We start from the raw sequence: 56,145 nt of genomic DNA on the forward strand, positions 1-56,145 counted from the left end.
TCGCCCAGGTACAGGCTCTTGTCGGTTTTCACGCTGAGAAAGATCGGCTTCTCGGGTCTGGGCTGCGGTGTGGCGGTGGACGCTGGCAGGTCGACCTTGATGTCCACGGTCGCCAGCGGTGCAGCCACCATGAAGATGATCAGCAGCACCAGCATGACGTCGATGAACGGCGTCACGTTGATTTCATGGTTCTCGGCGAGATCGTCGCCGCCTTCGTTAAGATGCAGGCCCACGTGTTAGCCCACCTTGACCATGTGCGGTTGTTGTTGATTGCGCTCGGACGGCTCTGGCAGATGATCCAGATCGCGGCTGACCAGCAGCAGGACGTGTGCCGAGGCATCGGAGACCTGAGCCTTGTAACCGGCGATGGAGCGGGCGAAGACGTTGTAGATCACTACCGCAGGGATCGCCGCGACCAGGCCCAGCGCGGTGGCCAAAAGGGCTTCGGCGATGCCGGGTGCGACTACGGCGAGGTTGGTGGTCTGGGTCTTGGCGATGCCGATGAAGCTGTTCATGATGCCCCAGACCGTACCGAACAGACCCACGAACGGCGCAGTCGAACCGATGGTCGCCAGCACGCCGGTGCCCATGCTCATGTTGCGGCCACAGGCGGCGACCAGACGCTCGAGACGGAAGCTGACACGCTCCTTGATCCCTTCGCGCTCGCGGCTGTTGGCGGACAGGCGCATCTCTTCGAGGGCGTCATGCACCAGCAGGTGGGCGAGGGTGCCTTCCGTGCTGGCCGTGGCGCTCGCTTCAGTCAGGGAGCGGGCTTTTTTCAGATTGACGATCTCGCCGCGCAACCGGCGCTTGGCACCCAGCAGCTCGAAACCCTTGGAGATCCAGATGGTCCACGTCATGATCGAGGCGATGGCCAGACCGATCATCACCGCTTTGACCACGACGTCGGCATTCTGATACATGCCCCACGGCGACAGGTCATGCGCCATGCCCAGGCTGTTGTCTTCGGTGGCGGGCTCCATGGCCTGCACCGGGGCTGCTGCGTCAGGTGCGGCAGGTGCCGTTGCCGCAGGTGATGCAGGTGCTGTGGAAGTCGCAGGGGCAGCGGTCGGAGCCGATTGGTCCGCGAGCGCTATGGGGACGAATATCAGGCTCAAGACAAGGGCTGCGATACTGCGCCATGCACGAGGCAGGCGAGGCATCTGGGTAGGCGAAGCGATTGATTGAATGCGTTTCATGCTGGCCGGACCTGAGAGGAAAAAAGGGGATGGTTCCAGTGCGTCGCTCGGTGCTGTCGACGCTTACGCGGAACGAATGGGCCGCCATTATTGCAAATCGTTCTTGTTAACAAAAGTAATACAGTATCTTTTTTACATATTCGCCCGAACGCTTGCCTGTCGATGAGCGTTTTTAACGATACTGACACCGCCTTTTCTGGAGATACCGAATGACTGCTCCTTCGCTTCTGATCGCCGGCTGTGGCGACATTGGTTCGCGACTCGCTAACCGCCTGCTGCCTCACGGCTGGACCGTGCATGGGCTGCGGCGCACTGTTTCCGAGCTTCCTGCCGGTGTTCACGGTGTGGCGGGCGATCTGTTCGAGACGCAAAAACCTGCCCAATGGCCTGCTGCAGCATTGGATTACGTGGTGTATTGCGCGACCCCCTCACAACGTGACGAAGCGGGTTACCGGATGGCTTACGTCGAGGGCCTGCGTAATGTGTTGAGCTGGCTCGAGCAGACCGGGCAGCGGCCAAAGCGCTTGATCTTCGTTTCAAGCAGCGGTGTTTACGGTCAGCAGAATGGGGAATGGGTGGATGAAACCTCCGCCACCGAGCCTGGCAACTACACCGGCACGGTGATGCTGGAGGCCGAGCAGGTCGCGCTGAACAGCGGGCTGCCGGCCACGGCGGTGAGACTGACCGGTATTTACGGCCCGGGCCGCAGTGACCTGTCGAACCGCGTCCGTCAGGGGCACAGTGTGAGGATCGATCCGCCGGTTTACGCCAATCGTATTCATGCCGACGATGCGGCCGGTCTGCTGGAGCACCTGCTGCTGGCGGATCAACGCGGCGTTGCGTTGGAGAGTTGCTACCTGGGCGTCGATGACGATCCGGCCGCGCTGGCCGATGTGGTGGCGTGGATCCGTGAGTATCTGGGGGTGACCGAATGGTCAGAGGAGGTCAGCGTGCAGCGCGTGGGCAGCAAGCGTTGCAGTAATGCCAGGGCGCGAGCATTGGGATGGGCGCCGATGTACCCGGACTTTAGGGCAGGTTATGCGGCTTTACTGGGCTAGAGCAGTGATCGATCAGGAGCGCCGTAAAGGGCGCTCCTGATGCCTTAATCGCTTACTGCTGTTCGAGCAACCAGCGACGTGGGCCGGGACGCAGCTCGGGCATCTGGTCCGCACCAGCGTTGTTCACCGCCTGGAATATTTCCAGCTGCTTGCCTTTGCGGGCAAAAATCCACGGGTTGCCTTTCTCGGCTTTCTCCAGCCACATGCTGTCGTATTCGCCGCTCATGGCTGCACAATCGCCAGCCAGACACAGCGCGTAACGATCGTTTTCCGGAAGACCCTGCACACTGCCGTCAGGCATGAATTGCACGGTGCTGCCCTGACCATCACCCTCTACGACTGTCCACTTACCGCCCATGTAGGCGCCATACAGAGCTTTCTCGAAGCTGCTGCCTGGCTGAGCGCCGTCCGGGGCCGGATCTTCGGGTTTCTGGAAGTGCTGTTCAGGGCCTGACTCGCTGGCCGCCTGGACCAGTTCGTCACCCTTGACGCTCAGGTCTTCGAAGAAGTTGCCATAGAAATCGACATGCAGCTTGCCTTCTGCAGCGCTGACGATCTTGCCTTCGCCGAGCTCGAAGCCATTGGAGTAAATGGCCTGATTGGCCTTGGAGTTGATTTTCCACTCCAGATTGGGGCCATTGGCGAGCAGCGCCTGACGCAAGTTGCCTTGCTTGACGGCGGCGTCGATGGCGGTCTGGTTGATCCAGGTGCCGTCCGGATTGCGGTCGGCGTGGCTGGCGCAGCCGCCCATAATGACGGCGAGCAGCGAGATGGCGAGCGCGGAGCGCATAACGGATTCCTTCCTTCAGGGAGAACGGAGCGCAAGGCACGCTCCGTCGGGGATTTATTCGATGACGAGAATCGCGTCCATTTCAACCTGGGCGCCACGCGGCAAGGCCGCAACGCCGATGGCTGCACGAGCCGGATAAGGCTGAGTGAAGTAGGTGCTCATCAGCTCGTTGACCTTGGCGAAGTGGCCCAGATCGGTCAGAAAGATGTTCAGTTTGACGATGTCCTTGAACGATCCGCCCGCTGCTTCGGCAACCGACTTGAGGTTTTCGAAGACCTGAGTGATCTGGGCTTCGATGCCCTCGACCAGTTCCATGGTGCTCGGGTCCAACGGGATCTGTCCGGACATGTAGACGGTATTGCCAGCTTTGATGGCCTGTGAGTAAGGGCCAATGGCCGCAGGGGCTTTATCGCTGGTGATGACAGTCTTGGTCATGAGAACTCCTGATAGTGGGATGGCCTACGCGCGCATCCGGGTGATGCGTGTGACACCGGTCAGGGCGCGCAGTTTCTTGATCACACGAGCCAGGTGCACACGGTCGTGCACGCTGACCACCAGTTGGACCACGCTGATGCGACCATCGCGTTCGTCCATGCTGATTTTTTCGATATTGCCGTCCGCCGCGTTGACGCTGCTGGCCAGCAGCGCGATCAGGCCGCGCTGATGCTCGAGTTCGACGCGCAGCTCGACGTTGAATTCGCCCGTCACGTCCTTGGCCCAGGACAGCTGGATGCATTTTTCCGGGTTGTGGCGGATTTCGCTGATGTTGCGGCAGTTGTCCAGGTGCACGACCATGCCCTTGCCTGCAGACAGGTGGCCGACAATCGGGTCGCCCGGGATTGGCGTGCAGCATTTCGCGTAGCTGAGCACCAGGCCTTCGGTGCCACGAATCGCCAGCGGGCCTTCAGGGCTTGGCAACTGATCGCCTTCGCCCAGCAGGCGGCGGGCAACGACATAGGCCATACGATTACCCAGGCCAATGTCTTCGAGCAGGTCTTCCAGCACTTCGACCCGGTATTCGTTGAGCACCAGTTGAATGCGCTCCTGACCGATCTTGTCGAGGCTGCACTCAAACCCGTTGAGGACCTTGTTCAGCAGGCGCTCACCGAGATTGATCGACTCGGAACGGCGTTGCAGCTTGAGTGCGTGACGAATGTGGGTGCGCGCCTTGCCGGTGACGACAAAGTTCAGCCAGGCCGGGTTCGGGCGTGCGCCTGGAGCGCTGACGATCTCGACAGTCGAGCCACTTTGCAGCGGTTCGGAAAGCGGCGCCAGCCGGCGGTTGATCCGGCAGGCAATGCAGCTGTTGCCGACATCGGTGTGTACCGCGTAGGCGAAATCCACCGCTGTGGAGCCTTTGGGCAGCTCCATGATCCGGCCTTTGGGCGTGAAAACGTAAACCTCGTCCGGGAACAGGTCGATCTTGACGCTTTCGATGAATTCCAAGGAGTTGCCGGCGCGCTGCTGCATTTCCAGCACGCCCTTGACCCACTGTCGGGCCCGGGCGTGAGTGCCCTTGGGCTGCTCGTCGTCGCTGGATTTGTACAGCCAGTGTGCCGCGATGCCGTTGTTGGCCATTTCTTCCATTTCGCGGGTGCGAATCTGGATCTCGATAGGCACGCCATGCATGCCGAACAAGGTGGTATGCAGGGACTGATAGCCGTTGGCCTTGGGGATCGCGATGTAATCCTTGAAGCGACCGGGCAGCGGCTTGTACAAATTATGTACAGCGCCGAGCACGCGATAGCAGGTGTCGACCTTGTCGACGATGATGCGGAACGCGTAGACATCCATGATCTCGTTGAAGGCGCGACGCTTGCCGCGCATCTTCTTGTAGATGCCATACAGATGTTTCTGCCGCCCACTGACGTCGCCTTCGATGCCATCGACGGCCAGGCAATGACTCAGGGACTCTTCGATCTTGTTGACCAGTTCCTTGCGATTGCCCCTGGCGCGCTTGACCGCCTGGTTGATTCGCGAGGAACGCATCGGGTACATCGCCTTGAAGCCCAGGTCCTCGAATTCGATGCGCACACTGTGCATGCCCAGCCGATTGGCGATGGGCGCATAGATTTCAAGGGTTTCCTTGGCGATGCGCCGGCGCTTTTCGCCGGACAGGACTTCCAGCGTGCGCATGTTGTGCAGGCGATCGGCGAGCTTGACCAGGATGACGCGAATGTCGCGCGCCATGGCCATGGCCATTTTCTGGAAGTTTTCCGCCTGGGCTTCGGCCTTGGTCTCGAAATTCATCTGGGTCAGTTTGCTGACCCCGTCGACCAGTTCCGCTACGGTCTCGCCAAATTGGGCGCTGAGCGCTTCCTTGGCAATCCCGGTGTCTTCGATGACGTCATGCAGCATCGCAGCCATCAGGCTCTGATGGTCCATGTGCATGTCGGCAAGAATATTCGCCACCGCGAGGGGATGGGTGACGTAGGCTTCACCGCTGCGACGGCGTTGGCCATCGTGGGCTTGTTCGGCGTAGAAATACGCTCGGCGGACCAGATTGACCTGGTCCTTGCCGAGGTAGGCCGACAGTCTGTCGGCGAGGGCGTCTATGCTCGGCAAGGCGCTACCCCTTGCCAATGGCTTTTACCCTGCGCCGTACTACGTCGACCTGGCATAGGCTTAGACGGCCTCGTTGGACTCGTCCTCGAACGCTGCGAACAATGGTTCATCTTCAACGATTTCAGCTTCTGCGATTACCGAGTAATCCATCACGCCAGCTGCGATTTCACGCAGGGCCATAACGGTAGGCTTATCGTTTTCCCAGGCCAGCTTTGGTTCTTTGCCGCCGGTTGCCAGTTGACGGGCACGCTTGGTAGAGAGCATGACCAGCTCAAAGCGGTTATCCACGTGTTCTAGGCAGTCTTCAACGGTTACGCGGGCCATGGGTATTCCTCGTAGCAAATGCGGATGCGCGATGCCCGGATGGGCGAGCGGACTTGGTAGTTTACAAGCGGACAGCACCAGTCATCAAGCGGCATGCCACCAACGGCATGCTTTTAACCTGTTGCCTGATGTCTGGAAACGTTTCGATCAAGCCAGCAACTCCTGAAAAAGCTCGCTGTATTGCTCTTGCTGGTGCTGTTGAGTCAGGCGGTTGGCGCGGAAAATCGCCTTGAGGTCTTCCAGCGCGCCGGCAAAGTCGTCATTGACCACGACGTACTCATACTCGTTGTAGTGGCTCATTTCGCTGACCGCTTCACGCATCCGCGCTTCGATGATCTCGTCGCTATCCTGGCCGCGATTGGTCAGGCGCTGGCGCAAGGCCTGCTGGGTCGGCGGCAAAATGAAGATGGAACGGGCCTGCGGCATCTGCGCACGAACCTGGCGCGCACCCTGCCAGTCGATTTCCAGAATCAGGTCGTGGCCTTCGTCCAGCGTCTGCTGCAAGTGGCTCTGCGACGTGCCGTACAGGTTGCCGAAGACCTCGGCCTGTTCGAGAAAGTCGCCGTGCTCGATCATGCTCAGGAACGTGGCACGATCGACGAAGTTGTAGTTCACACCGTCCACTTCGCCGGGGCGCATGGCGCGCGTGGTGTGCGAGACAGAGACGCGAATCTTTGCCTGCGCGCCGTGCTGAGGCTCTTGCTGAGCGTCCATCAGCGCCTTGACCAGACTGGTCTTGCCCGCGCCGGACGGAGCGGAAATGATGTACAGGGTGCCAGTGATATGGGTCATGTCAGGTTTAGCCTTACTCAATATTCTGCACTTGCTCACGCATCTGCTCGATCAACACTTTGAGGTTGACGGCAGCCTGCGTGCTGCGTGGGTCAAAGGCCTTGGAGCCCAGTGTATTCGCTTCGCGGTTAAGCTCTTGCATCAGGAAATCAAGACGGCGTCCTGCCTGGCCGCCAGCCTTGAGTACGCGACGCACTTCGGTGACGTGGGTGCTGAGGCGGTCCAGTTCTTCGGCGACATCGCTTTTCTGTGCCAGCAGGACCATTTCCTGCTCCAGACGCTGAGGGTCGAGCTCGGCTTTCATGTCGGCAAAGCGATCCAGCACCTTCTGACGCTGGGTTGCGAGCATCTGTGGCACCAGCGTGCGCAAGGTGGCGACTTCTTCGACGATGGAGGACAGACGCTCGTCGAGCAGCCGCGCCAGGTCTGCGCCTTCGCGCCCGCGCCCGCTTTTCAATTCGGTCAGCGCATCATTGAACAGTTTCAGGGCCTCGGTGTTCAACACCTGCGGATCGTTGGCATCGGCGACCAGCACGCCCGGCCATGCCAGCACCTCGAGCGGGTTCAATGCAGCAGGCTGTTTGATCAAGCCGGCAACCGACTCGGCTGCGGCGACCAATTGGCCTGCGCGTTCAAGGTCCACCTGCAGCGGCTTGCCGGCGGTTTCCTCGACAAAGCGCAGTGTGCATTCGACCTTGCCGCGCGACAGGCCCTGACGCAGTGCTTCGCGAATCGCGCCTTCCAGATCGCGGAACGACTCCGGCAGGCGCAGGTGTGGCTCAAGATAGCGGTGGTTGACCGAGCGCAGTTCCCAGCTCAGTGTGCCCTGGGCACCGGCCCGCTCTACTCGGGCAAAGGCAGTCATGCTGTGCACCATGGGAAATACCTCTTGGTTCGCTTTCAAAGCGTGGTTCGGTTCATGAACGCGCAGAAATGGCGGTCATGGGCGTCGTGAAAGCCGGCTGGCTGTAGAGGCGCAGGATTGTAGCGCAGTGCGGCGCAGGCTCCCAATCCGACAGTGTGACAGGTGACGCAAGGCGTTGTTTTACCCCGTATCTGCGCGTCGAAAGCCTTGATCCAGGGCCTTCTGGTTGCGCGGGATCGGCATTGACGGCTTTTAGAGATGCCCAGCGGCAGCTGTGGCCTCTATAATGCTCAGCAGTTTTCCGTCTCAGTACAGGTATCCCAGATGAAACGTCCAAGTGGTCGCGCCGCCGATCAGCTCCGCTCGATCCGCATCACCCGCAACTACACCAAACACGCCGAGGGTTCTGTACTGGTCGAGTTTGGTGATACCAAGGTGATTTGCACCGTCAGCGTCGAAAACGGCGTACCACGCTTTCTCAAAGGCCAGGGCCAGGGTTGGCTGACTGCCGAATACGGCATGCTGCCACGTGCTACCGGCGAGCGTAACCAGCGCGAAGCCAGCCGTGGCAAGCAGGGTGGTCGTACACTCGAAATCCAGCGCCTGATCGGTCGTTCACTGCGCGCTGCGCTGGACATGTCCAAGCTGGGCGACGTCACCCTGTACGTCGATTGCGATGTCATTCAGGCTGACGGCGGCACTCGCACCGCGTCCATTACCGGTGCGATGGTGGCCCTGGCCGATGCGCTGAAGGTGATCAAGAAGCGCGGCGGCCTGAAAGGCGGCGACCCGCTCAAGCAGATGATCGCGGCTGTTTCGGTCGGCATGTATCAGGGCGAGCCGGTGCTCGACCTGGACTACCTCGAAGACTCGGCTGCCGAGACCGACCTGAACGTGGTCATGACCAGTGCAGGCGGTTTCATTGAAGTTCAGGGCACCGCCGAAGGCGCGCCATTCCAGCCGGAAGAGCTGAACGCGATGCTCGCGCTGGCGCAGAAAGGCATGACCGAATTGTTTGAATTGCAGCGCGCCGCGTTGGCCGACTGATACCCACAAGGGGGTCCGATAATGAGTGACAGCTTGCAACCGTTCAGCAAACCGCCGCAAAGCGCTCGCCAGTGGGCGATGTTCTGTCACTTGTCGGCGTTTGCCGGGCTGATGTTTCCATTCGGCAATCTGCTGGGCCCGCTGATTATCTGGCAGTTGAAGAAAGACTCCGATCCGTTTATCGACGCGCAAGGCAAGGAAGCGCTGAATTTTCAGATCACAGTCGCCATCGCGGCCACCGTCAGCATGCTGCTGGTGGTGCTGATCATCGGCTTTGCGTTACTGACGCTGGTGGGCATCGGTGCCGCAGTGCTGGCGATCATTGCCGGGATAAAAGCCAATGACGGCGTCAATTATCGCTATCCGTTCACCTTGCGCCTGATCAAGTAGCATCACTTCAGGCAACGCAAAAAGCCGACTTCAAGTCGGCTTTTTCGTGTTCGCTGCCTTGCCTGGCTATCAGATAGTCAGGGTCCAGTCGTAATCCACGATCAACGGCGCGTGCTGCGAGAAGCGCGGCTGGCGTGGCAGACGGGCGCTGCGCACGAAGCGGCGCAGGCCAGGGGTCAGGATCTGATAATCGAAGCGCCAACCCAGGTTCAGCATCTCGGCCTGTTCGTTATCCGGCCACCAGCTGTACTGATCACCTTCACGGCTGACTTCACGCAGGGCATCGACGTAGCCCATGGTGCCGACGATTTCGTCCATCCAGGCGCGTTCGGGCGCGAGGAAGCCGGGCGACTGCTGGCTGTCGCGCCAGTTCTTGATATCGAGCTTCTGCTGCGCCACATAGAGCGATCCGCAGTAGATGTATTCGCGACGCTTGCGGCGCTGCTTGTCCATGTACTTGCCGAAATCGTCCATGAGCTTGAATTTCTGATTCAGGTCTTCATCGCCATTCATCCCGGACGGAAAGAGCAGGGTAGCGATACTGACCTTGTCGAAATCTGCTTGCAGGTAGCGCCCGTAGCGGTCGGCTGTCTCGAAGCCGAGGCCGCTGATTACCGCCTTCGGCTGCAACCGCGAATACAGCGCCACACCACCCTGAGCGGGAACCTCGGCTTCGCAGGCATAGAGGAAGTAACCATCCAGCTGAAAGGCTGGATCGTCCAGTTCAAAGGTGGAGGCGCGGGTGTCCTGTAAGCAGATGACGTCGGCATTCTGAGCTTGCAGCCAGCTGAGCAAACCACGCTCGACCGCAGCCTGAATGCCATTTACGTTCACACTGATGATCCGCATAAATGGCCCCAAAAATCACGTGCGTGTATGATACCCGAGCTCTACCTAATTAGCTAAATCCGTGGTATTCGGAGCTTTTTTCATGCAGGCGTATCAACGCGATTTCATTCGTTTTGCCATCGATCGCGGTGTTCTGCGCTTCGGTGAGTTCACTCTCAAGTCCGGGCGCACCAGCCCGTACTTCTTCAATGCGGGGCTGTTCAACACCGGTTCCGCACTGGCACAACTGGGGCGTTTCTACGCAGCCGCCGTGGTTGAAAGCGGTATTGCCTTCGACGTTCTGTTCGGTCCGGCCTACAAGGGCATTCCGCTCGCATCGGCCACTGCCGTGGCGCTGGCCGAGCATCATGACCGTGATCTGCCGTGGTGTTTCAACCGCAAGGAAGCCAAGGCGCACGGCGAGGGCGGCAGTCTGGTGGGCTCGCCGCTGGCGGGGAATGTGCTGATTATCGACGACGTGATCACTGCGGGCACCGCGATCCGTGAAGTCATGCAGATCATCAAGGACCAGGACGCGACAGCTGCGGGCGTGCTGATCGCGCTCAATCGTCAGGAGCGCGGCAATGGCGAGCTGTCGGCGATTCAGGAAGTCGAACGTGACTTCGGGATTCCGGTGGTGAGTATCGTGTCGCTGAATCAGGTACTCGAGTTCCTGGCCGACGACCCGCAGCTCAAGCAGCATCTGCCTGCTGTCGAAGCCTATCGCGCGCAATTCGGAATCTGAGGACGTGCCCATGGCAGTCGGCAGCAGGGCACGGTTTTCGGTTTCAGGCACGCCGAGCGTTTTGCGGGGCTTGCTGGCTGTCGTCATGCTTGTGCCCATGCTCGCTCGGGCTGCCGACGCACCTGAGCCACGGCTTTATCGCTACGTCGATAGCCGCGGGGTGACGGTGATCGACACGCAAGGCGTGCCGCCCGACTACGTTGCCAAAGGTTATGAAGTGCTCAACAGTCGTGGCCGGGTGGTTCAGGTTGTGCCGCCCGCGCCTACGGCCGAGCAGATTCGCCAGTCCGAAGCGGACAAACGCCAGGCCGCCGCCGATGCGCAACTGCTGAGCCTGTACAGCAGCGTCGCTGAAGTGGATCGCATGAAGGCCCGCAAACTGGCCGAGCTGGACGCGCTGGTTGGCGTTGCCCAGGGCAACATTCAGGGGCTGGCGGCGCAGCAGCGCAGTCTGCAAGGCCAGGCCGCCGACCTTGAGCGTGCAGGACGTCCGGTTCAGCAGGCGCTTGTCGATCAACTGAACGACTTGCGCGATCAGCAGCAGAAACTGCAAGCCGATATCGCCGGGTATCAGGCCGCACGCGTAAAGGCCGAAGCAGACTTCGCCGTGGACCGCGCCCGCGTCCAGCGGCTGACTCAATGACAGGACGCAGAGCGTCCAGAGCGGCATACCCACGCGAAGTTTGGTCGGACACTATCGTCATGCCCGGGTCTGTTTTTGATTCTGGCCGAAGGCCGTAGGAGCGAACTTGTTCGCGAAAGGGGCCGCCCCCGGACACCTATCGTTCCTCACGCTCCAGCGTGGGAATGCCTGTCGTGACGCTCCGCGTCACAGATCTGCGCCGCGCCACACATTCAGGGCAGGACGCAGAGCGTCCAGAGCGGCATACCCACGCGAAGTTTGGTCGGACACTATCGTCATGCCCGGGTCTGTTTTTGATTCTGGCCGAAGGCCGTAGGAGCGAACTTGTTCGCGAAAGGGGCCGCCGCCAGACACCGATCGTTCCTCACGCTCCAGCGTGGGAATGCCTGTCGTGACGCTCCGCGTCACAGATCTGCGCCGCGCCACACATTCCGGACAGGACGCAGAGCTTCCAGAACGGCATGCCCACGCGGAGCTGTTCTCAATCATCAGCCAACAAAAAGGCCCCGTGAGGGTTAACTCACGGGGCCTTTGGGTGTTACGCCTGAATCAGTGCCGCTTGCGGTTGGTGATCTGGGTACCTACACCGCTGTCGGTGAAGATCTCCAGCAAGACCGCGTTGGGCACTCGACCGTCGATGATGTGCGAGCTGTTGACGCCGCCCTGAACCGCTTCCAGCGCGCAACGAATCTTCGGCAGCATGCCGCCGTAGATGGTGCCGTCGGCGATCAGGCCGTCGACCTGCTCGGTGGTCAGGCCGGTCAGGACTTCGCCCTGCTTGTTCATCAGGCCGGCGATGTTGGTCAGCAGAATCAGCTTCTCGGCCTTGAGGGCTTCGGCAACCTTGCCTGCTACCAGGTCGGCGTTGATGTTGTACGACTCGCCGTCCGGGCCCACGCCGATAGGCGCGATGACCGGAATGAAATCGCCTTTGACCAGCATGTTGAGCAGCCCGGTGTTGACCCCGACCACTTCACCGACCTGACCGATGTCGATGATTTCGGGCTTGGTCATTTCCGGCGTCTGGCGCGTGACGGTGAGCTTCTTCGCACGAATCAGCTCAGCGTCCTTGCCGGTCAGACCGATCGCGCTGCCGCCATGACGGTTGATCAGGTTGACGATGTCCTTGTTGACCTGGCCGCCCAGTACCATCTCCACGACATCCATGGTTTGTGCATCGGTTACACGCATGCCGTCGATGAAGTGGCTCTCGATGGACAGGCGCTTGAGCAGATCGCCGATCTGCGGCCCGCCGCCGTGAACCACTACCGGGTTGATGCCCACCGCTTTCATCAACACGATGTCGCGCGCAAAGCCGGTTTTCAGCTCTTCGCTCTCCATGGCGTTGCCGCCGTACTTGATAACCAGCGTCTTGCCGACAAAGCGGCGAATGTAAGGCAGCGCTTCGGAAAGGACCTTGGCTACATTAGAGGCGGCATCGCGTTCGAGGGTCATTCAGGGCTCCAGTCAAAAGGAAAAACAATCAAAATGGCAGGTCGAGGTCCGGCGCAACTTTCTTCAGTTCTGCGTGGAACACGTCCTTGATACGCTGCAATTCGGCCTCGGTCTCGGCTTCGAAACGCAGCACCAGTACCGGCGTGGTATTGGAAGCGCGAACCAGACCCCAGCCCTTCGGATAGTCCACACGGACACCGTCGATTGTGGTCAGTTTGGCGTCGCCCCACTGCGCATCCGTTTCAAGGGCCTTGATGATGCTGAACTTGGTGACATCCGTCACCTTGATGTTGATTTCAGGCGTCGAAATATCGTTCGGGAAGGTCTCGAACAGGTCTTCGGCGTTGGCCGACTCCTGGCTGAGGATCTCCAGCAGGCGTGCTGCGCTGTAGATACCGTCGTCGAAACCGAACCAGCGTTCCTTGAAGAAGATGTGGCCGCTCATTTCGCCTGCCAGCAGCGCACCGCTTTTCTTCATTTCTTTCTTGATCAGCGAGTGACCGGTTTTCCACATCACCGGACGGCCGCCATGCTCGCTGATCAGCGGAGTCAGGCGGCGTGTGCATTTGACGTCGAAAATGATGTCGGCACCCGGATTGCGCTTGAGCACGTCCAGCGCGAACAGCATCAACAGGCGGTCCGGGTACACCACGTTGCCTGCGTTGGTCACGACACCGACACGGTCGCCGTCACCGTCGAAGGCCAGGCCCAGATCGGCACCGGTTTCCTTGACCTTGGCAATCAGGTCCTGCAGGTTTTCCAGCTTGCCCGGATCCGGGTGATGGTTGGGGAAGTTGCCATCCACTTCCGCGAACAGGGAAATCACTTCACAGCCCAGCGCTTCGATCAGTTGCGGAGCGATCACGCCTGCCGCGCCGTTACCGCAGTCGACCACGACCTTCAGCTTGCGCGCCATGACGATGTCATTCTTGATCTGCTGGAAGTAGCGCTCAAGGATGTCGACCTGGGTGATGCTGCCTTTCTGCGACGTCAGGTTGTTGGTCTTGATGCGCTCGTGCAGCGCCTGGATCTGCTCGTTGGCGAGGGTGTCGCCGGCGATGACGATCTTGAAGCCGTTGTAGTCCTTCGGGTTATGGCTGCCGGTCAGCATGACGCCGGTCTTGCCGGCCAGCACGTTGGCTGCGTAATACAGCGCAGGCGTTGGCACCAGGCCTACATCGCTGACGTGACAGCCGCTGTCGTGCAGACCTTGAATCAGTTGCTGTACCAGTTCAGGACCGGAAAGCCGACCGTCGCGGCCAACGCTGACGTTGGGTTCGTTCTGCGCCAGGCTTTCGGAGCCGATGGCGCGGCCGATCCAGTAAGCCGTTTCAGCGTTGAGGGTGTCCCCGACCACGCCACGGATGTCGTAGGCACGGAAAATAGTCTCGGGAAGGTTGGGTGCCACGGATGCTGGACTGTTCATAGCGAGGTTATGCTCCGATCTCAGGAAGTCCTGGTTTTCGTCGAGAAGGTCGATATCAAGGATATCGGTATCTTGAAACAGCGGATCGGTCCAGTCGGTGCGTGATGCAGCCACGGTGGACGAAGCACTGCCTTTGGCAATATCTGCATCGCGCTGCTCGCCCGCCGCCAGGACAGGCGCTGCCTGAGGCTGACTACGAAGCGAGACACGAGCAAGGACCTGAGCCAGACCACTAAGGGCCGGGAGGCTCAAACCGAAGGGTTTGACGGCTTTTCCGCGTGAGAGTTCTTGGAGCAGCTGATCCAGTTGCCGTGCGTCGGCGCAAATACGCTTCTGCAGGGCCCGTTCGTTACGGTGCAAGCCAAGCAGCACGCCCGCTGCAGCGATAATCAGTGCCAGCAGCAGAAGCATCACGGACGGTGAGGTTTTCAGCCCGGGGCCGGGCGTGAACTCGAGTTTCCAGCCAGGATAACCGGTATCGAAAGCCTGGGCTTTGCCTTCCTCGGCCTGACCGCGTTGCAGGAACACCTGAGCAGGTCCGCTGCCGAATTGCTGGCTGAGCACCACTTGCCCGGCGTCGGCAGGCAGCGCCGGCAAGGCATTGAGCAAGCGCTGCAGGTCAAAGACCAGCAGCAGCGTACCCACCACCGGCTGACTGGCAGCGGCACGCACCGGCGCAGCGCTGTAGATCAACCAGCGCTCGCCGACCTTGCGCGCCTCCGGGGCGACGGCCTCACCTTGTGCGGCCTTGTTGAGCATATCCAGGGTGGCGAAACTGACGGGCAGTGCGCCTTGCGTATCCACATCGGCCAGCCCCTTGGGGTAAAGCCGAGCGCCTGCGAGGCCGTCCCAACGGGTGAATCGATCCTGAGCGGCCAGCAGGGCAGCGGCATCATTGCTTTGCAATGTCTGGACAAGCGCCGCCCCGGATGCTGCTGACTGGGTGTCCGCGTTGATCTGGCGCAGCGCCAGACCCACCGCTGCCGCCTGATTGCCGCCCCAGGCCTGAACCAGCTGGTCCTGTTGCTGCGGGCCGGTGGCCAGAGCCATCCAGACCAGCGCCGCAGCGATGAGCAGGCCGATGGCGGCAGGCACCAGGCCGGGCGCTAGGCCTGTGAGGCTCGCAGCCGGAGGCGAGTTGTCGGTGGGTATGGCGTGCTGTGAAGCGCTGTGCTGACTACCTTTCACCGACCTCTCCCTGAGCCTTGTTCCGAACCCGGATTATGTGCCGAATGGCGATCAATGACTGCCGGAATGACCGAAGCCGCCAGCGCCACGCTGACTTTCGTCGAACGCTTCAACCAGCTCGAAGTGCGCCTGTACGACCGGCACCAGGACCAATTGGGCGATGCGCTCGCCGACGGCGATGTTGAAAGCCGTCTGGCCGCGGTTCCAGCAGGAGACCATCAGTTCGCCCTGGTAATCGGAGTCGATCAGGCCTACCAGATTGCCCAGCACGATGCCGTGTTTGTGGCCCAGGCCGGAGCGCGGCAGGATCAGCGCGGCAAGACCCGGATCGCCAATGTAAATCGACAGGCCGGTAGGGATCAGCAGGGTCTGGCCCGGCTCAAGGAGCGTGTCTTCCTTGAGCATGGCGCGCAGGTCCAGGCCAGCCGAGCCGGTAGTGGCGTAAGCCGGCAGCGGAAATTCGTTGCCAATGCGAGGGTCGAGGATCTTGGCTTGTAGAGCGTGCATTCGTAGTTAAACCTGATTCATGCGGTCGGCGATAAAAGTGACCAGCTGGCGAGCGATCTTGGCCTTGCTGGTCTGGGCGAAAAGCGTTGCGTGCAACCCTCGGTCAATCACGCTGCAGGCGTTTTCCTCACTATTGAAGCCGATGCTCGGGTTCGCGACATCGTTGGCGACAATCAGGTCGAGGTTCTTGTCCTTGAGCTTGCGGGCAGCGTAGTCGAGCAGGTGTTCGGTCTCGGCGGCAAAGCCGACACTGAAGGGGCGATCCGGGCGGGTTGCGATGGTCGCCAGAATATCCGGATTGCGCACCATCTGCAGCAGCAAGCCGTCACCGTTCGAAGGATCTTTCTTCAATTTGTGCGGGGCAACGACTTCCGGGCGGTAGTCGGCCACGGCTGCCGAGGCGATGAACAGGTCGCAGGGGATGGCCGCCTCACACGCTGCCAGCATGTCGCGGGCGCTGACCACGTCGATACGCGAGACGCGATCAGGCGTAGGCAGGTTGACCGGCCCGGTGATCAGCGTGACGCGAGCGCCGGCTTCCACCGCCGCTTCGGCCAGTGCAAAGCCCATTTTTCCGGAGCTGTGGTTGGTGATGTAGCGCACCGGGTCGATGTTTTCCTGGGTCGGGCCTGCGGTGATCAGCACATGCTTGCCGGTCAGGGTCAGGCGCTGGAAGCAGTCGGCCGCGCACTGGGCCAGGTCGTCGGCCTCCAGCATGCGCCCGAAGCCGACATCGCCACACGCCTGACTGCCGGACGCCGGCCCGAACACACGAAAATCGCGCTCTTCGAGCAGGCGGGTATTGGCCTGCACGGAGGCGTCACGCCACATCGCCTGGTTCATCGCCGGGGCGATGGCGACAGTCGCGTCGGTGGCCAGCACGATGGTGGTCAGCAGGTCGTTGGCGATGCCTTGCGCCAGGCGCGCGATGAGGTCGGCGGTGGCCGGTGCGATGAGGATCAGGTCGGCCCATTTGGCCAGTTCGATATGGCCCATCGCGGCCTCGGCAGCCGGATCGAGAAGGTCCAGGTGCACAGGGTGCCCGGACAGGGCCTGCATGGTCAGCGGGGTGATGAACTCGGCCCCGCCCCGGGTCATGACCACACGCACTTCAGCGCCCTGATCGCGCAGGCGGCGGACCAGTTCAGCGCTCTTGTAGGCCGCGATGCCGCCGCCGACGCCAAGAACGATGCGTTTTCGATACAGCCGCTGCATAGACCTGCCTTTTTGGTCGAGTGAACACACGACGGCCATGACGCCTCCCCAGGCCAGATCGTCGTGCAAAAAAGATGGGCTAAGATAGCACAGCGACCGCACCGGAACAGCGGTGCCCAATCACATGGAGGTGCTATGAGTATTCGCAGTTGGCCCGCGGCTGAACGCCCCCGGGAACGCTTGTTGGAGTTGGGGGCGGCGAGCCTTTCCGACGCCGAGTTGCTGGCTATCTTTTTACGCACCGGCGTGGCCGGAAAAAGCGCTGTAGACCTTGCGCGTCATCTGCTGAATCAATTTGACGGGCTCAGACCGTTACTGGATGCGGATCTGTCGGCATTCACCTCGCAACTGGGGCTCGGGCCTGCCAAGTTCGCTCAGTTGCAGGCCGTGATGGAAATGGCGCGTCGGCACATGGCCGAGTCCCTGCGCCGTGAATCAGCGCTGGAAAACCCGACCCAGGTTCGCAGCTATCTCAAGGCCCTGCTGCGGCATGAGCCGCACGAAGTCTTCGGCTGCCTGTTTCTCGATAACAAGCACCGGGTCATGACCTTCGAGATATTGTTTCGCGGGACGATCAACGCGTCTTATGTACACCCGCGCCAGGTGGTGAAACGCGCGATGGCGCACAACGCTGCCAGCCTGATCCTTTGTCACAACCATCCTTCCGGTATCACCACGCCCAGCCGTTCCGACATCGACCTGACCAAGCGCCTCAAGGAAGCACTGCTGCTGGTGGACGTTCATGTGCTTGACCACGTGATCGTTGGGGACGGCGAGCCACTGTCGATGGTGGAGCGCGGGCTGATGTAGCGCCCACGCAGAGCGATAGGGTGGCACTCGGATTATCGTTCTCACGCTCTGCGTCCGGTCTTCAGACGGGGCGTGCCAATGCAGCAGGCATTGGCACGCCATCACCCAGAGAGGCCGAGGTCAGTCTGGCGACTTACTTGACCTGCACCTTGTAGAAATCCTGCCTGCCGAACGGGCTGACCTGATAGCCAGTGACGTCCTTGCGCACCAGCGTAGCGGCTGTCGGGTGGGCGAGGGGGATCCACAGTGCCTGCTGTTGAATCTGCTGCTGGGCCTGGTGATACAGCTTGCTGCGCTCGGCCTGGCCGCTGACGGATTTACCGTCTGCGATCAGCTTGTCCAGTGTCTTGTCGCAATAGCGGGCGAAGTTGGTGCCCGATTGCACGGCCGCACACGAGAACTGCGGGGTCAGGAAGTTATCCGGGTCGCCATTGTCGCCCGCCCAGCCCATGAACAGCAGGTCATGCTCGCCAGCCTTGGCGCGGCGAATCAGCTCGCCCCACTCAATGATCTTGATCTCGGCATCGATGCCGACCTGTTTCAAATCAGCCTGCAGCAATTGAGCACCCAGGCTCGGGTTCGGATTCAGCAGGCTCCCGGAAGGTCGTGTCCAGATGGTGGTCTTCAAACCCTCTTTTACACCGGCCTTGGCCAGCAGCGCCTTGGCCTTGGCAACATCGTGCTGATAGCCGGGCAGGTCCTTGGCGTAACTCCAGGTGTTGGGCGGGTAAGGGCCGTTGGCCTTTTCAGCGGTGCCTTCGAACACGGCTTTCAGGTAATTGTCCCTGTCGAACGCCAGATTGATGGCCTGGCGAACTTCCGGCTTGTCGAACGGCGGGTGCTGGCTGTTGATCGCGACAAACGCGGTCATGAACGCTTCAGTTTTCTCCACCTTGAGCGAGTCGTCCTTGCTGGCTGCCTGAATATCCAGGGGCTTGGGCGAGAGCGCTATCTGGCATTCGTCCTGACGGATTTTCTGCAGGCGCACATTGGCGTCCGGGGTGATGGCATACACCAGCGTGTCGATATCAGATTTGCCGGCGAAGTAATCGTCGAACGCCTCGTAGCGCACCACAGCATCTTTCTGGAAGCGCTTGAACACGAACGGCCCGGTGCCGATCGGCTGACTGTTGAGTTTTTCCGGCGTGCCCGCTTTCAACAGCTGCGCAGTATATTCGGCTGAATAGATGGAGGCGAAACCCATGCTCAGCGTGGCCAGGAAGGTCGAGTCCGCATGGTTGAGCGTGAAGCGCACGGTGTGTGCATCAGGCGCTTCGATGCTCTTGATCAACGCGGGCAACTGCATGGACTGCGCATGCGGGAAACCGCTCTGGGCGATCTTGTGCCACGGGTTCTGCGGGTCGAGCATGCGCTGGAAGCTGAACAGCACGTCATTCGCGCTCAGCTCGCGAGTCGGCTTGAAATAATCGGTGGTGTGGAATTTCACTCCGGGGTGCAGCTTGAAGTCGTACGTCAGGCCGTCTTTGGACACGGTCCAGCTATCTGCCAGGCTCGGCACCAGCTTGCCGCTCTTGGCATCGAAGTCTACAAGGCGGTTCATCAGCACGTCGGCCGATGCGTTGGTGGTGGTCAGCGAGTTGTACTGTACAACGTCGAAGCCCTCGGGGCTGGCTTCGGTGCAGACCACAAGGTTCGATGCCTGGGCAGCGACGGGAAGCAGGAGTGGAACGAGTAAAAAAGGGAGTGCAGCTAGGCGCATGGCGTTATTTCCTGTTCAGAAAGGGCCCCATCTGCCGGCGCAGTCTGGTGAGGGACTAACCCTAGACCATGTGCTGGCGCAGAACAATCGTCACGGCGCGACGAGCGGTCGATTTGCCTGTGCCCCCGCAGTGCTTGAGCATACCGCCTCGCGAGGCGTGATCATTCGGGTCAAAGTGCTTTGCCTGTTGTTGTGCCCAAGGCTTTCTGGTATAAAGCAGCGCTCTTTTCTAGGGGCCCGGTTCCTTCACTGTAGGTGTAGCCGGTAAGACCCTTAAAGAAACGCGGCGCCTGGCGCCAAATGACTGAGAGATTAAGCGGCCAACCCATGCCGGGTTGGGCATGTGGTTTTAGAGGGCTGAGGCATGTCGAGAGTATGTCAAGTTACCGGTAAGGGTCCGGTGACTGGGAATAACATTTCCCACGCAAACAACAAAACCCGTCGTCGTTTCCTGCCAAACCTGCAGCATCATCGCTTCTGGGTTGAAGGCGAGAAGCGTTTTGTTCGTCTGCGCGTATCTGCTAAAGGCATGCGTATCATCGACAAGCGTGGCATTGAAGTTGTGCTCGCTGAACTGCGTCGCGACGGCAAAATTTAAGGGAGAAAATCATGCGTGAATTGATCCGTTTGGTGTCGAGCGCTGGTACAGGCCATTTCTACACCACCGACAAGAACAAACGTACTACCCCGGATAAAATCGAAATCAAAAAATTCGATCCGGTTGTACGCAAGCACGTGATCTACAAAGAAGGCAAAATCAAGTAATTGATTCTGTCGGCTACAAAAAAACCCGCTCTGGCGGGTTTTTTTGTGCCTGCGCTCCTGGCGTCGCTGCCAGGGTGGTATTTATTTATCTGCAGCCGCCTCAAACACCACATAAATCTTGCGGCATGTTTCCAGCACCTCCCAGGTACCCTTGAAGCCTGCCGGGATCACGAAACGGTCGCCTGCGCGCAGGGTTTTCGCGTGGCCCTGCTCGTCGCGCAGGACTGAAACACCCTGCACAATCTCGCAATACTCATGCTCTGAATAATTCACCTGCCACTGCCCGGGCTCGCCATTCCAGACGCCCGCGCTCATCTGTCCGCAGGGGCTGTTGTAGTGGTTGTAGAGGGTTTGTGCCGGGTCGCCCTTGAAGACTTTTTCCGGTGCAGGGCGATAGTGCTCGGCGGCGGTGCTGGCTTCACTGAAGTCGACGATGCTTTCGATGCTCATGATGGGCCCCTTGTCCTGAATGCGTTGAAGGTTTGACGTGCGTGCAGCGCGTTAGTGCCTCGGCGCGCGTACGGAGCTGTTTAATAAAATCAACATAAAAGCACCGTAGCGGCTATTTATGTCAAATATATTGGTTTTGTCGGGCCGCTGGTTTAGGGTAACGGCCGTCCTGAAAAATTTCAGATTGTGTCTTCAATCAACCATGACACACCCACATTCAACAAGAGGAGGACATGCAAATGACCACCCTGACTCGTGCTGACTGGGAGCAACGCGCCCGGAATTTGAAGATCGAAGGCCGTGCCTTCATTCAAGGTGAATACACCGCAGCCTCCTCCGGCGAGACGTTTGACTGCATCAGCCCGGTCGATGGCCGGTTGCTTGCCAAGGTTGCCAGCTGCGACACCGCTGACGCGCAACGCGCCGTCGACAGCGCGCGCAGCGCCTTCAACTCCGGCGTCTGGTCACGACTGGCCCCGGCGAAACGCAAGGCCACCATGATCCGTTTCGCGGGGTTGCTTGAGCAGAATGCTGAAGAGCTGGCCCTGCTTGAAACGCTGGACATGGGCAAGCCGATCAGCGACTCGCTGGGTGTCGACATACCCGGCGGCGCCCGGGCCCTGAGCTGGAGCGGCGAGGCCATCGACAAGCTGTATGACGAAGTCGCGGCAACGCCTCATGACCAACTGGGCCTGGTAACACGCGAGCCGGTGGGTGTCGTCGCCGCCATCGTACCGTGGAATTTTCCGCTGATGATGGCCTGCTGGAAGCTGGGGCCTGCCCTGTCCACCGGCAACTCGGTCATCCTCAAGCCCTCGGAAAAATCTCCGCTGACGGCCATTCGTATCGCACAACTGGCCATCGAGGCTGGCATTCCAGCGGGCGTGCTCAACGTACTGCCTGGCTATGGCCACACCGTCGGCAAGGCGCTTGCCCTGCATATGGATGTAGACACTGTGGTGTTCACCGGCTCGACCAAGATCGCCAAGCAACTGATGATCTATGCGGGCGAATCGAACATGAAGCGCGTCTGGCTGGAAGCCGGCGGCAAGAGCCCGAATATCGTCTTTGCCGACGCGCCTGATTTGCAGGCCGCCGCCAGCGCAGCCGCCAGCGCGATTGCCTTCAACCAGGGCGAAGTCTGCACCGCCGGTTCACGCCTGTTGGTCGAGCGCTCCATCAAGGATCGCTTCCTGCCGATGGTGATCGAGGCGCTCAGTGCCTGGAAGCCCGGCAACCCGCTTGACCCTGCGACCACTGTGGGCGCGCTGGTCGATACCCAGCAGATGAATACCGTGTTGTCTTATATCGAAGCGGGCCATACCGATGGCGCCAAACTGGTTGCGGGCGGCAAGCGCATTCTGCAGGAGACCGGCGGCACCTATGTCGAGCCGACCATTTTCGACGGCGTGAACAACGCGATGAAAATCGCTCAGGAAGAAATCTTCGGCCCGGTGCTTTCGGTGCTGACGTTCGATACTGCCGAAGAGGCGATCCAGATCGCCAACGACACGCAGTATGGCCTGGCGGCTGCCGTATGGACCGCGAACATCTCCAAGGCGCACCTGACCGCCAAGGCTTTGCGCGCAGGCAGCGTATGGGTCAACCAGTACGACGGCGGCGACATGACCGCACCGTTCGGTGGCTTCAAACAGTCGGGCAACGGTCGTGACAAGTCGCTGCATGCGTTCGACAAATACACCGAGCTGAAGTCGACCTGGATCAAGCTGTAGTCATTTGCCTATCGCTCCGAGGCTCTGCCCTCGGAGCATTGGCACGATGGGGTCTCAAGATCATCGCCCCCACGCTCCGCGTCCTGGCTTTGATGTGCGTAGCGGCACGGATGTGTGACGCGGAGCGTCACGGGCTGCATGCCAACGCGGAGCATTGGCATGATGGTCATCTCAAGATTGATCATCGCGCCACACAGGATTTGTACAAGGCGATGAGCGCGTAGCGTGGCGCCGGGCAGGAGCGTGGAAATGCGTTGGGGTACTTATTTTGCTGTGCTGGCGTCCGTGCTGGGTGTCGGTCTGGCAATGGGCGTCAGCATGCCGCTGGTTTCATTGCGGCTGGCAGGCTGGGGCTATGGCTCGTTTGCCATTGGCATCATGGCGGCGATGCCGGCGGTGGGTGTGCTGCTCGGCGCGGCGCTGGCCAGTCGTCTGGCGGCGCGCTTCGGCACTGCCAATTTGATGCGCCTGTGCTTATGGGCCGGGGCGGTTTCGGTCGGCGCGCTGGCGCTGCTGCCGTATTACTGGATCTGGCTGGTCTTGCGCCTGACGCTAGGGGTGATTCTGACCATCGTCTTCGTGCTGGGTGAAAGCTGGATCAATCAGCTGGTCATCGAGCGCCTGCGCGGGCGTCTGGTGGCGCTGTATGGCAGCACCTACGCATTGAGTCAACTGGCAGGTCCGCTGCTGCTGGGCGTGATCGGCACCCAGGCCGACTATGGTTTCTGGATTGGCGTAGCGCTGCTGGTCGGCTCACCGTTTCTGCTGCTGGGGCGTACCGGCGCGCCGTCGACCGAATCCTGCAACGTGACGTTTGCCGATCTGTCCGGCTTCTGTCGCGGCATGCCTGCGATCGCCTGGGCGGTCGCCCTGTTTGCTGCGTTCGAAGCGCTGATCCTCACCCTGTTGCCGCTTTACTGCATACGCCACGGCTTCACCCCGGAAATCGCCCTGATCATGGTCAGCGTTGTGGTGGTGGGTGATGCGCTGCTGCAACTGCCGATCGGCATGCTCGCCGACCGCATTTCACGTCGCGCGATGTTCACCGGCTGCGCCGCCTTGCTACTGGCGTCCAGCCTGCTGGTGCCATTGCTGATCGACACCGTTCTGATCTGGCCACTGTGGACCGTCTTCGGTGCCAGTGCCGGCGGGCTGTTTACCCTGTCGCTGATTCTGATCGGCGAACGCTATCGCGATGATTCGCTGGTCCGCGCCAACGCACATGTGGCGCAACTGTGGGGCATCGGCTGTCTGCTCGGCCCGTTGATAGCCGGCGCGGGCAGCCAGTGGGTCAGTGGCGAGGCCTTGCCGTTGATGATGGCTGCTGGGGCTCTGGGCCTGCTGATACTGATCCGGCGACGTGGCGCGTTCGGCGATGCCCAGGCTGTGCCCGCTTAAAGCATTCTTTCCAGGCCGATGGCGCGGCTCATCCACGCGTTGAAACGCCGCCACCAGTCGCCCGGTTCGGTATGCAGAGTGTGGATCTGGCCGTTGTCTTCGGTCACCCACACCACTTTGCCGTCCTCCAGCCGCGCTTCATAGGTGAGCGACGGGGCCATGCCCTGCAAGGTCAGTTCGCGCAATTCTTCAGCCAGTTGCGGGCTGTCGACCAGCACGCCGACTTCGGTATTCCACAGCACAGAGCGCGGGTCGAAGTTGAATGAGCCGACAAAGACCTTCTGCCGATCAAAGATCATCGCCTTGCTGTGCAGGCTTGATTCGGAACTGACCAGGGAATGGCTTTTCTTGAACAGGTGCGGACCGCTGCCGCGCATCGTCTCGGTATCGCCAGGCTGTCGGCGCAGCTCGAACAGCTTCACGCCATGCTCCAGCAGTGCCTTGCGGTACGGCGCATAGCCGCCATGCACGGCGGGCACGTCGGTGGCTTCCAGGGAATTGGTCAGCAGGCTGACATTGACGCCGGCATCGGCCCGGCCGGTGAGGTACAGCAAGCCTTCCGGGCCCGGTACAAAGTAGGCCGAGATCAGCATCAGTTCCTTGTGAGTGTTCAGCAGTTCAGGCGCCAGTTGCGTGGTCAGCAGCAGGTGCGGATCAGGCTCGCCCTGCGCCAGAACCTTGGTCGGTGCGTCCCACAGCGCCTGGTTGTATGCCCAGACCAGCTCGTTGAGCCAGGTTTTCATGCGCGGCTGGGTCTTGTAGGCCATCAGTCGCTCATACAGCGCCTTGTGCTGCTGGTGCGCCTGCTCCAGAGAATCGTCCAGCTTGCGCCGGGCCTCGGCCAGATCCTCGCCGTCGGGCAGGAAATAGATGAATTCACCGATAGGCTTGCTGAGCGTGCTGTTCCAGTACTGGTCGAAGCTGTGGCCGAGCTGCTCGGCCACCGGCCCCACGCTGAGCATGTCGATATCGGTGAAGTTCAGGTTCGGCTCGGCATCGAAGTATTCATCGCCCAGGTTGCGCCCGCCGACGATGGCCACACTGCTGTCGGCCAGCCACAGCTTGTTGTGCATGCGCCGGTGCTGGCGCGACAGGTTCATCAGGCGCCCGAGGCTGCGGGTGATGCCGGTCTCGCGCCCCAGGTTTTGCGGATTGAACAGGCGAATCTGGATGTTCGGGTGAGCGGCGAGGGTGGCGATGGCCTGATCCAGACCGTCGCTGGTGGTGTCGTCCAGCAGGATGCGCACACGAACGCCACGGTCAGCCGCCTTGAGCAGTTCGTCGATCAGGGCGCGCGTACTCAGGCCGTCGTGGACGATGTAATACTGCAGATCAAGGCTGCTTTTGGCGTTGCGGATCAGTTCGGCGCGAGCCTTGAACGCGTCACTGCTGTCAGGCAGCAGGCGGAAGCCAGAACGTCCCTCATGCGGCACGGCCATGGCCTGGATCGAACGGCCGAACGCGGAATCTGAAGACGGCATGGCCTGGCTTGGCTCACTGGTGACCTGTTGATGCGCGCAACCGCTGACGCACAACGCAACCAGCAAGCAAAAGGGCAAGGCCCATGAGTTATTCAAATTGATCTTCCGCGTCTGGACATGGCTCGACTTGGCGATATGACCCGCAAAACCGGGAAAGATTTGCCCGCATCAGTCAGTTTGCGCATTCAGTAGCGCAATTGTCTCGCCGACGATACGCACCGCGCTTTCGATTTCGCGGCTGGGTTTGGTCGCGAAGTTCATGCGCATGCAGTTGCGATACTTGCCCGATGCCGAAAAGATACTGCCCACCGCAATCTGCACACCCTTGCCCAGCAAGGCGCGGTTCAGGCGCAGGGTGTCGAAGCCTTCGGCCAGCTCCACCCACAGCATGAAACCGCCTTGCGGCCGGCTGGCGCGGGTGCCCTCGGGGAAATAGCGCATCACCCAGTCGATCATCTGGTCGCGACTGCGCTGGTATTGGCTACGCATGCGTCGCACGTGGGGCTCGTAATGGCCGCCTTCGATGAAATCGGCGATGGCCAATTGTGGCTGCGGGGCGGTGGAGCCGGTGCTGATGTATTTCATGTGCAGCACCTGCTCCAGATAACGGCCCGGCGCTACCCAGCCGATTCGCAGCCCCGGTGCCAGGGTCTTGGAAAACGAACTGCACAACAGCACGCGACCGTCTTCGTCGAAGGATTTGATGGTGCGCGGGCGAGGGTAGTTGTAGGCCAGGTCGCCATACACATCATCTTCGATGATCGCCACGTCGAAGCGTTGTGCCAGGGTCAGCAGCGCCCGCTTGCGCGCTTCGGGCATGACATAACCCAGCGGGTTGTTGCAGTTGGGCGTCAGTTGAATAACCTTGATCGGCCATTGCTCCAGCGCCAGTTCCAGCGCTTCGAGGCTGATGCCGGTCAACGGGTCGGTAGGGATTTCCATGGCTTTCATGCCCACGCCCTTGAGCGTCTGCATGGCGCCGAAGAAGCTTGGCGAGTCCACCGCCACGATGTCCCCCGGCGAGCAGATGGCCCGGACACTGGCTGATAGCGCTTCATGACAGCCATTGGTGACGATCAGGTCATTGGCGGTCAGGCTGCAGCCCGAGTCGAGCATCAGCCGGGCAATCTGTTCGCGCAGCCTGCGCACGCCGTAGATGTTGTCGTAATACAGCCCCGGCATGTCCTGATGGCGACTCAACTGACTCAGCGCGCGCATCAAAGGTTTCAGGGTCGGGCTGGTGACATCCGGCATGCCGCGCCCCAGTTGCGTGACGGCTTCAAGGGGCGCCACGCGAATCAGGTCCAGCACCTGATCCCATTGAGAGATATCCACAGGCCGCTGCACAGGCCTGCCGACCGCTGGCAGCGCAGGGGCTTTTCGGCTGACCGAGACGAAGTAGCCGGATTTGGGTTTCGGCGCGGCCAGGCCATGGTCTTCCAGCACCCGATACGCTTGCTGCACGGTGCTAAGACTGACGCCATGCTCGACGCTCAACGCGCGTACCGAGGGCAGGCGGTCGCCGGGGCGGTAGAAGCCGTTTTCGATGCGCGAGCCGAGCAGTTCGGCGAGGTTGACGTAGAGCGTCATGGCGTACTCTCAGGAATTCGAATGCGGTAAAGCAATACAGATTGGCCGGAAATATAGCATTCAGTGGCGTTTTTGAATCATCTGTATGGAAAATATAAGAGGCTTTTGAATCTGTATTGGTTTTGCCGTTCGCTTCATCATGAACCCACAGCCACCCAGGATGAGGGAACAGGACATGAACGGGTTCAGCGATGTGCGCCTTGCGCTTCACAGCCAGGAACTGAATGAATATCGGCCAGCGACGGTCAGAACCGTTCGCTCGAACAAGGCCGATCTGTTGGCAGGCATGGGGCGCTGGGCACTGTATCGCCATCGCTGGGCGTCGCGCCGCAGCTTGCTGACACTGACCGACGACCAGTTGCGCGACATTGGCCTGGATTTCCGCCAGGCGCGGGTCGAGGCCATGAAGCCGTTCTGGAGGCCCTGAGCCTAGCGCAGCTCTTTGAGACGGTGCCAGAGCATGCCCAATGCCAGCAGAGGCGAGCGCAAGTGCTTGCCGCCGGGAAAGGTCATGTGCGGCACTTTGGCGAACAACTCGAAACCATCGCTGTGTTGCCCGGCGATGGCTTCGGCCAGCAGCCGGCCCGCGAGATGCGTGGCATTCAGACCGTGGCCCGAGTAGGCCTGCGCATAAAACACGTTGGGGTGCTGCTTGAGCCGGCCTATCTGCGGCAGGCGATTGGCGCCGATGCCGATCATCCCGCCCCACTGGTAATCGATCTTCACGGCGGCCAGTTGCGGGAACACATCGAGCATCTTCGGCCGCATGTACGCGGCGATGTCCTGAGGGTCACGCCCCGAGTAATGGCAGGCACCGCCGAACAGCAAGCGGCGGTCGGCAGACAGCCTGTAGTAATCCACCGTCACCCGCTGATCACACACCGCCATGTCCTGCGGCAACACTTCACGGGCCTGCGCTTCGCTCAACGGCTCGGTGGCGATGATGTAGCTGCCGGCAGGCAACACCTTGCCGCTGATTTCCGGATTCAAGTCATTGAGGTAGGCGTTGCAACCCAGCACCAGGGTCTGCGCCTGCACCGAACCGGCAGCCGTATGCACCCTGACCTGCGGGCCATAATCAATGTTCGTCACCGCTGAATGCTCGAACAACTGAACGCCGAGCGACTGCGCTACCGCCGCTTCGCCCAAGGCCAGGTTCAACGGATGTAAATGCCCCGAGCCCATATCGATCAGGCCGCCGACATAGCGCGATGAGCCCACCACGCTGTGCATCTCTTCCGGTTGCAGCAGCTGCAGTGCATGGCGATAACCCAGGCTGCGCAACTCTTCTGCATCTTCAGCAAGGCTGTGCAGGTCGCGGGGCTTGTTGGCCAGATCGCAATAACCCCACTTCAGGTCGCAATCGATAGCGTACCGCTCGATGCGCTGACGCACGATCTCGACGGCCTCGATGCCCAGCAGTTTGAGCTGCCGCACGCCTTCGCTGCCGATGACATTGGCGAACTGTTCGACACCATGACCGACCCCGCGAATCAACTGGCCGCCATTGCGCCCGCTGGCCCCCCAACCGATCTTGCGCGCTTCGAGCAACGCAACGCTGAACCCGCGCTCGGCCAGTTCGATGGCGGTATTGAGGCCGGAGAATCCACCGCCGACCACGCACACATCGACCTTCACCTCACCTTGCAGCGCAGGATGATCCGCTTGTGCATGACTGCTGGCGGCGTAATAGGAGGCAACGTGCTGATCTTGACGGGGCGTGTTCTGAACGCGGGCGTTCATGAGCGTGTCCTGTTGGTGGCGGATGGCGTGTCGGGAGGATAAGCCGCTGTCATGAGCCTGCCAACTGAGGCAAACTCTCGGCCTTGTGCATGAGTGGTCGAGTCAATGAGCTGCAACCGTCAGAAAATAGCGGATCTGCGTCGCCAGATTCCTTCGTTCGAATGTGTGCCCGGCTGCCACGACTGCTGCGGGCCGGTGACCACCTCGCCCGAAGAAATGTCGCGTCTGCCGCGCAAGACGGCTGCCGAGCAGGAAGCTGCGCTGGATGAACTCAATTGCGTTCACCTTGGGCCGCAAGGCTGCACCGTGTATGACGAGCGCCCGCTGATCTGCCGCCTGTTCGGCACCACCGCAAGCCTGCCCTGCCCGAATGGCCGTCGCCCGGTCGAACTGATTCATCCACGGGTCGAAAAGCAGATACACGAATATATGGCCTCGACCCGTCAGGTACTCGTATAGCAGGCAATCAGTCGGGAATCGGCAGATTCAGGCTCTCTTTGACTTCCTCCATGACGATGTAGCTCTTGGACTCACGCACATGCGGCAGTTTGAGCAGGATATCGCCCAGCAGTTTGCGGTAGGAGGCCATTTCGGAAATCCGCGCCTTGACCAGGTAGTCGAAGTCGCCGGACACCAGATGGCACTCCAGCACATGGGGCAGCTTCAGCACGGCACGGCGGAATTCTTCGAAGGTGTCGCCAGACTTGTAGTCCAGGCTGATCTCGACGAATACCAGCAGGCTGGCCTTGAGGCTTTGCGGGTTCAGTCGGGCGGTGTAGCCCATGATGATCCCTTCGCGTTCCAGCCTGCGCACCCGTTCGGTACAGGGCGTGGTAGACAGGCCGACCCGCTCGCCAAGCTCGGTGAACGAGATGCGCCCGTCGGCCTGCAGGATGCGCAGAATGTTGCGATCTATCTTGTCCAGTTCACGATTTGACTGGTGTTGAGTGCGCACGGGTCATTTCCCCTCTAGCAAAGCGTTTATCGCCGCGAATAAACACTGAATATAAATCTTTATACAGTGAGAAGCACTGCTCATTGCTCAATATACTGCGCACATTCTTGCTTAAAACTTCGAATTGTCAGCGGATATCCGCGATGAGGTCATCGACATGCGCGTTCTGGTCCTGGGTAGTGGCGTCATCGGTACAACCAGTGCTTATTATCTGGCGCGTGCCGGTTTCCAGGTGACTGTCGTTGACCGTCAGCCTGCTGCTGCCATGGAAACCAGTTTTGCCAATGCCGGCCAGGTTTCTCCGGGCTATGCGTCGCCATGGGCTGCGCCGGGTGTTCCGCTCAAAGCGCTCAAATGGCTGCTGCAGCGTCATGCGCCATTGGCGATCAAGGCAACAGCGGATATCGATCAGTACCTGTGGATGGCGCAAATGCTGCGCAACTGCACGGCCAGCCGCTATGCCGTCAATAAAGAACGCATGGTACGCCTGTCCGAATACAGCCGCGATTGCCTGGATGAACTGCGCCTCGAGACCGGCATTGCCTACGAAGGACGCAGCCTGGGCACCACGCAGTTGTTCCGTACCCAGGCCCAGCTGGATAACGCTGCCAAAGACATCGCTGTGCTCGAGCAGTCCGGTGTGCCCTATGAACTGCTCGATCGCGACGGCATTGCCCGTGTCGAGCCCGCGCTGGCCGGCGTGACCGGCATCCTCAGCGGCGCGTTGCGCCTGCCCAACGACCAGACCGGTGACTGTCAGCTGTTCACCACGCGCCTGGCGGAAATGGCCGTGGCGCTGGGTGTCGAGTTCCGCTACGGGCAGAACATCGAACGCCTCGATCACGCTGGCGACCGCATCAATGGCGTGTGGATCGACGGCAAGCTGGAGACCGCCGATCGTTACGTGCTGGCGCTGGGCAGTTACTCGCCGCAGTTGCTCAAGCCGCTGGGCATCAAGGCACCGGTCTATCCGCTGAAGGGCTATTCGCTGACCGTGCCGATCACCAACCCGGACATGGCACCGACTTCGACCATTCTCGATGAAACCTATAAAGTCGCGATCACTCGTTTCGACAACCGGATCCGCGTCGGCGGCATGGCGGAAATCGCCGGTTTTGACCTGTCGCTCAATCCGCGTCGACGCGAAACACTGGAGATGATCGTCGGTGACCTCTATCCTCAGGGCGGCGACCTGACCCAGGCCGATTTCTGGACCGGGTTGCGTCCGACCACGCCCGACGGTACACCGATTGTGGGTGCGACACCGTTCTGTAACCTGTTCCTCAATACCGGCCATGGCACCCTGGGCTGGACGATGGCGTGTGGTTCCGGTCGTTTGCTGGCAGACCTCATCGCCCGCAAGACACCTCGTATCAGTGCTGAAGGCCTTGATATCTCTCGTTACGGCAATACCCAGGAGAATGCACAGCATGTCCATCCAGCGCCAGCTCACCAATGAGCGCATGAGTCAGGTCGTTGTCCACAATGGCACCGTCTATCTGTCGGGCCAGGTCGGCAATGACATGACCGCCGGTGTCGAGCAGCAGACCCGAGAGGTTCTGAGCAGCATCGAGCGCCTGCTCGACCTGGCCGGCACCGACAAGACGCGTATCCTGTCGGTCACCATTTACCTGAAAGACATCGACGCCGACTTCGCCGGCATGAACAGCGTCTGGGACAAATGGCTGCCCAAGGGTTTCGCGCCTGCACGCGCAACGGTCGAGGCCAAGCTGTGCGAGCCGGAAATCCTCGTTGAACTGTCGGTGGTTGCCGCGCTGCCCTGACTCCCTTTTGCCCGGCGCGTCCCTGCGTCGGGTTGATCTTCCCCTTCCATCCTTTCAGGCAAGTAAACGTCATCATGCGTCCAGCCCGCGCCTTTATCGATCTTCAGGCACTGCGTCACAACTACCAATTGGCCCGTGAAAGCAGCGGCGGCAAAGCGCTCGCCGTCGTCAAGGCCGATGCCTACGGCCACGGCGCGGTGCGCGTCGCGCAGGCACTGGAAGCGCAGGCCGACGGTTTTGCAGTGGCTTGCATCGAAGAGGCGCTAGAGCTGCGTGCGGCAGGTATCCGTGCGCCCGTCCTGCTGCTCGAAGGCTTTTTCGAAGCCGACGAGCTGGCGCTGATTGTCGAGCATGACCTGTGGACCGTTGTACACGCGACCTGGCAACTGGAAGCTATCGAGCAGGCGCGCCTGGGCAAGCCGATAACCGTCTGGCTCAAGCTCGACACCGGCATGCACCGGGTCGGCCTGCATCCTCACGAGTACCAGGCGGGTTATCAGCGTCTGCTGGCAACCGGCAAAGTGGCCAGGATCGTGCTGATGAGCCACTTCTCCCGCGCCGATGAGCTGAACAGCGGCTGCAGTGATGAGCAGCTCGCCGTATTCGAGACCTTTCGCAAGGGGCTGGCAGCAGAAACCAGTCTGAAAAACTCCCCGGCGGTGCTGGGCTGGCCACAGATTCCGAGTGACTGGTCGCGCCCGGGCATCATGCTCTACGGTGCTACGCCGTTTGATCAGGTGCACCCGCTGGCGGATCGCCTGCAACCGGTGATGACCCTGGAATCGAAGATCATCAGCGTGCGTGAACTGCCCGTTGGTGAGCCCGTGGGCTATGGCGCGACATTTGTCTGTGACCGGCCGTTGCGTATCGGTGTAGTGGCGATGGGGTACGCCGACGGCTATCCGCGTCACGCGCCGACCGGCACGCCCGTGCAGATCGATGGCCAGCCATCCAGGCTGCTCGGACGCGTGTCCATGGACATGCTCTGCGTGGACCTCACCGAGGTGCCGCAGGCCGGGCTCGGCAGCCGCGTCGAGCTGTGGGGCAAGCAGGTGCTCGCCAGTGAAGTGGCCCAGCGCGCAGAAACCATTCCCTACGAAATCTTCTGCAATCTGCGTCGCGTTCCGCGCATCTATTCCGAGGACTGATTCAGCCCTCTGTGCTCCAGGCCGCGGTGGGTCAGGTGTCTGTCGAAGTGTTGTAAATATCGAACGCTGTTGCCATGATGGCGTTCACATCGACTAGACCTGACAAAACCTGGGGGAATATCGCATTGGACGTGGGTGAACGACTGCAATCGATTCGCAAGCTCAAAGGCTTGTCCCAGCGTGAACTCGCCAAGCGCGCAGGTGTGACCAACAGCACCATCTCCATGATCGAAAAAAACAGCGTCAGCCCTTCGATCAGTTCGCTGCGCAAGGTGCTCGGCGGCATCCCCATGTCCATGGTCGAATTTTTCTCGGAAGAGTCCGTGCCCGAAAACGCGGCTCAAGTGGTCTACAAGGCCAGCGAGCTGATTGATATATCGGACGGTGCCGTGACCATGAAGCTGGTCGGCAAATCGCATCAGGGCCGTGCCATCGCCTTTCTCACCGAAACCTATCCACCGGGTGCCGATACCGGCGAAGAGATGCTCGTCCACGAAGGCGAAGAGACCGGCATCCTCGTCGAGGGGCGGCTGGAACTGGTGGTCGGGCTGGATACCTACGTGCTCGAAGCGGGTGACAGCTATTATTTCGAAAGCACCCGGCCGCATCGCTTTCGTAACCCGTTCGACGTCCCGGCACGATTGATCAGTGCGGCCACCCCGGCCAATTTCTGACCCGCCCCCTTGCGATGAGTGACGCGTGAAACTGACCTGGAAGATTCTGAGCAGCGCAGGCGTTCTGACGTTGTGGGCGCTCAATGTGCAAGCCGCCGATACCGCCCGAGCGCCTGACGACATCATCGCGGCGCATTGTGTTGCCTGTCACAGCGTAGGTCTGCTCAACGCGCCGAAGATCGGTGACACGGCGGCCTGGGAACAGCGCGCCCAGCAAAAAGGCGGCCTTGATGGACTGCTGGCCAGCACCATCAAAGGCCTCGGCATCATGCCCCCGAAAGGCACCTGCGGCGATTGCACAAACGATGAACTGAAGAGCGCCATCCAGAGCATGTCCGGGCTGAAGTGAGGTGCACCCTCGTTCCCGTGCCTGAGCGCCCGGCGCTGTGCATACGTTTTGTGGGAGCGAGCCGGGCGACGCTTCGCTTGCTCGCGAAGATGATGTTTAGATCGATGCATTTTTGGCGATATTACACGCCCTTTTCGCGAACAAGTTCGCTCCTACGCCCTTTGGGCAGAAGCCTGGAAGCCTTTTGTTCCGGGCGTTCCAGGGATTGTGTATAACGATGATGCTCTGCGTGGCGAGCATGCAGCACTTTGACGTTGTCGCCTGTCCAACCTGCACCCAATAACAATTCAGGAGAGCTGGGATGCCGTATTCCTGTTCCATCGAGCATGCCGTCGATCACGTTCTGGCGCAGCTACCCGAGCATATCCACCTGGGGATGCCGCTGGGTCTGGGCAAGCCCAACCGGTTCGTCAACGCGTTGTACCAGCGCATCAGCGAGTTGCCCGAACGACGGCTGACGATCTACACCGCGCTGACACTCGGGCGGCCGACGCCGGGGGAGGGTTTGCAGGCGCGGTTTCTGGAGCCGTTTCTGGAGCGCGTCTTCGCTGACTATCCGGAGCTCGATTTCCTCGCTGCACTGCGCCGCGACAAACTCCCTGCCAATATCCATGTGCAGCAATTCTTCATGCAGCCGGGCAGTCTGCTCAACAGCCACTCAGCCCAGCAAGACTACGTCAGCAGCAATTACAGCCATGCCGCCCGCGACATCAATGCCAATGGCCTGAATCTGGTCGCGCAACTGGTGGCCCGTGACGAACAGCGCCCAGGCACGTTGAGCCTGAGCTGTAACCCGGACGTGACCCTCGACCTGTTGCCCATGATCGCCAAGCGCCGGGCCGCCGGGGAGACCATTCTGATGCTCGGCCAGGTGCACGCCGACCTGCCTTACATGCCGGGCGAATCGGAACTGGATGTCGACGCCTTCGATGTGCTGATCGACGAAGACGAGCGCAGTACGCTGTTTTCCACTCCCAATATGCCGGTGGGCTATCAGGACCACCTGATCGGCCTGCACGCCAGCACATTGGTGCGTGACGGCGGCACGTTACAGATCGGCATCGGCTCGATGGGCGATGCACTGACTGGCGCGCTGCTGGCTCGCCAGGCCGATAACGAAACCTGGCGCGGCCTGCTGGCCGAGTTGAACATGAGTAACTGGCAGACCCTGATAGATCGGGAAGGTGGCGTTCAGCCGTTCGCCAGCGGCCTTTACGGTTGCAGCGAAATGTTCGTCAACGGCCTGCTGGTACTCGCCGACGCGGGCGTCGTGCGGCGCAAGGTGTATGCCGATGCAGAACTGCAACGGCTGGCCAACATGGGCACGCTGGATGAGGATGCCCATCCCGGTGGCGTTGTCGTGCATGGCGGCTTTTTCCTCGGCCCGCGCAGTTTTTACGCGCGGCTGCGCGAGCTGCCCGCCGAGCGGCTGGCACAGTTCAACATGACCGCCATCAGCTACATCAACGAGCTTTACGGCCAGGAAGAACTCAAGCGCCTGCAACGCCGCGATGCGCGCTTCATCAACAGCGCGTTTACCGTCACCCTGATGGGCGCGGCAGTGGCTGATCAGCTGGAAGACGGCCGGGTGCTCAGTGGCGTGGGCGGTCAGTACAACTTCGTGGCGCAGGCCCATGCACTGGAAGGCGCCCGCTCGATTCTGATGCTGCGCAGCTGGCGCGAGTCGGGCGGCGAGGTCAGCTCCAACATCGTCTGGCAGTACGGCCACACCACCATTCCCCGACACTTGCGCGACATTGTCGTGACCGAATACGGCATCGCCGATCTGCGTGGGCAGACCGATGCGACGGTGATCGAGCGGATTCTGAACATCACCGACTCGCGGTTTCAATCGGGCCTGATCGAGCAGGCGCAAAAGGCTGGCAAGCTACCCAAGGACTTCCGTCTCGATCCGCGCTTCACTGACAACACACCCGAGCGCCTCAAGGACACCGCATCACGCTACCCGTCACTGTTTACCGAATACCCGCTGGGTTGCGACTTTACCGCCGAGGAGCGCGACCTGCTGAGAGCCTTGAACTGGCTGAAGAGCAAGCTCAAGCTCACTGAAATCCTCGAGCTGGGCAAGGCGACCCTCGACGCTCCCGACCCCGAAGCCTTCCTCGCGCACTTGCAGCGCATGCAGCTCGACGCGCCGCAGGGCTTGCGCGAAGAGTTGTATCAGCGGCTGTTGCTGGCCGGGTTGCAGAACAGCACCGGGCTTGCCGGTTAAGACGCGGGCACTGATCGTTGCCGTTGGCGAGGATCGGTTTCCGGCGTCTAGGTCGTTGCCTTGCGGGTCGCACGCCCCACCGGGCCCGCGCGCTCTTCGATGGCGTGCTGCAGAGCTTTGCGCTGGCCCATCAGGAACGCCAGCTCCGCGACCACAAACAGCGGGCCGATGATCAGCCCGGTCAGGTCATCGATGAAGGCCGGTTTGCGCCCCTCGTAGTAATGGCCGACGAACTGGATGATCCAGCCAATCACAAAGAGCCCGACGCCCGCACTCAGCCAGACCATGGTTGCCTGCTGCGCAAGGTTGGCCCCGGCCCAGATACACAGCGCCAGTAACACCGCCATGACCATGCCGAGGGCGCGATCGAGTCGCAGGTAAAACACCGTCGAGCCCAGCGCCAGCAGCGCCGCAGGTGAAAGCCACAGCCCGCTGACAGTCCAGCCCGGTCGCGAGAGAAGCACCGCCACGGCCAGCACGATCAGTGGAATACCCACGAAGTGCGTCACGATATTGCGTGAATCACGGTGATAAGCCGCGTATTGGCTGAGATGATCGACAAGGGTTTTCATTATTATTCCTGCCTGAGACGATGGCCGGCTTGAGCCTGATTTCTTGTACAACATGCATGGCTGAAAGAGAAGGGAGCAAAAATGACAAATGGAGTGTCGTGGCGGTCACGATTGCTATCCGATTACTGGTTTTCCCATCTGCCTGCCGATCTGCAGGACAGCCTGCTGGACGCTGCCCGCCAGCGACGCAAGACGCCCGGCAGGCGGCTGTTCGAGAAGGGCGATCTGCCCTGCGGTGTTTATGTGCTGCTGGAGGGCAGCGTGCGGATCGGCGCCGCCCACGAGCAGCGGCTGCTGACGAACGTGGAACCTGCAAGCGCGCCGTGCTGGTTTGGCGAAGTCTCGCTGTTTGACGGGCTGCCGCGCCGTTTCGAAGTCTGCTCGCTTGAGCAGAGCATCTTCCTGCACATCCCCCAGCCATTCCTGGCCCGGCTGCTCGACAGGCACCCCGAGTACTGGCGCTGGTTTGCCGCACTGCTCAGTCAGAAGGTCGGCTTGCCACTGCAGAGCCCCGAGAAAATGCGTCAGCTGCCGCCGCGGGCGCGGGTCGCCTGGCGGCTGTTGATGCTCAGCGAGGGGTATGGCCCGTTGAGCCACGCACGCCGCCTGATTGCGCTGGATGACATTCAGGCGGCGGAGCGTCTTGCGCTTGCCTCGCCGGCCTTGCTGGAAGTACTCCAGGACCTGCATGAGCGCAGGATCGTGCGCCTGGGAGAGGGACACCTGGAGGTGTTCGATGTGGACAGGCTGCGCAGGGTGGCGAACTTTTCCAGAGCCAGGGCTGTGTGCTGATCACCGGTCATGATCGGGCCTGGACACATCCGGTAACGGCTCCGCTGTCGCTTCGATTGAGATAGCAAATGGGATTCACTACCATTTCGCCTCCTTTGCGAACGCGAGATACCCCGATGCAGGCAAGCAAGCGTCTTCTGGCTGCTCTGACACTGACCTTACTGGGCAGCACCGCTCAGGCTGCCGATGAAGTGGTGGTGTATTCGTCCCGGATCGACGAACTGATCAAGCCGGTATTCGATGCGTACACGGCCAGTACCGGGGTGAAGATCAAATTCATCACCGACAAGGAAGCGCCGCTGATGCAGCGCATCAAGGCCGAGGGCGAGAATGCCACCGCCGACCTGTTGCTGACGGTCGACGCGGGCAACCTCTGGCAGGCCGAGCAGATGGGTATCCTGCAGCCGTTTACCTCCCCGGTGATCGAAGCCAACATTCCACCGCAGTATCGCTCGTCGAGCCACGGCTGGACCGGCCTGAGCCTTCGCGCGCGGACCATCGCCTACGCCACCGACCGGGTGAAGCCTGCCGAGCTGAGCACCTACGAGGCGCTGGCCGACAAGAACTGGGAAGGCCGTCTGTGCCTGCGTACCGCGAAGAAGGTCTACAACCAGTCGCTGACCGCTACGCTGATCGAAACCCACGGTGCCGAAGCGTCGGAGAAAATCCTCAAGGGCTGGGTCAACAACCTGTCCACCGACGTGTTCTCCGATGACATCGCGGTGCTTGAGGCGATCAATGCCGGGCAGTGCGACGTGGGTATCGTCAATTCCTATTACTACGGTCGCCTGCACAAGGAAAAACCGGACCTGGCGGTGAAGCTGTTCTGGCCGAACCAGGCTGATCGCGGTGTGCACGTCAACCTGTCGGGTATCGGTCTGACCAAGTACGCCCCGCATCCTGAAGCCGCCAAGGCGCTGGTCGAGTGGATGACCGGCCCCGAGGCGCAGAAGATTTTCTCCAGCGTCAATCAGGAGTTCCCGGCCAACCCGAACGTGGCGCCTTCAGAAGAAGTGGCCAGCTGGGGGCCGTTCAAGGCCGACACCCTCCCGGTCGAAGTGGCAGGCAAGCGTCAGGCAGAAGCGATACGCATGATGGATCGCGCGGGCTGGAATTGATTTAATACCCAAGTGCCTGACTCTCGTTGATACGCTTCGCGCTCATTACACAAATCTTTAATAGCCCGAAAAGCGTGGCTTTCAGGCTTCTGCCCGCAGGGCGTAGGAGCGGACTTGTCCGCGAAGCCGTCAGTTCAGATAATGCATTTTCTGAGAATGTACCGGCCTTTTCGCGGACAAGTCCGCTCCTACGGCTTTCAGCCAGAATCAGAAGCAGACCTGTGCGCACGCTCTGCTTACCCTCTTGAACCCCCTCATTTCGAGAACCTCCGTGGCCCATCCTGTGCAACGCCGCTGGTACCCCCTGGTTTTCGCCATCGCTGCACTGGTCGTGCTGCCGCTGAGCGTTCTGCTGCTGTCGTGGGAGACGGTTGACCAGCAGATATGGTCGCACCTGCTCGAAACCCAGATGGCGCGTCTGCTGGGCAATACGCTGATCCTGGTGCTGGGTGTCGGCGTGGGCGTGACCCTGCTGGGGGTGAGCCTGGCGTGGCTGACCAGCCTGTGTGAATTCCCCGGCCGCCGCTGGCTGGACTGGGCTCTGATGCTGCCGTTCGCGATCCCCGCCTACGTGCTGGCGTTCGTGTTCGTCGGGCTGCTGGATTTTTCCGGCCCGGTGCAGACCCTGATGCGCGAATGGTTCGGCTCCGGTCTGCGCCTGCCTCGGGTGCGCTCCACTGGTGGGGTGATCATCGTCCTGGTGCTGGTTTTTTACCCCTACGTCTACCTGTTGGCGCGCACGGCGTTTCTGGCGCAGGGCAAGGGCCTGATGGAAGCGGCGCGAGTGCTGGGCAATACGCCCCTGCAGGCGTTCTGGCGTGTGGCGCTGCCAATGGCGCGTCCGGCCATCGGCGCGGGGGTGGCGCTGGCGCTAATGGAGACCCTGGCCGATTTTGGTGCCGTGTCGGTGTTCAACTTCGACACGTTCACCACTGCCATCTACAAGACCTGGTACGGCTTCTTCAGCCTGTCCAGCGCCGCGCAACTGGCCAGCCTGCTGCTGTTGGCCGTGCTGGTGCTGCTGTACGGCGAACGCCGCGCCCGGGGGGCAAGCCGACCGGCCAACGAGCGTCCGCGTGGCGCTGCGCTTTACCGGTTACGCGGCATCAAGGCATGGGCCGCGAGCTTCTGGTGTGGGCTGGTGTTTCTCTGTGCCTTCGTGTTGCCGATGCTGCAATTGATCGTCTGGGTCTGGCAGCGTGGTCGCTTCGATCTGGATGAGCGCTACACCGGTCTGATTCTGCACACGCTCTATCTGGGTGGCATGGCGGCGTTGATCACTGTCAGTGTGGCGCTGATTCTGGCGTTTGCCCGACGTATGGCGCCCACGCCTGCGATCCGCTCCGGCGTCAGCCTCGCCAACCTGGGCTACGCATTGCCAGGTTCGGTACTGGCCGTTTCAATCATGCTGGCGTTCAGTTACCTGGACCGCGAACTGGTCATTCCACTGTCCGGCTGGCTGGGCGGCGCAGGCAAGCCTTTGCTGCTCGGCAGTCTCTCGGCCTTGCTTCTGGCGTATCTGGTGCGTTTCATCGCCGTCGCCTTCGGTCCGCTGGAGCACAGCCTGTCGCGGATCCGCCCGTCATTGCCTGAAGCGGCGCGCAGTCTGGGGGTCAGCGGGCCAAAGTTGTTTCTCAACGTGTATCTGCCGTTGCTGGTGCCAGGGGCGCTGAGCGCGGCGCTGCTGGTGTTCGTCGATGTGCTCAAGGAAATGCCGGCAACCCTGCTTATGCGCCCGTTTGGCTGGGATACGCTGGCGGTTCGCATCTTCGAAATGACCAGCGAGGGCGAGTGGGCGCGGGCTGCGTTGCCAGCTTTGTCGCTGGTGCTTGTAGGATTATTACCCGTCATTGGGCTGATTCGTCGCTCTGCCCGTCAGATTGGTTAGGTGCGGGGGCCTCACCTTGCGGCTACAATGCGCCGCAATTGGTGCGGTCTGTCAGATAATTCGGTCAGCTGTTACGTGCTGCAAACTCCGGTTCATGGGGGGCTTGCCGATCTCGTCTGCCCGCACCTTCGCCACGCCCGGAAGGAGAAACCCATGGGACAGCGTACCCCCCTGTTCGACCTGCACCTCGCCCTTGGCGCGAAAATGGTCGATTTTGGTGGCTGGGACATGCCGTTGCATTACGGATCGCAGGTCGAGGAACACCATCAGGTGCGTCGCGACTGTGGGGTCTTCGATGTCTCTCACATGAACGTGATCGATGTGCTCGGCCCTCAGGCCCGAGTCTGGCTGCGTCGTCTGCTGGCCAATGATGTAGACAAGCTCAAAACCCCCGGTCGTGCCTTGTACAGCGCCATGCTGGACGAGAGCGGCGGGGTGATCGATGACATGATCGTCTACCTCACGCCTGAAGGTTATCGGCTGGTCGTCAACGCGGCGACCGGCGTCAAGGATCTTGCCTGGATGCAGGCGCAACTGGGTGACTTCGACGTGCAACTGGTCGAGCGCAGTGAAATGGCCATGCTCGCCATTCAAGGCCCCAAGGCCAGAGCCCGTATTGCCGAGCTGGTTTCCAGCACCCGCGCCGAACTGATTCACCAGCTCAAGCCGTTCGAAGGGCTCGATGATGGCGACTGGTTTATCGCGCGTACCGGCTACACCGGTGAGGACGGCCTGGAGATCATGCTGCCTGCCGAAGAGGCCCAAAGCTTTTTCAATGAATTGGTTGGCGCGGGTATTTCCCCGATCGGCCTGGGCGCTCGCGACACGCTGCGCCTTGAGGCCGGCATGAACCTGTATGGCCAGGACATCGGCGAGCATGTCTCGCCCTTGGCCTCGAATATGGCCTGGAGCATCGCCTGGGAGCCTGCCGACCGTGATTTTATCGGTCGCAAGGCGCTGGAGAGCGAACGGGCTGAAGGAACTGCCTTCAAGCTCGTCGGATTGGTGCTCGAAGAGCGCGGCGTTTTACGGGCGCATCAGGTGGTACGTGTCGCAGAAATTGGCGAAGGAGAGATCACCAGTGGTAGTTTCTCTCCTACGTTGAGCAAATCCATTGCACTGGCTCGCGTTCCGATGGCGACCGCTGACCGGGCCGAGGTAGAAATCCGCGGCAAATGGTACCCGGTGCGGGTGGTGCAGCCTGCGTTCGTGCGCCATGGCAAAACCTTGATCTAACCTATGGCGGGTTTTCCGCTGACCCGATGTTGAGGATGACTAAATGAGCAATATTCCCGCCGAGCTGCGTTTCGCCAAAAGTCATGAATGGGCACGTCTGGAGTCAGACGGCACCGTGACTGTCGGCATCTCGGACCATGCACAGGAAGCACTGGGCGATGTGGTCTTCGTCGAACTGCCGGAAATCGGCACAGCGGTCGCTGCCGGTGACCCCGCCAGTGTTGTCGAGTCGGTCAAGGCCGCTTCGGATATCTACTCGCCGGTTGCGGGCGAGGTTATCGAAGTCAACACAGCGTTGGGCGATGCCCCCGAGTCGCTCAACAGTGATCCGTACGGTGCCTGGATCTTCAAGCTCAAGCCAAGCGACGCCAGCGGTGATCTGGCCAAGCTGCTGGATGCAGCCGGGTACAAGAGCGCTATCGGCGAATAACCGATTACCGCTCACAAAAATGCCGCTCATGGAGCGGCATTTTTTATGCGCGAAGCTAATCGGCAAGACTTACTGGTTTTCAGCGACCAGATTCTTATCCAGGATCGCATTGGCCAGTTCCATGTCGGTGGCTTTCAGGCCTGGATTGTCTTTGCGTACCTGCTCGATGGCCGCTTCCAGGAACGGACCGCGGATGCCACCGTCGCTGGCGACGAAGCTGCCTGCGTCGTCCTGGGCGGCGACGATCAGTTTGTGATCCTTGAAGGTCAGGTAAGTCGAGCCGGTGGTTGCACCGGAAGACAGCACATTACGCCAGAAGGTGTCAGCCATCGCTGAACCCATTGGGATGGAAAGCAAGGCTACGGTGGCGACAGCGAACTTGAGACGCATGATGAATTACTCCAGCTGTGGTTGTTCTGAGGGGTTGGATAGCTAAAGGCATGAACTAGTTCAATCAAGGTGTACCGTGCAGTTCACTTTAGCTGGCTCGGCATGCCGCCAGGCCTCCAGGAACAACGCTTTCAACCCTGATCAGCGTTGTTCGCTCTGCGGTGTTACCCGCAGCACTTCCTCAAGTGTAGTCAGGCCCGCCGAGACTTTCTGCGCGCCGGACAGACGCAGGCTGCGCGTCCCTTCCTTGAAGGCCTGACGACGCATGGCGGTCAGGTCCAGGTCCGCCGAGATCAATGCCTTGATGTTGTCGGACATGACCATGATCTCGTAGACACCTGCCCGGCCCCGATAGCCGGTATCGCGACACTCCACGCAGCCGACCGCCTGATGCGCGCCAGGCGGCACCGGTGCCTGCCAGGGGCGCGTCAGGGTTTGCCAGTCGGTCTCGTTGAGGTTGATGGGCGCCTTGCAGTGTGGGCACAGGGTGCGCACCAGACGCTGGGCCATGACGCCGAGGATGGTCGCCTTGAGCAGGTAATGCGGTACACCCAGTTCGAGCATGCGGCTGATTGCGCTGGGCGCATCGTTGGTGTGTAGCGTCGACAGCACCAGGTGGCCGGTGAGTGCCGCCTGAATCGCCATTTCGGCGGTCTCCAGGTCACGAATCTCGCCGATCATGATGATATCCGGGTCCTGGCGCATCAGCGCGCGCACGCCGGCGGCAAAGCTCAGGTCGATGTTGTGTTGAACCTGCATCTGGTTGAAGGCCGGTTCGACCATCTCGATGGGATCTTCGATGGTGCACAGGTTCACCTCGGAGGTCGCCAGCTTCTTGAGGGTGGTGTACAGCGTGGTGGTCTTGCCTGAACCGGTCGGACCGGTAACCAGAATAATGCCGTTGGGCTGGCGGGTCATTTCCTGCCAGCGCCGCAGGTCGTCACTGGAAAAGCCCAGTTGGTCGAAGTCCTTGAGCAATACCTCGGGGTCGAAGATCCGCATGACCATTTTTTCGCCGAACGCGGTCGGCAGGGTCGACAGGCGCAACTCCACTTCACGATTCTCAGGTGTGGTGGTCTTGACCCGCCCGTCCTGTGGTTTGCGTTTTTCGGCGACGTTCATCCGCCCCAGGCTTTTCAGGCGGCTGACAATCGCCATGATCACCTGCGCCGGAAACTGGTAAACGTTGTGCAGCACCCCGTCGATGCGAAAGCGCACGGTGCCCTGCTCGCGGCGCGGCTCGATGTGAATATCACTGGCGCGTTGCTGGAAGGCGTACTGGAACAGCCAGTCGACGATATTGACGATGTGCGCGTCGTTGGCGTCAGGCTCCTGATCGCTGGCACCGAGCTTGAGCAACTGTTCGAAGTTGCCCATGTTGCTCATTTTTTGCTCGGAGGCGCTGGCGCCGCTGACCGACTTGGCCAGCCTGAAAAACTCCATCGCCATGCGCTGGATGTCTGCCGGGTTGGCGACCACACGTTTGATCTGCAGCTTGAGCACATGCGCCAGGTCGGCTTCCCATGAGCGCACATACGGCTGCGCGCTGGCGATGGTCACCGATTCGCGATCGACCGCCACGGCGAGAATCTTGTGGCGCTGGGCAAAGGCGTAGGACATCAGTGGCGTGACCGCCGCGACGTTGATCTTCAGCGGGTCGATACGCATGTAAGGCTGGTCACAGGCTTTGGCCAGCCAGGCGGTCAGGGTTTCCACGTCCAGCTTCTTGCCCGGCCGCTTGAGATCGTCAAACTGCAGCGAAGCGAGAAACTCGAGGGGGTGCAGCTGAATGTTCACCGCACTGCGACGTTGGGTGAGTGCCGTTTCCGCGTCGTCCTGGCCGAGATAGCCTTCGGCAACCAGATCACGCAACACATCATTCAGATCGAGCCAGCGATCCTGTGAAGAGGGGGCCAGGGCTGCCATGTGCGCTCCTTGAGGCAATTCGTCATTGGACGATGAACAAGAGTAGACGCCAAGCGTGACAGCGTTATGGGTTCTATGCGACCGGGAATTGCCGGAGCAGGCGAATTGATTCAGCCCGTCGCCAGGGCGGCACGGGATTGCGCGGTGTTCCGGGCGTCGACCTGCTCGACTTCCACTGAGCAGACGTCGATCAGGTTGCGCATTTTTTCGCCAATCACCTGTGCTCGATGCCAGCTCAATCTGGAAACCTGAAGGTCGATGAGCAGCAGGCTCTCTTGTTGCACAGCACTCAATTGGTCGGGAATCAGGTACTGCATGGCAAACAGGTTCAACACCTGACAGAGCAAGGCAGGCTCGGCTTCGGCGCAGACACGGTAGCGTGCGCAGCACTGCGCATTGCTGGACGACCAGCTATCTGGACGCTGCGAAGGGAGGGTGACGGCTTCGAGATTGGGCATGCTGATACTCCACAAGGATGCTGGAAATCTTTGCATGCGTGAAAAGAAATTTCTGGTCCATCATTGGGTGGATTAGTCTTTATAAGACTTGTTAATGCGCTGCAGGCTATTTCGGAAAATTAATTATGCAAATCGAGCTGGACAGTTACGATCGCAGGATTCTGGCGCTGCTGCAGGAAGATGCTTCGCTTTCCAGTGCGCAGATTGCCGAGCAGGTCGGTCTGTCGCAATCACCCTGCTGGCGCCGCATACAGCGGCTCAAGGATGAAGGGGTGATTCGCCGTCAGGTGGCGTTGCTGGACCGCAAGAAAATCGGTCTGAACACGCAGATATTCGCCGAGGTGAAACTCAACGCCCACGGGCGCTCCAACTTCACCGAGTTCACCGACGCGATTCGTGGCTTCCCGGAGGTGCTGGAGTGCTATGTGCTGATGGGATCGGTGGATTTTCTGCTGCGCATCGTGACCCCGGATATCGAGGCGTACGAGCGGTTCTTTTTCGAAAAACTGTCGCTGGTACCCGGTATTCAGGAAGTGAACTCGACAGTGGCCCTCTCCGAGATCAAATCCACGACCAGCCTGCCGCTGTTGCGCTGACGGGGCTGGTGCCCGGAGTTGCGCCCGCCTCGGTTGTGCCTCGTGCACCGAGGTGGCTGGTTTTGCTGCCGGTTCCCGGCAGTTCGCGGACAAGTCCGCTCCTACAAAAAACGGGAGATCATGTACAAGCGCAGCGTCGCCCGGTCTGCTCCCACGCCCTTCGGGCAGAATCAAAAGCGGACTTGCGTATGACGCTGAATGATCTGGCCTGCAGCAGTGCTTCTGCCCGGAGGGCGTAGGAGCGGACTTGTCCGCGATGGGCTGCGAAGCGGCCCTAAAACGTTTCAGGCTACTACGGCCTTCTGATCCAGCCTTACAAGCGCAGCAGGGTTTTCCAGGCACGGCTCTGGAAGACGGTGATTGCCTGTTGCACGCGGGCATCGAGGACTTCGTCGCTGATGTCCAGGTGTGCCAGTTCTTCCAGCTTGCGCAGTTCGCCGTACAGACGGTCCAGCTCCGGCAGGTCCAGCGCGCCGCGTGCCCAGTGCAGCCAGGACTGGATGCGCTCGATGCGCGGCAGTTGCTCGGCCAGGTCTTCCGGCTGCTGCTGATAACGGCTCAGTTGCAGGGACGTGGCTTCTTCGCCCAGCAGGCGTGGCAGCCAGCTGCTCAACAGCGCGGCGCCCTGACGATTGCCGCGGGTGTTGCGTTCGGTGGTCCAGCTGCGCGTCAGCAACCAGCGTGAGGTATTCAGCGAGAACTCGCCCCAGCGCGTGTCCTGCAATTCTTCGAGGAATTGCTCGTGGGCGGCACCGCGTACATCGGCATCGTCCTGTCCGGCCTGGACCAGCGGACGCCAGTCTTCCAGCAAGGCGTCGAGCGCAGTACGCAGTGGTGCGGTCGAAGTGCGTGGCGCGGCCTGACCGAGGCTGCTGGTCAGAGCACGCAGTTCAGCGAGCATCTCGACCCAGTCCTGCAGCAGGCGCCAGTGGCCGTTGAAACGGTATTGCTCGGCCAGACGCTGGCTGCTGCCCAACAGATGCCAGGCCAGCGCGGAATAAGCGTCGTCCAGCGGCGTTTCAGCATTCAGGGCGGGCGCGTGCAGGCTCAGCGAGTAGCTGCTGGCATCGAGCAGACGGTAGCCGCGCTCGGCCTTGCTGATATCGCACGGCATCAGCGGCAGCGTTGCAGCCAGCTCGGCGGCCAGTTCCAGCAGCGCGGCAGGCTCGCCTTCACGCAGCTCGAGTTCCAGCTCGCAGATTTCTTCCTTCTGCTTGCCCGCAACCACCTGGCCCAGGTCCAGTGCGGCTTCGATCACCACTTTGGCCTTGCCACGGCCCCAGGCAATCTCGGCTTTCTCACGCACGAAATCGGTGGTGAACAGCGGTTTGATGGTTTTCTTGTCCAGATCGGCCAGTTGCTCAGGCCAGCAATCGCCTTCGAGCTTCTTCAGGTCCAGCTTGGCCTTGCTCAGGTCCCAGTTGTACTCATTGCGCTCGGACAGGCCGGCCACGCTTTGCCCGCGAGTTTTCATGGTCTGGATGATCTGATCGCCGTCGCGGCGGATGCGCAGGGCGACTTTGGCCTGCGCCAGCTCACCTTCGGGGGTATCGAAATACTGGTTCGACAGTTCCAGGCGCTCCCAGCCACTCTTGTTGCGCTTCTTGAGCAACGGGTGTTCACGCAGTGCAGCGAGGGTCTCGCGGCTGACGCGGAGTTTGATTTCTGTTTCTTTTTGCATGGCCGGGGGAATCCAAACGCTGATACGGATAAACGGGAGCGCAGCCCATGATTGAACGGCTGCCGAGGCCGTCAGTGTACAGGACATGGCCCGAAACGGTTTATTCCTGGGTTGTTATGGCCCTATGATGGGCCGTGTTCCGTCTCGATTACAGGAAGCGTCCATGCCGTTGCCGTCCATGAAAGACCAGTTCGCCGCGCTGATCGCCGTACCCTCGGTGAGCTGCACTCAGCCTTCCCTGGACCAGAGCAACCGCCCCGTCATCGACCTGCTGGCCGGATGGCTCGGCGATCTGGGGTTTGCCTGCGACATCCAGCAAGTGTCGCCCGGCAAGTTCAATCTGCTGGCGACCTACGGTACAGGCCCGGGCGGCCTGGTACTGGCGGGACACAGCGATACCGTGCCGTTCGACGAGGCACTGTGGAAGACCGACCCCTTGAAGCTGACCGAGGTGGATGGCCGCTGGGTCGGGCTGGGCAGTTGCGACATGAAGGGCTTTTTTGCGCTGGTCATCGAAGCGGTGCGTGGCCTTCTTGACCAGCCGTTCAAGCAGCCGCTGCTGATCCTCGCCACCTGCGACGAGGAAAGTTCGATGGCCGGTGCCCGCGCGCTGGCCGAGGCCGGACGCCCGCTGGGTCGTGCGGCAGTGATCGGCGAGCCGACCGGGCTCAAGCCGATCCGCCTGCACAAGGGCGTGATGATGGAGCGCATCGATATTCTCGGGCGCAGCGGTCATTCCTCCGACCCGAGCCTCGGGCACAGCGCACTCGAAGCCATGCACGACGCCATCAGCGAACTCAAGGGCCTGCGCACGCAGTGGCAGGCGAAGTACCGCAACCCGCAATTCACGGTGCCGCAGCCGACGCTGAACCTGGGCTGTATTCATGGCGGCGACAACCCGAACCGGATTTGTGGCCAGTGCTCGCTGGAATTCGACCTGCGTCCGCTGCCGGGCATGGACCCGGAGATGCTGCGCTCGGCGATTCGGCAGAAGCTGCAGCCGCTGGCCGAGCTGCACCAGGTACAGATCGACTACGCACCGCTGTTCCCCGAATGTGCGCCGTTCGAGCAGATCGCTGACGCTGAACTTGTGCGTGTCGCTGAACGTCTGACCGGTCATACCGCTGCCGCAGTAGCATTCGGCACCGAAGCGCCTTATCTTCAGCGCCTCGGCTGCGAGACACTGGTGCTCGGCCCGGGCGACATCGCCTGTGCGCATCAGCCGGGGGAATACCTCGAAATGTCACGTCTTGACCCTACAGTGCGTCTGTTACGTCAACTGATCGAACATTACTGCCTGACGCCCCAGTGAGTCAGGCATACCCCGTGTTTGTTAATCAAAGCATCTTGAGTAAAAGGAGACTGCGCGTGCTGCCAAGCCTGTTCCGACGATAACCACCACACCGTTGTGCGTGCTTCTTTTCTTCGTCCATTTTTTCTACAGGCTCTTGTTGTCATGCCCGAATACGTCAACTGGCTTCGCCACGCGTCTCCGTACATCAATGCTCACCGCGATTGCACCTTCGTCGTCATGCTGCCCGGCGACGGCGTTGCGCACCCCAATTTCGGCAATATCGTCCACGATCTGGTGCTGCTGCACAGCCTGGGCGTGCGTCTGGTGCTGGTTCACGGTTCCCGTCCGCAGATCGAGAGCCGCCTGGCCCAGCGCGGGATTACGCCGCGTTACCACCGTGACCTGCGGATCACTGACACCGAAACGCTGGAGTGCGTGATCGATGCCGTGGGTCAGCTGCGCATCTCGATCGAGGCGCGTCTGTCGATGGACATGGCCGCCTCGCCCATGCAGGGCTCGCGCTTGCGAGTGACCAGCGGCAACGTGGTGACCGCACGGCCTATCGGCGTGCTTGAGGGGGTCGATTATCAGCACACCGGCGAAGTGCGCCGCGTCGACCGCAAGGGCATCAATCGCCTGCTGGACGAGCGCCATATCGTGCTGCTGTCGCCACTGGGTTACTCACCGACCGGCGAGATTTTCAACCTGGCCTGCGAAGACGTCGCCACCCGCGCGGCCATCGATCTGGCTGCTGACAAACTGCTGCTGTTCGGCGCCGAAACCGGCTTGCTGGACGAGCAGGGCCGGTTGGTGCGCGAACTACGTCCGCAACAGGTGCCCGCGCACCTGCAGCGTCTGGGTGCCAACTATCAGGCGGAATTGCTGGACGCTGCGGCCGAGGCCTGCCGTGGCGGTGTGGCGCGCAGCCATATCGTCAGTTATGCCGAGAACGGCGCGCTGCTGACCGAGCTGTTTACCCGTGACGGTGGCGGCACGCTGGTCGCGCAGGAACAGTTCGAACTGGTGCGCGAAGCGGCTATCGAGGACGTCGGCGGTTTGATGGACCTGATCACGCCGCTGGAAGAGCAGGGCATTCTGGTGCGTCGCTCCCGCGAGGTGCTGGAACGCGAGATCACCCAGTTCAGCGTGGTCGAGCGCGAAGGGCTGATCATCGCCTGTGCTGCGCTGTATCCGATTGCCGATTCGGAGTCGGGCGAGCTGGCGTGTCTGGCGGTCAACCCGGAATACCGGCACGGTGGCCGTGGCGATGAACTGCTGGAGCGCATTGAAAACCGCGCCCGGGCTTTGGGTATCAAGACCCTGTTCGTCCTCACCACCCGCACCGCACACTGGTTCCGCGAACGCGGTTTCGAACCCAGCAGCGTCGACCGCCTGCCAAGCGCCCGCGCCTCGCTGTACAACTACCAGCGTAATTCGAAGATCTTCGAAAAGGCGATATAAGCCTGGGGGCGGACTATATTTTGTGGGAGTGAGCTTGCTCACGAAGAGGCTGGAACAAGCCTCCAGAAAGGGGCGTTTGAACCGTCCCTTTCGTGAGCAAGCTCACCCACGCCCTTCGGGCAGAAGCGCAGAGCATTGGGCACGATAGTTGAGATGATCGTTCCTCACGCTCCAGCGTGGGAATGCAGTTCTCGACGCTCTGCGTCGTCAATAGGACGCGGAGCGTCCAGAAAGGCATGCGACGCAGAGCGCCGCACGATAGTCGCGCCTGCACCGCCACCTTCGTGAGCAATCTCCCCACAGTAATTGCACGATCAGTTACTGATCGACAGAATGCTCGCCTGATACGAACCCACGAACGTGTCGAAATCCACCACTTCTTCCGTTGCTTCCAGCTCGGCCTGTTCCTCAATCGAGGTTTTGGCCTGGGCTTCGAAGTCTGCCTGTTCCTGAGCGCTCAGCGGGTGAGTGCGGAAGTATTCGGCGTGGACCTGACTCTGGCGCAGGGAGAACGCGGTAAAGCCCTCGTTATGCGCTTCCATGCTGGCCAGCACCTGAGCAGACGGTGTGAGCGCGGTATCGTCGATCTTGGCCTGTTGCACGGCAATCGACTTGAGGTGCTCATCGGTGCCCTGCGCCTGATCGAGCAAGCGGGCAATCGGTGTGATCTTCTCCATCAGCTCGGTTGCCCAGATCTTGAGATCGACAGGGCGGTTGTCACGCATCAGGCTCAGGCCCGGGCGACGCCCTTCCTTGACCACTGACAGGAAGTTCGAGCTTGCGTTGGAGCACTCGTGGCGGGCCAGTTGCTGGCTTTCCTCGAGGGCGCAATACAGCACGAACGCATCGATGAAGCGCGACTGCTCCAGGCTGATGCCGGTCGGCAGGAACGGGTTGATGTCCAGGCAGCGCACTTCGACGTACTGCACACCACGGGCCACCAGCGCCTGAATGGGGCGTTCGCCGCTATAGGTCACGCGCTTGGGGCGAATGTTGGAGTAGTACTCGTTCTCGATCTGCAGCACGTTGGTGTTGAGCTGCACCCACTCGCCGTTCTGGTCATGAGTGCCGACCTCGACGTAAGGCTTGTAAGGCGTGGCCACGGCCTTGCGCAGGCTGTCGGTGTAGCTGACCAGATCGTTGTAGCAAGGGGTCAGGTCGGCCTGGGCGTCACTCTGATAACCCAGGTCGCTCATGCGCAGACTGGTGGCGTACGGCAGATACAGGGTATCGGCGTCGAAGTGTTGCTCCAGCTGATGCTTGCGGCCGCGCAGGAACCCCGCGTCGAGTGCCGGTGAAGCACCGAACAGGTACATCAACAGCCAGCTGTAGCGGCGGAAGTTACGAATCAGCGCAATGTAGGAATGCGACTGGTAGTCGCGCGCATCGCCTGCAAAGTCTTCGGTCTGCTTGAGCAGCGCCCAGGCGTCTTCCGGCAACGAGAAGTTGTAGTGAATGCCGGCAATGCACTGCATGGTCTTGCCATAACGCAGCGCCAGACCCTTGCGATAGACATACTTGAGCTTGCCGATGTTCGACGTGCCGTAATACGCGATCGGGATGTGCTCTTCGTCGGGCAACGGGCAGGGCATCGACGGGCTCCACAGCAGCTCGTCGCCCAGTTTGCTGTAAACGAAGCGATGGATACGGTCCAGGTTGTCGATGGTCTCGGCCGGGTTCTTCAAGGCTGGTGTGATGAACTCCAGCAGCGATTCGGAATAATCGGTCGTGACTTGGCCATTGGTCAGTGCGGCACCCAGAGCTTGTGGATGAGGCGTGCAGGCCAGTTCTGCCGTTGCAGTAACGCGCAGACACTCACGCTCTATACCGTGCAGGCATTGCTCCAGCAAAGAGAGGTTGTTGCGCTCGCCGAGCAAGGCAAGACGGCGGTTCAAAAATTCGCTCAAGGTGTAATCCTTCACGCATCGGTCGCCCCGATATGGGGGTGGACTTGACGGTCTACAAGGGTGAAGAAAGGAACTGGCGTAGTCGCCTGGTTGGTCGGTAACGCCCGTTCACAATCACTGCTCTTTGTCGTACTACCCAAATGGACTCGGCACCACGCTAATGGTGCCGAAATTAACCCAAATGATGTCGATACGGCTAGGTTCAGTTTGCAGTGATTGTGTTCATCGCCTCTTTTCGGGTCTAGATGACCGCAAATGTGCCCTGGGCTTTGGCAACGAGCTTGTCGCCCTGAACGACTTCGGCCTCGACCACCAGCGTGCGGCGACCCGCGTGCAGGACCCTGGCGATGCACAGGACTTCGCCTTCGGAGACTCCACGCACGTAGTTGATCTTGCACTCGATGGTCACGCTGCGCTGGTCGAAACCGTGAACGCTGGAACAGGCCAGGCCCATGGCGATATCGACCAGGCTGAAGATTGCACCGCCGTGCATCACGTTGCCGCGATTGCGCAGGTGCGCCTCCAGCGGCAACGCAACTTCGGCAACGCCCTCGTCCAGACGCCGCAGCTCACAGCCGAGCATCTTGAAGTAGGCGCTGTGGGTCAGATCTTCAGGAATGTCCATCAGCGCTTCTTCAGTTGCTTGGCATTGGCGAACAGCGATGCCATTGCATTGTTGGCGGGTGCTGGCGCAGTGGTTTCCTTGCGCGGGGCGTTGTTCTGGCGAGGCGAAGAACCCGGACGGGCACCGCGCGCGCCATCGATTTTCTCGCCGGGCGTGTCGCTCATGCGCATCGACAGACCGACGCGTTTGCGCGGGATATCGACTTCCATGACCTTCACTTTCACCACATCACCGGCCTTGACTGCTTCGCGCGGGTCCTTGATGAACTTCTCGGACAACGCCGAGATGTGCACCAGACCGTCCTGATGCACGCCGATATCGACGAATGCACCGAAGTTGGTGACGTTGGTGACCACGCCCTCGAGGATCATCCCCAGTTGCAGGTCCTTGAGGTCTTCGACCCCGTCCTGAAACTCTGCGGTCTTGAACTCTGGACGCGGATCGCGGCCCGGCTTTTCGAGCTCCTGAAGGATGTCGGTCACGGTCGGCAGACCAAAGGTCTCGTCGGTGAATTTCTTCGGGTCCAGACGCTTGAGAAAGCTGGCGTCGCCGATCAGCGAGCGAATATCGCGGTCGGTTTCAGCCGCGATGCGCTGCACCAGCGGGTAGGCTTCCGGGTGAACGGCGGACGCGTCCAGCGGGTTGTCACCGGTCATGACGCGCAGGAAGCCGGCGGCCTGTTCAAAGGTCTTTTCGCCCAGGCGGCTGACTTTCTTCAGCGCCGCGCGGGTTTTGAACGCGCCGTTTTCATCACGATGCGCAACGATGTTCTGCGCCAGCGTGGTGTTGAGGCCGGAAATGCGTGCCAGCAGCGCCACGGAGGCGGTGTTCACGTCCACGCCCACGGCGTTCACGCAGTCTTCCACCACTGCATCCAGGCCGCGCGCCAGCTTGAGCTGCGAAACGTCGTGCTGATACTGGCCGACCCCGATGGATTTCGGATCAATCTTCACCAGTTCGGCGAGCGGGTCCTGCAAGCGACGGGCGATGGACACCGCGCCACGGATCGACACGTCGAGGTCCGGGAATTCCTTGGCGGCCAGTTCCGACGCCGAGTACACCGAAGCGCCTGCTTCGGAGACCATGACCTTGGTCATTTTCAGGCCTGGGTATTTTTTGATCAGGTCGGCAGCCAGCTTGTCGGTTTCGCGGCTGGCGGTGCCGTTGCCGATGGCAATCAGATCGACCGAATGCTTGGCGCACAGTGCGGCCAGTACGGCGATGGTCTGGTCCCACTGGTTCTTCGGAACGTGCGGATAGACGGTGGCGTAGTCGAGCAGTTTGCCGGTGGCATCGACTACGGCGACCTTGCAGCCGGTACGCAGGCCAGGATCGAGCCCCAGCGTGGCGCGCTGGCCGGCCGGGGCGGCGAGCAGCAGGTCGTGCAGGTTGTGGGCGAACACATTGATCGCTTCGGTTTCCGCGCCGTCACGCAGTTCACCCAGCAGATCGGTTTCCAGGTGGCTGTACAGCTTGACCTTCCAGGTCCAGCGCACCACTTCGGCCAGCCATTTGTCTGCCGGGCGGTTCTGGTTCTGGATGCCGAAGCGCTCACCGATCATCAGCTCGCACGGGTGCATGGCGCCCGGCAATTCTTCACCGACTTTCAGTGCGGAGCTCAAAAAGCCTTCGTTGCGACCGCGGAAAATCGCCAGCGCACGGTGCGACGGCATGCTCTTGAGCGGTTCGTCGTGTTCGAAGTAGTCGCGGAACTTGGCGCCTTCCTCTTCCTTGCCCGGCACCACGCGTGCGCTGATCACCGCTTCCTGCTTGAGGAAGCTGCGCAGCTTGTCCAGCAGCGAGGCATCTTCGGCAAAGCGCTCCATCAGAATGTACTTGGCGCCTTCCAGCGCAGCCTTTATATCAGCCACGCCTTTTTCCGCGTCGACGAAGCGGGCTGCTTCTGTTTCAGGAGCCAGGCTCGGGTCATTGAACAGGCCGTCGGCCAGTTCGCCCAACCCGGCTTCAAGGGCGATCTGGCCCTTGGTGCGGCGTTTCTGCTTATAAGGCAGGTACAAGTCTTCGAGGCGAGTCTTGGTGTCGGCCAGCTTGATGTCGCGCGCCAGCTCCGGGGTCAGCTTGCCTTGCTCTTCGATGCTGGCAAGAATGCTGACGCGCCGCTCGTCCAGTTCACGCAGATAACGCAGGCGCTCTTCCAGATGGCGCAGTTGCGTGTCATCAAGACTGCCGGTCACTTCCTTGCGGTAGCGGGAAATGAAGGGCACGGTCGAGCCTTCATCCAGTAGTGCTACGGCCGCTGCGACCTGTTGTGGGCGTACGCCGAGTTCTTCGGCGATGCGGCTGTTGATGCTGTCCATAAAACCACCTGGAGTTGTGAGCAAAAAACTGGGCTATGTACGAATTGCCTTGCCTGGGTATCGTGCGCCAGCATTTATTTTCAGGGCTGGCGAACCGCCATGAGTCCGGCGTTGCCTGACTTCGAGGGCGGCGCATTATACCCAGCGAAGCCGGATTAGGGGATCGGCCGACAAATGTGGTGTTTTTTCGGCGAAAAAGCAGGCACAAGTGTCGCCTCCAGTAAAATCTGCTAACAATGCACAAGGTGCGCATCACCGCAGCTACGCCATAATGCGCCCCGAGATCAGAGGAGCATCCGATGAGCAGCACCGCACAAAATGCCGAAGGCGAAAAAATCCTTATTGTCGATGACGATCCGGGGCTGAGCAGTCTCCTGGAACGTTTTTTCACCAGCAAGGGCTATCGTGCCCGCGCCGTGGCAAATGTGGAACAAATGGACCGGTTGCTGGCCCGTGAGGTTTTCAACCTCGTGGTGCTGGACCTGATGCTGCCCGGCGAAGACGGCCTTTCAGCCTGTCGTCGTCTGCGTGCCGCGAACAATCAGGTGCCGATTATCATGCTGACCGCCAAGGGCGATGAGCTGAGCCGCATCAAGGGGCTCGAACTGGGTGCTGATGATTATCTGGCCAAGCCGTTCAACCCGGACGAGCTGATGGCGCGGGTCAAGGCGGTGTTGCGTCGTCAGGCGGCACCGGTGCCCGGCGCACCCGGCAGCGAAGACGAGTCGGTCAGTTTCGGTGACTACGTGCTGTCTCTGGCAACCCGCGAGCTCAAGCGCGGTGAAGAAGTGCACATGCTCACTACCGGGGAATTCGCGGTACTGAAAGCGCTGGTCATGCACGCTCGCGAGCCGCTGACCCGCGACAAACTGATGAACCTGGCGCGTGGCCGGGAGTGGGATGCGCTGGAACGATCCATCGACGTACAGATCTCCCGTCTGCGTCGCCTGATCGAACCGGACCCTTCCAAGCCCCGTTATATCCAGACGGTCTGGGGCGTGGGCTATGTATTCGTTCCGGACGGTGCCGGAAGTCGCTGATAACCCGGTTGTCGGCACAGACATCCGTCATTGCTGCCAGTTACGTCGATAATCTTTTACAGGTTTATCGACGTACTGGTTTTTTGCGTTCGTCCATCGGGTCCGGCCCGCGTTCGGCAAACCTGCGAGCCTCGCTCGCCCTGCAAAGTGTATGGCTGCAGTTATGAAGACTCCGCTCTGGTTCCCGCAAAGCTTTTTCTCCCGCACGCTCTGGCTGGTGCTCATCGTCGTGCTGTTTTCCAAGGCGCTGACGCTGGTTTATCTGCTGATGAACGAAGACGTGCTGGTCGACAGGCAATACAGCCACGGTGTTGCTCTGACCCTGCGCGCGTACTGGGCCGCCGGTGAAAACGATCGCGAGGCGATTGCCGAGGCGGCGGGCCTGATTCGGGTAGTGGGCGGTGGCGTGCCGGAAGGCGAGCAGCACTGGCCTTACAGTGAGATCTATCAGCGACAGATGCAGGCCGAGCTGGGTGCCGATACGGAAGTGCGTCTGCGCGTACACGCGCCGCCCGCGCTGTGGGTGCGAGCGCCGAGCCTGGG

The 56,145-nt window shown here is 60.8% G+C and carries 55 protein-coding genes (2 of these 55 running past the window's edge); 28 read left to right on the plus strand and 27 right to left on the minus strand.

The features are described from left to right. Both exbD and exbB read right to left on the minus strand, forming a co-directional pair. Positions 1–233, minus strand: partial view of a TonB system transport protein ExbD gene (gene exbD / locus KUIN1_RS01110; protein WP_002551495.1) — the 5' portion only. It extends 193 nt beyond the left edge of the window; the window shows 233 of its 426 coding nt (coding positions 1–233); it begins with the start codon at positions 231–233; its stop codon lies off the left edge, out of view. A gap of 3 nt (positions 234–236) precedes the next feature. Next, positions 237–1,199 (minus strand): tonB-system energizer ExbB, encoded by a 963-nt coding sequence (gene exbB, locus KUIN1_RS01115; protein WP_116886700.1) that lies wholly within the window; start codon positions 1,197–1,199, stop codon positions 237–239. 209 nt (positions 1,200–1,408) lie between these two features. On the opposite strand from exbB, the gene KUIN1_RS01120 reads away from it, so the two are divergent. After that, positions 1,409–2,257: an SDR family oxidoreductase gene (locus KUIN1_RS01120; RefSeq protein WP_024642282.1), complete on the plus strand. Its 849-nt coding sequence runs from the start codon at positions 1,409–1,411 to the stop codon at positions 2,255–2,257. A 52-nt stretch (positions 2,258–2,309) separates the two neighbouring features. On the opposite strand, the gene KUIN1_RS01125 is transcribed toward KUIN1_RS01120, so the two are convergent. The 6 genes from KUIN1_RS01125 to KUIN1_RS01150 form a co-directional block, all read right to left on the minus strand. Further along, positions 2,310–3,047: a lipoprotein gene (locus KUIN1_RS01125; protein WP_003432171.1), complete on the minus strand. Its 738-nt coding sequence runs from the start codon at positions 3,045–3,047 to the stop codon at positions 2,310–2,312. Between the two features lie 54 nt (positions 3,048–3,101). Next, a complete protein-coding gene (locus tag KUIN1_RS01130) occupies positions 3,102–3,482 on the minus strand; it encodes a RidA family protein (protein ID WP_003367486.1) in 381 nt (126 codons plus the stop codon). A 24-nt stretch (positions 3,483–3,506) separates the two neighbouring features. After that, the gene (gene spoT, locus KUIN1_RS01135; RefSeq protein WP_003404001.1) at positions 3,507–5,612 is read right to left on the minus strand and encodes a bifunctional GTP diphosphokinase/guanosine-3',5'-bis pyrophosphate 3'-pyrophosphohydrolase; all 2,106 of its coding nucleotides are present in this window, start codon (positions 5,610–5,612) and stop codon (positions 3,507–3,509) included. A gap of 60 nt (positions 5,613–5,672) precedes the next feature. After that, the gene (gene rpoZ / locus KUIN1_RS01140; RefSeq protein WP_003320174.1) at positions 5,673–5,936 is read right to left on the minus strand and encodes a DNA-directed RNA polymerase subunit omega; all 264 of its coding nucleotides are present in this window, start codon (positions 5,934–5,936) and stop codon (positions 5,673–5,675) included. A 147-nt stretch (positions 5,937–6,083) separates the two neighbouring features. Next, on the minus strand, positions 6,084–6,728 hold the full coding sequence (gene gmk, locus KUIN1_RS01145) for a guanylate kinase (RefSeq protein WP_003344442.1): 645 nt from the start codon (positions 6,726–6,728) through the stop codon (positions 6,084–6,086). Positions 6,729–6,741: 13 nt separating this feature from the next. Further along, complete coding sequence (locus KUIN1_RS01150; RefSeq protein WP_003403997.1) at positions 6,742–7,605, minus strand: YicC/YloC family endoribonuclease; 864 nt, start codon at positions 7,603–7,605, stop codon at positions 6,742–6,744. Positions 7,606–7,917: 312 nt separating this feature from the next. Here KUIN1_RS01150 and rph point away from each other — a divergent pair, with 312 nt between their 5' ends. Together rph and KUIN1_RS01160 are read left to right on the plus strand one after the other, a co-directional pair. Further along, a complete protein-coding gene (gene rph, locus KUIN1_RS01155) occupies positions 7,918–8,640 on the plus strand; it encodes a ribonuclease PH (protein WP_003313989.1) in 723 nt (240 codons plus the stop codon). A 21-nt stretch (positions 8,641–8,661) separates the two neighbouring features. Then, positions 8,662–9,030: a DUF4870 domain-containing protein gene (locus KUIN1_RS01160; RefSeq protein WP_024652647.1), complete on the plus strand. Its 369-nt coding sequence runs from the start codon at positions 8,662–8,664 to the stop codon at positions 9,028–9,030. 69 nt (positions 9,031–9,099) lie between these two features. On the opposite strand, the gene KUIN1_RS01165 is transcribed toward KUIN1_RS01160, so the two are convergent. Continuing rightward, positions 9,100–9,879 carry an exodeoxyribonuclease III gene (locus KUIN1_RS01165; protein WP_002551505.1) on the minus strand — a complete coding sequence of 260 codons (780 nt, stop codon included), beginning with the start codon at positions 9,877–9,879 and terminating at the stop codon, positions 9,100–9,102. Positions 9,880–9,961: 82 nt separating this feature from the next. On the opposite strand from KUIN1_RS01165, the gene pyrE reads away from it, so the two are divergent. Then, positions 9,962–10,603, plus strand: coding sequence for an orotate phosphoribosyltransferase (gene pyrE / locus KUIN1_RS01170; RefSeq protein ID WP_003403990.1), 642 nt, complete (start codon positions 9,962–9,964; stop codon positions 10,601–10,603). Between the two features lie 10 nt (positions 10,604–10,613). Further along, complete coding sequence (locus tag KUIN1_RS01175) at positions 10,614–11,246, plus strand: DUF4124 domain-containing protein (protein ID WP_116886701.1); 633 nt, start codon at positions 10,614–10,616, stop codon at positions 11,244–11,246. 549 nt (positions 11,247–11,795) lie between these two features. On the opposite strand, the gene argB is transcribed toward KUIN1_RS01175, so the two are convergent. The 4 genes from argB to coaBC are packed head-to-tail and all read right to left on the minus strand — an operon-like array spanning position 11,796 to position 17,037. Further along, positions 11,796–12,701, minus strand: coding sequence for an acetylglutamate kinase (gene argB / locus KUIN1_RS01185; RefSeq protein WP_002551508.1), 906 nt, complete (start codon positions 12,699–12,701; stop codon positions 11,796–11,798). A 28-nt stretch (positions 12,702–12,729) separates the two neighbouring features. Further along, positions 12,730–15,315, minus strand: a complete 2,586-nt coding sequence (locus KUIN1_RS28325; protein ID WP_172980031.1) for a phosphomannomutase/phosphoglucomutase — start codon at positions 15,313–15,315, stop codon at positions 12,730–12,732. A 51-nt stretch (positions 15,316–15,366) separates the two neighbouring features. After that, positions 15,367–15,822 (minus strand): dUTP diphosphatase, encoded by a 456-nt coding sequence (gene dut, locus KUIN1_RS01195; RefSeq protein WP_024641395.1) that lies wholly within the window; start codon positions 15,820–15,822, stop codon positions 15,367–15,369. 6 nt (positions 15,823–15,828) lie between these two features. Further along, complete coding sequence (gene coaBC / locus KUIN1_RS01200) at positions 15,829–17,037, minus strand: bifunctional phosphopantothenoylcysteine decarboxylase/phosphopantothenate--cysteine ligase CoaBC (protein ID WP_003414013.1); 1,209 nt, start codon at positions 17,035–17,037, stop codon at positions 15,829–15,831. Positions 17,038–17,172: 135 nt separating this feature from the next. Here coaBC and radC point away from each other — a divergent pair, with 135 nt between their 5' ends. After that, positions 17,173–17,847, plus strand: coding sequence for a RadC family protein (gene radC / locus KUIN1_RS01205; RefSeq protein WP_003403975.1), 675 nt, complete (start codon positions 17,173–17,175; stop codon positions 17,845–17,847). A 133-nt stretch (positions 17,848–17,980) separates the two neighbouring features. Here the strand turns inward: radC and KUIN1_RS01210 are convergent, their stop codons facing one another. Next, the gene (locus tag KUIN1_RS01210; protein ID WP_024652151.1) at positions 17,981–19,567 is read right to left on the minus strand and encodes an ABC transporter substrate-binding protein; all 1,587 of its coding nucleotides are present in this window, start codon (positions 19,565–19,567) and stop codon (positions 17,981–17,983) included. A 364-nt stretch (positions 19,568–19,931) separates the two neighbouring features. Between KUIN1_RS01210 and rpmB the strand changes: the two genes are divergently transcribed. Further along, positions 19,932–20,165 carry a 50S ribosomal protein L28 gene (rpmB, locus tag KUIN1_RS01220; RefSeq protein WP_002551514.1) on the plus strand — a complete coding sequence of 78 codons (234 nt, stop codon included), beginning with the start codon at positions 19,932–19,934 and terminating at the stop codon, positions 20,163–20,165. An 11-nt stretch (positions 20,166–20,176) separates the two neighbouring features. Further along, positions 20,177–20,332 carry a 50S ribosomal protein L33 gene (gene rpmG, locus KUIN1_RS01225; protein WP_002551515.1) on the plus strand — a complete coding sequence of 52 codons (156 nt, stop codon included), beginning with the start codon at positions 20,177–20,179 and terminating at the stop codon, positions 20,330–20,332. Between the two features lie 81 nt (positions 20,333–20,413). Here rpmG and KUIN1_RS01230 read toward each other — a convergent pair whose 3' ends face one another. Further along, the gene (locus tag KUIN1_RS01230) at positions 20,414–20,782 is read right to left on the minus strand and encodes a cupin domain-containing protein (RefSeq protein WP_003403970.1); all 369 of its coding nucleotides are present in this window, start codon (positions 20,780–20,782) and stop codon (positions 20,414–20,416) included. Between the two features lie 239 nt (positions 20,783–21,021). Here KUIN1_RS01230 and KUIN1_RS01235 point away from each other — a divergent pair, with 239 nt between their 5' ends. Continuing rightward, positions 21,022–22,515, plus strand: coding sequence for an aldehyde dehydrogenase (locus tag KUIN1_RS01235; RefSeq protein WP_058398456.1), 1,494 nt, complete (start codon positions 21,022–21,024; stop codon positions 22,513–22,515). Between the two features lie 249 nt (positions 22,516–22,764). After that, entirely contained in the window at positions 22,765–23,913 is a 1,149-nt protein-coding gene (locus KUIN1_RS01240; RefSeq protein ID WP_058822803.1) for an MFS transporter, read from the plus strand. On the opposite strand, the gene KUIN1_RS01245 is transcribed toward KUIN1_RS01240, so the two are convergent. Then, positions 23,910–25,490 carry a phospholipase D family protein gene (locus KUIN1_RS01245; RefSeq protein ID WP_116886702.1) on the minus strand — a complete coding sequence of 527 codons (1,581 nt, stop codon included), beginning with the start codon at positions 25,488–25,490 and terminating at the stop codon, positions 23,910–23,912. The two genes, KUIN1_RS01240 and KUIN1_RS01245, sit on opposite strands and share 4 nt — an antisense overlap. A gap of 72 nt (positions 25,491–25,562) precedes the next feature. Continuing rightward, the gene (locus tag KUIN1_RS01250) at positions 25,563–26,984 is read right to left on the minus strand and encodes an aminotransferase-like domain-containing protein (protein WP_116886703.1); all 1,422 of its coding nucleotides are present in this window, start codon (positions 26,982–26,984) and stop codon (positions 25,563–25,565) included. Between the two features lie 175 nt (positions 26,985–27,159). Here KUIN1_RS01250 and KUIN1_RS01255 point away from each other — a divergent pair, with 175 nt between their 5' ends. Continuing rightward, positions 27,160–27,411: a DUF1127 domain-containing protein gene (locus KUIN1_RS01255; RefSeq protein WP_003403956.1), complete on the plus strand. Its 252-nt coding sequence runs from the start codon at positions 27,160–27,162 to the stop codon at positions 27,409–27,411. 2 nt (positions 27,412–27,413) lie between these two features. Here the strand turns inward: KUIN1_RS01255 and KUIN1_RS01260 are convergent, their stop codons facing one another. Continuing rightward, complete coding sequence (locus tag KUIN1_RS01260; RefSeq protein ID WP_003403953.1) at positions 27,414–28,727, minus strand: NAD(P)/FAD-dependent oxidoreductase; 1,314 nt, start codon at positions 28,725–28,727, stop codon at positions 27,414–27,416. A 105-nt stretch (positions 28,728–28,832) separates the two neighbouring features. On the opposite strand from KUIN1_RS01260, the gene KUIN1_RS01265 reads away from it, so the two are divergent. After that, positions 28,833–29,186: a YkgJ family cysteine cluster protein gene (locus KUIN1_RS01265; RefSeq protein WP_003403950.1), complete on the plus strand. Its 354-nt coding sequence runs from the start codon at positions 28,833–28,835 to the stop codon at positions 29,184–29,186. Between the two features lie 7 nt (positions 29,187–29,193). Here the strand turns inward: KUIN1_RS01265 and dadR are convergent, their stop codons facing one another. Then, a complete protein-coding gene (gene dadR / locus KUIN1_RS01270; protein ID WP_003314011.1) occupies positions 29,194–29,682 on the minus strand; it encodes a transcriptional regulator DadR in 489 nt (162 codons plus the stop codon). Positions 29,683–29,839: 157 nt separating this feature from the next. Here dadR and dadA point away from each other — a divergent pair, with 157 nt between their 5' ends. The 6 genes from dadA to KUIN1_RS01305 all read left to right on the plus strand — a co-directional run bounded on the left by dadA (position 29,840) and on the right by KUIN1_RS01305 (position 35,870). Further along, positions 29,840–31,141, plus strand: coding sequence for a D-amino acid dehydrogenase (dadA, locus tag KUIN1_RS01275; protein WP_152091788.1), 1,302 nt, complete (start codon positions 29,840–29,842; stop codon positions 31,139–31,141). Then, positions 31,113–31,466 carry a RidA family protein gene (locus KUIN1_RS01280; RefSeq protein WP_024652146.1) on the plus strand — a complete coding sequence of 118 codons (354 nt, stop codon included), beginning with the start codon at positions 31,113–31,115 and terminating at the stop codon, positions 31,464–31,466. The genes dadA and KUIN1_RS01280 overlap by 29 nt, the downstream gene beginning before the upstream one ends. A 74-nt stretch (positions 31,467–31,540) precedes the next feature. Then, complete coding sequence (gene alr, locus KUIN1_RS01285) at positions 31,541–32,614, plus strand: alanine racemase (RefSeq protein WP_003403944.1); 1,074 nt, start codon at positions 31,541–31,543, stop codon at positions 32,612–32,614. A 125-nt stretch (positions 32,615–32,739) separates the two neighbouring features. Then, a complete protein-coding gene (locus KUIN1_RS01290) occupies positions 32,740–33,288 on the plus strand; it encodes a cupin domain-containing protein (protein WP_003314015.1) in 549 nt (182 codons plus the stop codon). Between the two features lie 25 nt (positions 33,289–33,313). After that, positions 33,314–33,637 carry a c-type cytochrome gene (locus KUIN1_RS01295; protein WP_103359455.1) on the plus strand — a complete coding sequence of 108 codons (324 nt, stop codon included), beginning with the start codon at positions 33,314–33,316 and terminating at the stop codon, positions 33,635–33,637. A gap of 301 nt (positions 33,638–33,938) precedes the next feature. Continuing rightward, positions 33,939–35,870, plus strand: coding sequence for an acetyl-CoA hydrolase/transferase C-terminal domain-containing protein (locus tag KUIN1_RS01305; protein ID WP_116831119.1), 1,932 nt, complete (start codon positions 33,939–33,941; stop codon positions 35,868–35,870). A 47-nt stretch (positions 35,871–35,917) separates the two neighbouring features. Here KUIN1_RS01305 and KUIN1_RS01310 read toward each other — a convergent pair whose 3' ends face one another. Continuing rightward, complete coding sequence (locus KUIN1_RS01310) at positions 35,918–36,442, minus strand: Mpo1 family 2-hydroxy fatty acid dioxygenase (protein ID WP_003403937.1); 525 nt, start codon at positions 36,440–36,442, stop codon at positions 35,918–35,920. Positions 36,443–36,523: 81 nt separating this feature from the next. On the opposite strand from KUIN1_RS01310, the gene KUIN1_RS01315 reads away from it, so the two are divergent. The 5 genes from KUIN1_RS01315 to gcvH all read left to right on the plus strand — a co-directional run bounded on the left by KUIN1_RS01315 (position 36,524) and on the right by gcvH (position 41,906). Continuing rightward, positions 36,524–37,234: a Crp/Fnr family transcriptional regulator gene (locus tag KUIN1_RS01315; protein WP_024652142.1), complete on the plus strand. Its 711-nt coding sequence runs from the start codon at positions 36,524–36,526 to the stop codon at positions 37,232–37,234. 116 nt (positions 37,235–37,350) lie between these two features. After that, on the plus strand, positions 37,351–38,352 hold the full coding sequence (locus KUIN1_RS01320) for an extracellular solute-binding protein (RefSeq protein WP_152091789.1): 1,002 nt from the start codon (positions 37,351–37,353) through the stop codon (positions 38,350–38,352). A 271-nt stretch (positions 38,353–38,623) separates the two neighbouring features. Further along, on the plus strand, positions 38,624–40,240 hold the full coding sequence (locus tag KUIN1_RS01325; RefSeq protein ID WP_054092923.1) for an ABC transporter permease: 1,617 nt from the start codon (positions 38,624–38,626) through the stop codon (positions 40,238–40,240). A gap of 153 nt (positions 40,241–40,393) precedes the next feature. Further along, entirely contained in the window at positions 40,394–41,476 is a 1,083-nt protein-coding gene (gene gcvT, locus KUIN1_RS01330; protein ID WP_032657075.1) for a glycine cleavage system aminomethyltransferase GcvT, read from the plus strand. A 43-nt stretch (positions 41,477–41,519) separates the two neighbouring features. After that, positions 41,520–41,906 (plus strand): glycine cleavage system protein GcvH, encoded by a 387-nt coding sequence (gcvH, locus tag KUIN1_RS01335; RefSeq protein ID WP_103754290.1) that lies wholly within the window; start codon positions 41,520–41,522, stop codon positions 41,904–41,906. A gap of 69 nt (positions 41,907–41,975) precedes the next feature. Here gcvH and KUIN1_RS01340 read toward each other — a convergent pair whose 3' ends face one another. The 3 genes from KUIN1_RS01340 to KUIN1_RS01350 all read right to left on the minus strand — a co-directional run bounded on the left by KUIN1_RS01340 (position 41,976) and on the right by KUIN1_RS01350 (position 44,680). Further along, on the minus strand, positions 41,976–42,296 hold the full coding sequence (locus tag KUIN1_RS01340; protein WP_002551535.1) for a DUF2388 domain-containing protein: 321 nt from the start codon (positions 42,294–42,296) through the stop codon (positions 41,976–41,978). Positions 42,297–42,437: 141 nt separating this feature from the next. Next, positions 42,438–44,222: a GspE/PulE family protein gene (locus KUIN1_RS01345; protein ID WP_024659940.1), complete on the minus strand. Its 1,785-nt coding sequence runs from the start codon at positions 44,220–44,222 to the stop codon at positions 42,438–42,440. Positions 44,223–44,332: 110 nt separating this feature from the next. Then, a complete protein-coding gene (locus tag KUIN1_RS01350; protein WP_003403920.1) occupies positions 44,333–44,680 on the minus strand; it encodes a hypothetical protein in 348 nt (115 codons plus the stop codon). A 125-nt stretch (positions 44,681–44,805) separates the two neighbouring features. Here KUIN1_RS01350 and KUIN1_RS01355 point away from each other — a divergent pair, with 125 nt between their 5' ends. After that, positions 44,806–45,276 (plus strand): Lrp/AsnC family transcriptional regulator, encoded by a 471-nt coding sequence (locus tag KUIN1_RS01355; RefSeq protein WP_003305413.1) that lies wholly within the window; start codon positions 44,806–44,808, stop codon positions 45,274–45,276. Positions 45,277–45,589: 313 nt separating this feature from the next. Here the strand turns inward: KUIN1_RS01355 and KUIN1_RS01360 are convergent, their stop codons facing one another. Continuing rightward, a complete protein-coding gene (locus tag KUIN1_RS01360) occupies positions 45,590–46,957 on the minus strand; it encodes a CYTH domain-containing protein (RefSeq protein ID WP_162886049.1) in 1,368 nt (455 codons plus the stop codon). 163 nt (positions 46,958–47,120) lie between these two features. Here KUIN1_RS01360 and argE point away from each other — a divergent pair, with 163 nt between their 5' ends. Beyond that, on the plus strand, positions 47,121–48,269 hold the full coding sequence (gene argE / locus KUIN1_RS01365) for an acetylornithine deacetylase (protein ID WP_060409710.1): 1,149 nt from the start codon (positions 47,121–47,123) through the stop codon (positions 48,267–48,269). A 144-nt stretch (positions 48,270–48,413) separates the two neighbouring features. After that, positions 48,414–49,712 (plus strand): amino-acid N-acetyltransferase, encoded by a 1,299-nt coding sequence (gene argA, locus KUIN1_RS01370; protein ID WP_003403912.1) that lies wholly within the window; start codon positions 48,414–48,416, stop codon positions 49,710–49,712. Between the two features lie 314 nt (positions 49,713–50,026). Here the strand turns inward: argA and gshA are convergent, their stop codons facing one another. From gshA to KUIN1_RS01390, 3 genes are all read right to left on the minus strand, one after another. Continuing rightward, positions 50,027–51,619 carry a glutamate--cysteine ligase gene (gene gshA / locus KUIN1_RS01380; protein WP_032655393.1) on the minus strand — a complete coding sequence of 531 codons (1,593 nt, stop codon included), beginning with the start codon at positions 51,617–51,619 and terminating at the stop codon, positions 50,027–50,029. Between the two features lie 241 nt (positions 51,620–51,860). Next, positions 51,861–52,244: a PaaI family thioesterase gene (locus KUIN1_RS01385; RefSeq protein WP_003403909.1), complete on the minus strand. Its 384-nt coding sequence runs from the start codon at positions 52,242–52,244 to the stop codon at positions 51,861–51,863. After that, positions 52,244–54,562 (minus strand): Tex family protein, encoded by a 2,319-nt coding sequence (locus KUIN1_RS01390; protein WP_024638975.1) that lies wholly within the window; start codon positions 54,560–54,562, stop codon positions 52,244–52,246. Before KUIN1_RS01390 ends, KUIN1_RS01385 begins: the two co-directional genes overlap by 1 nt. A 299-nt stretch (positions 54,563–54,861) precedes the next feature. Between KUIN1_RS01390 and ompR the strand changes: the two genes are divergently transcribed. Further along, entirely contained in the window at positions 54,862–55,602 is a 741-nt protein-coding gene (ompR, locus tag KUIN1_RS01395; RefSeq protein WP_003318889.1) for an osmolarity response regulator transcription factor OmpR, read from the plus strand. Positions 55,603–55,765: 163 nt separating this feature from the next. Beyond that, positions 55,766–56,145, plus strand: partial view of an ATP-binding protein gene (locus tag KUIN1_RS01400; protein WP_003403907.1) — the 5' portion only. Its footprint extends 931 nt past the window's final position; only the first 380 of its 1,311 coding nucleotides appear in the window; it begins with the start codon at positions 55,766–55,768; its stop codon lies beyond the right edge, outside the window.

Origin of the sequence: Pseudomonas sp. KUIN-1 (genome assembly GCF_009176725.1) — a bacterium.
GTDB classification, from domain to species: Bacteria; Pseudomonadota; Gammaproteobacteria; order Pseudomonadales; family Pseudomonadaceae; genus Aquipseudomonas; species Aquipseudomonas fragariae.

Excerpts from the sequence above, each read along its gene's own strand:
- exbB (WP_116886700.1), bottom strand. The coding sequence starts at position 1,199 with ATGAAACGCATTCAATCAATCGCTTCGCCTACCCAGATGCCTCGCCTG.
- KUIN1_RS01265 (WP_003403950.1), top strand. The coding sequence starts at position 28,833 with ATGAGCTGCAACCGTCAGAAAATAGCGGATCTGCGTCGCCAGATTCCT.
- KUIN1_RS01350 (WP_003403920.1), bottom strand. The coding sequence starts at position 44,680 with ATGCCCAATCTCGAAGCCGTCACCCTCCCTTCGCAGCGTCCAGATAGC.
- KUIN1_RS01305 (WP_116831119.1), top strand. The coding sequence starts at position 33,939 with ATGCCGTATTCCTGTTCCATCGAGCATGCCGTCGATCACGTTCTGGCG.
- radC (WP_003403975.1), top strand. The coding sequence starts at position 17,173 with ATGAGTATTCGCAGTTGGCCCGCGGCTGAACGCCCCCGGGAACGCTTG.
- gcvT (WP_032657075.1), top strand. The coding sequence starts at position 40,394 with ATGGGACAGCGTACCCCCCTGTTCGACCTGCACCTCGCCCTTGGCGCG.
- KUIN1_RS01385 (WP_003403909.1), bottom strand. The coding sequence starts at position 52,244 with ATGGACATTCCTGAAGATCTGACCCACAGCGCCTACTTCAAGATGCTC.
- KUIN1_RS01355 (WP_003305413.1), top strand. The coding sequence starts at position 44,806 with ATGCAAATCGAGCTGGACAGTTACGATCGCAGGATTCTGGCGCTGCTG.
- KUIN1_RS01120 (WP_024642282.1), top strand. The coding sequence starts at position 1,409 with ATGACTGCTCCTTCGCTTCTGATCGCCGGCTGTGGCGACATTGGTTCG.
- rph (WP_003313989.1), top strand. The coding sequence starts at position 7,918 with ATGAAACGTCCAAGTGGTCGCGCCGCCGATCAGCTCCGCTCGATCCGC.
- argB (WP_002551508.1), bottom strand. The coding sequence starts at position 12,701 with ATGACCCTCGAACGCGATGCCGCCTCTAATGTAGCCAAGGTCCTTTCC.
- gmk (WP_003344442.1), bottom strand. The coding sequence starts at position 6,728 with ATGACCCATATCACTGGCACCCTGTACATCATTTCCGCTCCGTCCGGC.
- pyrE (WP_003403990.1), top strand. The coding sequence starts at position 9,962 with ATGCAGGCGTATCAACGCGATTTCATTCGTTTTGCCATCGATCGCGGT.
- KUIN1_RS01160 (WP_024652647.1), top strand. The coding sequence starts at position 8,662 with ATGAGTGACAGCTTGCAACCGTTCAGCAAACCGCCGCAAAGCGCTCGC.
- coaBC (WP_003414013.1), bottom strand. The coding sequence starts at position 17,037 with ATGCAGCGGCTGTATCGAAAACGCATCGTTCTTGGCGTCGGCGGCGGC.
- KUIN1_RS01210 (WP_024652151.1), bottom strand. The coding sequence starts at position 19,567 with ATGCGCCTAGCTGCACTCCCTTTTTTACTCGTTCCACTCCTGCTTCCC.
- KUIN1_RS01235 (WP_058398456.1), top strand. The coding sequence starts at position 21,022 with ATGACCACCCTGACTCGTGCTGACTGGGAGCAACGCGCCCGGAATTTG.
- KUIN1_RS01320 (WP_152091789.1), top strand. The coding sequence starts at position 37,351 with ATGCAGGCAAGCAAGCGTCTTCTGGCTGCTCTGACACTGACCTTACTG.
- KUIN1_RS01390 (WP_024638975.1), bottom strand. The coding sequence starts at position 54,562 with ATGGACAGCATCAACAGCCGCATCGCCGAAGAACTCGGCGTACGCCCA.
- rpmG (WP_002551515.1), top strand. The coding sequence starts at position 20,177 with ATGCGTGAATTGATCCGTTTGGTGTCGAGCGCTGGTACAGGCCATTTC.
- KUIN1_RS01255 (WP_003403956.1), top strand. The coding sequence starts at position 27,160 with ATGAACGGGTTCAGCGATGTGCGCCTTGCGCTTCACAGCCAGGAACTG.
- alr (WP_003403944.1), top strand. The coding sequence starts at position 31,541 with ATGCGTCCAGCCCGCGCCTTTATCGATCTTCAGGCACTGCGTCACAAC.
- KUIN1_RS01130 (WP_003367486.1), bottom strand. The coding sequence starts at position 3,482 with ATGACCAAGACTGTCATCACCAGCGATAAAGCCCCTGCGGCCATTGGC.
- KUIN1_RS01310 (WP_003403937.1), bottom strand. The coding sequence starts at position 36,442 with ATGAAAACCCTTGTCGATCATCTCAGCCAATACGCGGCTTATCACCGT.
- ompR (WP_003318889.1), top strand. The coding sequence starts at position 54,862 with ATGAGCAGCACCGCACAAAATGCCGAAGGCGAAAAAATCCTTATTGTC.
- KUIN1_RS01360 (WP_162886049.1), bottom strand. The coding sequence starts at position 46,957 with ATGCAAAAAGAAACAGAAATCAAACTCCGCGTCAGCCGCGAGACCCTC.
- KUIN1_RS01150 (WP_003403997.1), bottom strand. The coding sequence starts at position 7,605 with ATGGTGCACAGCATGACTGCCTTTGCCCGAGTAGAGCGGGCCGGTGCC.
- argE (WP_060409710.1), top strand. The coding sequence starts at position 47,121 with ATGCCGTTGCCGTCCATGAAAGACCAGTTCGCCGCGCTGATCGCCGTA.
- KUIN1_RS01240 (WP_058822803.1), top strand. The coding sequence starts at position 22,765 with ATGCGTTGGGGTACTTATTTTGCTGTGCTGGCGTCCGTGCTGGGTGTC.
- dut (WP_024641395.1), bottom strand. The coding sequence starts at position 15,822 with ATGCACGCTCTACAAGCCAAGATCCTCGACCCTCGCATTGGCAACGAA.
- KUIN1_RS01230 (WP_003403970.1), bottom strand. The coding sequence starts at position 20,782 with ATGAGCATCGAAAGCATCGTCGACTTCAGTGAAGCCAGCACCGCCGCC.
- rpoZ (WP_003320174.1), bottom strand. The coding sequence starts at position 5,936 with ATGGCCCGCGTAACCGTTGAAGACTGCCTAGAACACGTGGATAACCGC.
- KUIN1_RS01280 (WP_024652146.1), top strand. The coding sequence starts at position 31,113 with ATGTCCATCCAGCGCCAGCTCACCAATGAGCGCATGAGTCAGGTCGTT.
- gcvH (WP_103754290.1), top strand. The coding sequence starts at position 41,520 with ATGAGCAATATTCCCGCCGAGCTGCGTTTCGCCAAAAGTCATGAATGG.
- KUIN1_RS01250 (WP_116886703.1), bottom strand. The coding sequence starts at position 26,984 with ATGACGCTCTACGTCAACCTCGCCGAACTGCTCGGCTCGCGCATCGAA.
- KUIN1_RS01175 (WP_116886701.1), top strand. The coding sequence starts at position 10,614 with ATGGCAGTCGGCAGCAGGGCACGGTTTTCGGTTTCAGGCACGCCGAGC.
- KUIN1_RS01345 (WP_024659940.1), bottom strand. The coding sequence starts at position 44,222 with ATGGCAGCCCTGGCCCCCTCTTCACAGGATCGCTGGCTCGATCTGAAT.
- rpmB (WP_002551514.1), top strand. The coding sequence starts at position 19,932 with ATGTCGAGAGTATGTCAAGTTACCGGTAAGGGTCCGGTGACTGGGAAT.
- dadA (WP_152091788.1), top strand. The coding sequence starts at position 29,840 with ATGCGCGTTCTGGTCCTGGGTAGTGGCGTCATCGGTACAACCAGTGCT.
- KUIN1_RS01315 (WP_024652142.1), top strand. The coding sequence starts at position 36,524 with ATGACAAATGGAGTGTCGTGGCGGTCACGATTGCTATCCGATTACTGG.
- KUIN1_RS01165 (WP_002551505.1), bottom strand. The coding sequence starts at position 9,879 with ATGCGGATCATCAGTGTGAACGTAAATGGCATTCAGGCTGCGGTCGAG.
- argA (WP_003403912.1), top strand. The coding sequence starts at position 48,414 with ATGCCCGAATACGTCAACTGGCTTCGCCACGCGTCTCCGTACATCAAT.
- KUIN1_RS01260 (WP_003403953.1), bottom strand. The coding sequence starts at position 28,727 with ATGAACGCCCGCGTTCAGAACACGCCCCGTCAAGATCAGCACGTTGCC.
- KUIN1_RS01125 (WP_003432171.1), bottom strand. The coding sequence starts at position 3,047 with ATGCGCTCCGCGCTCGCCATCTCGCTGCTCGCCGTCATTATGGGCGGC.
- KUIN1_RS01340 (WP_002551535.1), bottom strand. The coding sequence starts at position 42,296 with ATGCGTCTCAAGTTCGCTGTCGCCACCGTAGCCTTGCTTTCCATCCCA.